Raw genomic sequence first — 57,671 nt, forward strand, 5'->3', positions numbered from 1 at the left:
GTGGTAGAAATTACATCTTGCAAGCTACCTGAAGAGCAAAAGCAACATTTCCCTCATCTAAAACAAAAAAAAGACTATCACTGCATCACCATTAGAGATAATGGAATTGGCTTTCAGCAGGAGTATGCAAACAAGATCTTCAGCATTTTCCAACGCCTGAATGAAAGGTCAATGTATGGCGGCTATGGTATAGGAATGGCTATTTGCAAAAAGATCATCGATGTTCACCAGGGCGCCATCTATGCAGAAGGAGAACCCATGAAAGGTGCCGCCTTCACCATCATACTACCTTACGAGCAGGAGTAACAGGTAAAACATTCAAATCGATTTTTACGCGCATAAAAAAGCCGGGTAATCACTCACCCGGCTTATCTATCATATCATAGCGGAGTTATTCTCCTTTGATCACTATCATTTTTGGTACTAAGCTCTTCATTACCATCCAGGCAATTAAATAAGCTACACCACATATACAGAAGATGATGAAGTAACCGGCTTCTTTACCGGTGAAACCCATAAACTGCATTTGTGTGTCACCAGCATAAGTGAATAGCATACCTGATCCTTTGTTGATAAAGAAAGAACCGAATCCGCCTGCCATACCACCAATACCAGTTACGGTAGCAATGGCACTTTTTGGGAACATATCACCCACAGTAGAAAAGATGTTAGCAGACCATGACTGGTGTGCCGCACCTGCAATACCGATGATGATGATCGGTATCCAATATCCGCCGCCGCCTAATGGCTGTGCCAGTAGTGCCAGTAGCGGGAAGAATGCAAAGATCAACATAGCGCGCATCCTGCCTTCGTACGGGTTCATACCTTTTTTGTCTACAAAGTAGCTTGGTAGCCATCCACCAATGATGGACAATAGTGTGATAGCATACAAAACAAATAAAGGTAAAGAACCACTTGCTGAGTCTATTCCATAAATGTCCTTTAGGTAAGCCGGTGTCCAGAACAGGAAGAACCACCAAACACCATCGGTCATGAATTTACCGAAAGCAAAAGCCCATGTTTGCTTGTACTTAAAGCAATCTGCAAACGACATCTTCTTTCCTGGAGTAGCCGCTGTTATTGGTTCTGACACCTGGTCGTGCACCACGATGTCCTGCTGGATGTAGTCCAGTTCAGCCTGGTTCACCCGCGGATGTTTTTCCGGCTTGTTGTACATGAATATCCAGAAGGCCATCCATACAAATCCCAGTGCACCTATAACGATGAAAGCCATTTCCCAGCCCCAAGTATGAGCGATGAAAGGAATGGTAAGCGGTGCAGCCAATGCCCCTACCGCAGCGCCTGCATTAAAAATACTTGTTGCCAATGCACGATCTTTCTTCGGAAAGTATTCAGCAGTTGCTTTAATAGCAGCCGGAAAGTTTCCTGCCTCACCAAGGGCAAGTACAAATCGCGCAAAGATGAATAACGATACACTTGTAGATACGATCAAAGCTGTATCACCAACTGTTTCTATTGAGTGTTTTGCTCCCTCAAATCCAACCAGCCAATTACCGGTAAGTAAACCTGAAGTAGCGATTCCGCAAAAGGCGTGGATGACAGCTCCGAATGACCAAACACCTATTGCCCATAAGAAGCCTTTCTTGGTGTCCATCCAGTCTACAAATCTTCCTGCTATCAACATTGATACAGCATAGAAGATAGAGAACAGACCGGTGATCGTTCCGTAGTGACTGTCGGTCCAATGAAACTCAGGTACCAGGAAGTCTTTCCACGTCAACGAAAGTACCTGGCGATCCAGGTAGTTAATGGTGATGGAGAAAAATAACAGTGTACAAATGGTCCAGCGATATTTGCTGACCTTATTAGTTGATGATGGTGAAGCCGTAGCTCGGGTTTCTAATGCCATGAAGTTGATTTTATATAGCGTGCAATCGAAAGATGTTACTTTCTTACCAGTTCAATAAGTTTCAAAGAATCTTTGGTCAGTTCAGTGATCTTGCCATAATCCTTGTCCTCAAGAATCTTCTTAGTGATCAACTTACTTCCCATACCTACTGCTGATGCACCTGCCTGGAACCATCCACGCAAGTTTCCTTCTTCAGGCTCTACTCCACCAGTGATAATGAAATTAAGACCGCTAAACAATTCGCGGATCGCACTCACAAATCCAGGACCTACTATATTTCCAGGAAAGATCTTTACCAGCTTACAACCCATGTTTTCAGCCCTGATGATCTCGGTAGGGGTCATAGCGCCTGGTACATATGGAAGGTTATTTTGCTCAGCTACTTTAGCAGCTTCCTCTACCACACCCGGGCTAATCAAATAATCAGCACCTGCATCTACAAAAGCTTTTGCCTGTTCACCATTTTTAATGGTGCCAATGCCTAAATACATTCCAGATAGTTCTGTATCGCAAACCTTGCGCAACACCTTAAAATTGTTCAATGCAGCCTCGCCGCGGTTGGTATATTCTACCGTTCTTATGCCTGCCTCGTACAATGCCTTCAATACATTAATGCTCACCTCCTCATCTTTATTAAAGTACAATGGAAGTACGCCTTGCTGAATCGTTAGTTGCAAAATCTGCTCTTTCTTATCCATATTATTTATTGATTTAAATGATGTTTCTGATACCAATGGGAAAGTTAAGTGTTCAAATGCATATGGCTTATGATAATCACCCGTTTCGGCTTTTTTTCTTACGCAATCGTTATCGAATTTTTCTATATAGAGTTATGAAACGCCTTGCTACCTTTGGTGCACTTACAAAATAAATCAAACAATAATATCTAACAGTCATGCCTAAAAAAGTTGTAACACTGGGAGAGATCATGCTCCGTTTATCTACCCCGGATTTCAAGCGATTTGTACAAGCCGATACTTTCGATGTAACCTATGGTGGTGGTGAAGCAAACGTTTCTGCTGCTATCTGTAACTATGGTGAGCAAGGTGTTTTCGTTTCTAAAGTTCCTGACAATCCAATTGGACAGGCAGCTATCAACCACCTGCGTCGTTACGGTGTAGATACCCAATTTGTTGCCCGTGGTGGAGATCGTCTTGGTATTTACTTCCTTGAAACAGGTGCTTCTATGCGTGCTTCACAGGTAGTATACGATCGCGCTGGTGCGTCTATCGCCGATGTTGATGCAAGCGACTTCAACTGGGATGCAATTTTTGAAGGTGCTGATTGGTTCCATACTACAGGTATCACTCCTGCGCTTAGCGATAAAGCTGCTGCGCTTACCGAAGCTGCTCTAAAAGCTGCTAAAGAAAGAGGCATCACTACTTCTATCGATCTTAACTACCGCAAGAAGTTGTGGAGCAAACAAAAAGCACAGCAGGTGATGACCAACCTTTGCCAGTACGTCGACGTTTGTATCGGTAACGAAGAAGATGCTGAAACCACACTTGGCTTCAAAGCTGGTGAAACAGACGTAACAAAAGGCGAACTGCACCTGGAAGGCTACTACGATGTTTTCAAGCAAATGAAAGAGAAGTTTAACTTCAAGTACATTGCTTCTACACTTCGCGAAAGCCACAGTGCATCAGACAACGGCTGGAGCGCACTAGTTTACGATGGCAACGATTTCTACCACACAAAAGAATACAGCGTTCGTATTGTTGACCGCGTAGGTAGTGGTGATTCATTTGCAAGTGGTTTCATCTATGGTTTGGTTACTGGTATGCCAATGGGCGAAGCTGCTGAATTCGGCGTAGCTGCATCAGCACTTAAGCACACCATTCCTGGAGATCTTAACCACGCTACCCGCAAAGAAGTTATTGACCTGATGAAAGGTGATGCTTCCGGACGCGTTCAGAGATAATTCAAAATGGAAGATGTAAAATGAAAATAAGATCCGCTTGGTGTAATGCTTAGCGGATTTTTTTGTGACCAGCAGTTGTACTTTTATTGAACATCGTTGCGTCGCACACTTGTACTGAAAAAGCTTTATTCATCAATCTTGAACCACGAAGACACCAAGAACGCCAAGTAACACAAACCTTCCTGATGCTTTGTGTCCTTTGTGCCTTAGTGGTTCCTAAAAGAAAAATAAATGATCATCGACTCATTAACCAACGCAGAGCGCTACGCTCAACTACATCCACGTTTTGCCAAAGCATTCGAGTGGATCAAAAACCAAAATCTTGAAACCATAGAAGTGGGTAAATACCCTATTGACGGACCAGAGCTGCATGCATCCGTTTCACAAAAAGATGGCTACACCCGCGACACCGCCAAGTTCGAGTGCCACAACAACTGGATAGACATACAGGTATGTCCAACAGGCAAAGAGCAACAAGGATGGACAGCACGCGAAAGAGTAACAACACCAGCAGGTGAATACAATGCAGAGAAAGATGTTACCTTCTTCACCGACAAGCCAGAAACCTATTTCACCTTACAAGCCGGCCAGTTCGTTATCTATTGGCCAGAAGATGTACACGCACCACAAATAGGCGAGGGACCGATTAAGAAGCTGGTAGTGAAAGTGAAGATCTAATAGGATTTTTGATTTTACGGTAGTCTTCAAGACTACCGTAAAATTTTCTAATTACAATTTTCAATCCATCCAGTAAGGCTTCCTGCTAAAATGGAAAATGGAGATTATCCTCACAAGCTTTTCCAATTCCTCGTACTCATAATGAACAGCATAAGGAAAAGAACTACAAGCCGCAGTTCTTATTGAACCAAATTTTATAGAAGCAAAAGTCGGGTTCATTTTTATCCTCTTTATTACTTCTTCAACATCTGACTGGAACCTGTTTCCTAAGCCAGACTGTTGCTGGTTATACCATTGTTTAGCTTCCAGCATATCCTGCAATGCACCTGCAGAAAAGATTATTTTAATGCGGCTCATTCAATTTTTTGAAAAACTCTTCTTCGGATAAAGTACCTGATGGATCATCCTTCATCTGTTGTAATCTCTTTAGGCTTTCTACCTCCTGCCATTCAGGAATAGAACCTTGCAGTATCTCAATTGCATCCACCTGTTTAAGGTCTTCAAGTATAGCAGACGCATATTCCTTCTTGATCTTTATCACATATGTATTCTCGCTCATCGCACTCATTTTTCTATATAAAGCTACTGAAGTTCTTTCTCAGGTTGATGTTTTACAGCTTTCTACCTACGGTAGTCTCTAAGACTACCGTAAAGTATCATCGTAAAACGTCACCTGCGTTAATTATCACAATCATAAACATCTGCGTTCCAAATGACATAAAAAAGGAGCACCTCTTGATGCTCCATTAAAATGTACTACGGTAGTCTCAAATACTACCGTAGTACATTTTAATTCAATTATGCTACTGCTTGCTCTCCTACCAGCGTTTCTACAGCTTGCTTCATACCGTTCTTCTCGATATTGATGAGGTGGTTTGCTACTGCTTCAGCCAGGCCTTCAACCTGGTTCAGGTCTTTCTTCCAAACCTTTTCGTAAGCCAATACTTCACGTACCAGTTCCTGTAAAGAAGCTTCGCTGCCATCGGCTTTGCTCCAAACATTCTTCATCAGCTCCAGTACATGTGCATCATCATTCAGTGCAATGGTTTCATCTCCACGTTTTCCTTTGTAAAAAGCAATGGTTGCAGCTAAGGAGAATGACAGGCGCTGCGGAATAGTTCCCAAACGCTCTTTGTACTTCAGCACCGATGGCAATACACGTGTTTCAAACTTGCTGAATGAGTTCAGTGAGATACTCATCAGAGCGTGCTTGATAAATGGATTGCGGAAGCGATCTATAACCTCGTTTGCAAATTGCTCCAGCTCTTCCTTTGGCAGGTCAAGCGTAGCAATGATCTCTTCAAAAATCTCGTCGCGCAGGAACTTACCTACTACCGGGTGCTCTACTGACTCTCTTACGAAGTCGATACCATACAAGTAAGCAACAGGAACCAGTGCTGTATGTGCACCATTCAATATTCTTACTTTACGTGTACGGTAGGGAGTAAGATCATCTGCATACAGTACATCCAAACCTATAGAAGGGAAAGGCAGTTCTTTCTGCAGGTTCTCAGGCGCCTCTATCACCCAAAGATGAAAGTGCTCACCTTCTACCACCTGCCTGTCTTCATAACCCAACTCTTCTGTTATTTCAGCTATACGCTCTTTTGGATAGCCAGGAACAATACGGTCAACCAGTGTATTGCTGAAAGTACATGCAGTATTCAACCAGTTTACAAATCCTTCACCTAGCTGCCATTTTTCAGCCAGCAGAAGTACAATGCGCTTCAGGTTGTCAGCATTTTTTTCTATCAGTTCGCAAGGGATAATATGAACACCTTTTGCTTCATCACCATTGAAGGTTTTGAAACGGTGGTTCAACCACACGGTCAGCTTTCCTGGAAAAGATGCAGGCGGTGCATCGGTAGGCTGGTCTTTTTCATTATAAGCTATACCTGCTTCGGTAGTGTTAGAAATGATGTAGCGCATCTCAGGATTCTCAGCAGTCTGCAGGTAAGCTGCAAAATCTACATAAGGATCGATACCGCGGCTGATCACATCAATGGTTTCATGTGTGCTTTCTGCCTGGCCGTTCTTCAACCCGCGCAGGTAAAGCGTGTACAAGCCTTCCTGGTCGTTCAGCATGTTTACCATGCCCCTGTCAATTGGCTGCACTGCAACGATAGATCCGTTGAAATCTCCTTTCTTATTCAGCTCATGGAACATCCAGTCAACGAAAGCGCGCAGGAAGTTGCCTTCACCAAATTGCAGCACCTTTTCAGGATAGGTCTTCGCTGCCGGGAATACTTGTCTATTTAAAAGCATGTTGGTTTTTTATTTAGTTGTTTTCAGTTAATTCATTTGCTGTACGAGAAATATTGAAAGCTTCCTGGTCGGTAGCATCGCCTACCTCTTGTAGTTTACCAAAGGCTGCGGCAGTGGCATATTCCAATACCTGCTGTGGTTCGTGCTGGTTGTATAAGCCATACACCAGGCCGGCCATAAAACAATCACCACTACCTGAACGGTCTTTTACTCCGTGGCAGGTCCACTCGGGAGAGTTGTATTGCTGGCCGTCTTTATACAACGAAGTATAATAAAGCACATCGTTTTGCTTACTATCGAAACGGAATGTATTTGCTACCACTTTACACTTCGGGAACTTCTCCATTACTTCAATTGAAGTTGTTCGTGCGTGCTCCAGGTAAGCTTCTCTTGTTCCTTTATCGTGAATATGCTCATCTATGGCTGTTCCTAACAAAGTATTTGCAGCCCATATATTGCCCATCACCACATCGCAATGCTCCACCAGTTTCGGCATGATCTCGATGGGCTCTTTTCCATACTTCCACAAGCGTGAGCGATAATTAAGATCAACAGATATAGTAATTCCTTTTCGCGAAGCGGCTTCCACTGCCTCCAGGCATACATCGGCTACGTTCTGGTTAAGCGCAGGACTGATGGCAGAAAAGTCAAACCACTCCACATCGTGCAGAACTTTGTCCCAGTCAATCATGCCGGTAGTTACCTCAGAAAAAGAAGAATGTTCGCGATCGTATACAACGCTGCCTTTCAGGTCGGCACCGCGCTCAAGGTAATAGACGCCAATCCTTTTTCCTGCGTAAACAATCGAAGAAGTATAAATGCCTTTGTACTCCAAGTAGTTGATCACATGCTTGCTCATGAAATTGTCCGGTAGTACCGTGCAATACTTCACCGGCACATTCCAACCGGCCAGCGCTGTAGCTACATTTAGTTCGGCGCCTCCCATGTACAATAGCATAGGATGTTTACCCGCAGCATCTTCATGCGATGCAGGAGATATCCTCAGCAGCAGCTCACCAAAGGCCAGGACTTTTTTCTTACGCATGAATCGGTTTCTTGTTTGGAGTTGCTAGTTCTGGTTTAAACTTTTTGATTTTAAGTTGTCATGCCGACGAAGGAGGCATCCTCATAACATCAAGCGTTTCTTTTTGTATGAAACTCCTCCTTCGTCGGGGTGACATAATCTTCTTACAGATCACTGATCAACCAATCAACTGGTCAACTCCTTAGCTTTCACGTTTTCATCCAAACACTGCCAGTTGAAGTAGTTCTTCGCATTGTGGAAGCAGATATCCTGCACCACTTCACCTACCCATGCAATATCATTTGGTAATTCTCCTGCTTCAATCTCTTCACCAAACAGGTTACAAAGTATCCTGCGGAAATACTCGTGGCGAGGGAATGACAGGAAGCTGCGGCTGTCTGTAAGCATACCTACAAAACGGCTTAAGAGTCCCATGTTGCTCAGGGCATTCATCTGCTTGATCATTCCATCTTTCTGATCCAGGAACCACCATGCACTACCAAACTGGATTTTACCAGCCACCGATCCGTCGTTGAAGTTGCCAATCATGGTTGCCATCAGTTCGTTGTCGGCAGGGTTCAGGTTGTAAAGAATGGTCTTTGTTAGTTTGTCTTGTCCTTCCAATCGGCTAAGGAACTTAGAGAGGTTGCGGCCTTGTTGAAAATCGCCAATAGAGTCCCAACCGGTGTCAGGACCTAACTGCTTAAGCATGCGACTGTTGTTGTTGCGTAGTGCACCCAGGTGATACTGCTGTACCCAGCCTCTTTCCCAGTCCCACTCAGCAAACTGTACCAGCATAAACGATTTGAACTTTCTTCTTTCGATGTCGTTCAAATCTGTTCCGCCGCGTACTTTATCAAAAATTGCAGACACTTCCGCATCTGTATAATCTTCAGCATAAATTTCTTCCAGACCATGATCGCTTACGCCACATCCATTGGCAGCAAAGAAATCATGACGACTCTTGAGTGCATCCAGGTATTCCTGCAGCGAGCCCACACTTACGTTAGCCGCTTTTTCTATACGCCCAACATAGTTGTTGAAGTTGCCTGTATTGTCAACATTCATAGCCGTATCAGGACGGAAAGCAGGAAGGATAGGAACTTCAAAGCCATCTGCTTTTATCTGCTGGTGTTGCAGCAGGTCATCAGCAGGATCATCCGTAGTACAGATCAGCTTCACATTCATCTTGCGGATCAGGTTGCGCACAGAGTATTCAGGTGTCTGAAGTTTAGCGGTACACTCATCATATATTTCACGCGCTGTATCTGGTCCCAGCACCTTGTGCACATCAAAGTAGCGCTGAAGCTCCAGGTGCGTCCAATGGTACAGCGGGTTGCGTAGTGTGTAAGGAACTGTTTCTGCCCATTTTTCAAACTTGGCATAATCTGGCTGGTCGCCGGTGCAATAGCTTTCATCCACACCGTTGGTACGCATAGCGCGCCACTTGTAGTGGTCGCCATACAGCCATATCTGCGTCAGGTTTTCAAATTGTTTATCTTCTGCTATTTGCCCCTGCGGCAGGTGGCAGTGATAATCAATTATTGGCATCTGCTTAGCAAACTCGTGGTAAAGCCGCTCAGCAGTTTTATTTTTCAGTAAGAAGTTCTCGTCTAAGAAATTTTTCATTTTATCAGCTTTAGTTCCGTGAGCAACATCGTTGTGTCACTCACTTGTGCGGTTTATTCATTATTCGGAGGCCTCAGCCTCCTATATAGTTTCTGCTCTGTGCTAACACTTATGCAGTTGGTTTTTTACCAATCAACTGATCAACAAATCAACTGAACAACTTTACAGAGACACACCACGCTTCCAAGGAATGAAATCATCCTGCCCGTTGATAACAGATTTAGCAGGTACTTCACCACTTGCTACTTTGATCACGTATTCCAATATTCTTTCACCAGCTTCTTCAATGGTCTCTTCACCTTCTATCACCGTACCTGTATTGATGTCGATGATGTCTTTCATTCTCTCGTACAACTTCGTATTGCTCGATACTTTCAATACCGGCGCAATCGGGTTACCTGTTGGTGTACCAAGACCAGTTGTAAACAATACGATGTTAGCACCAGATCCAACTTCAGCTGTTGTAGACTCCACATCATTACCTGGCGTACACAATAAGTTCAAACCTGGTTTGGTTACTTTTTCCGGGTAATCCAATACATCTACTACAGGAGAAGTACCACCTTTTTTAGCAGCACCTGCACTCTTAATAGCATCAGTTATCAAACCATCTTTAATGTTACCCGGAGAAGGATTCATATCAAAACCAGAACCTGCAGCTACAGCACTCTTTGCATATTTGCGCATGATATCAATAAAGCGAATTGCACTTTCTTCGTTCACACACCTGTCGCTTATTTCTTGCTCTACACCGCAAAGCTCAGGAAACTCAGAAAGGATTACTGTACCGCCGGCTGCTACTAACAAGTCACTGGTGTAACCAATAGCAGGGTTTGCAGAAATACCAGAGAAACCATCAGAACCACCACACTCCAAACCAATGCAAAGCTTGCTGATAGGAGCTGGTTGTCTTTCAGCCTGGTTAGCTATCACCAAGCCAGCAAATGTTTGCTTCAGTGCTTTAGAGATAAGATCAGACTCCAGTCCTTCTCTTTGTTGCTCTAAGATGTATAAAGGCTTATCGAAATTAGGAGCACGTTTAGCAATCTCTTCTTCCAGCATTGGTATTTGCGCATTCTGGCAACCAAGGCTAAGAACAGTTGCTCCTGCTACGTTAGGGTGTGTGATATAACCAGCCAATAAACCACACAGTGTTTGCGCATCTTGGCGAATTCCTCCACATCCACCTTCGTGAGTGATGAATTTTACACCATCAATATTTTTAAACAGGCGCTCTGTTTTTAGTGTAGTGTTATCATCCTGGAAGTCTGCTTCCAAGATTTGCTGTACAGAAGAACCAGCAGAATACAACTGCTTCAGTTGTTGTGCAAAAGACTGGTATTTCTTAGGACGGCCATAACCAAGCTCATCTACCAGTGCTTCTTTCAATACTTCTACATTCCTGTTTTCGCAGAATACTAAAGGAATAACTAACCAGTAGTTAGCTGTACCCACACTACCATCGGTGCGGTGAAAACCCATGAAGGTTTTTTCCTGCAGCTTCGTTACATCTGGCTTATGCCAATCTATTCTTCTTGCACCCAGCTGGAAAGGATTTGATGCATGCTTTACATTGCTGGTAGAGATACGTGCACCGGCAGGTATAGCTTCTTGCGCTTTTCCTACCAATACACCATACATATGAAGTTCATCACCTGGCTGCAGGTCAGCCTCTGTGAATTTATGTTTAGCGGGAATGTCTTCCACTACTGTATACGTTTGGTCATTTAGTTGTACCTGCTCTCCCTTTGCGATGTCGCGTAGGGCAACAATCACATTATCGGCAGGGTGAACCTTTAAAATGCTCTTTTTCATGATTGTAAAGTTTATGCTACTTGTTTTTCTGGTTGTAATTTTTGTATCGCTTCTATTATATCAGGTGCTTGTAAAGCCTGCAGCCAATTTACCACCGCTTCTTCAAAACCGGGCAGTTCTGCCAGGTTCATGCCCCACAATTCATTATCAGTTAATACGGCGTTCACTACCTGCTGTACATCGTTCAGTGCCCATTTGGCCGCATACAGTGGCGCGTTATCATCCTGTATAAGGTAGCGTTTGCCATTGGCTGTGCCATAGTACCTGCCCATGTCTTCTTTGCCATTCATGAACAAGATATGTGCAGCAAAACCAAGCGCCATCAACTCGGGAACAGCGGATGTCTGCTGGTAGTGTTGCATCAATACCGGTACATTTCTCCGCTTCATCTTTTGCGAATAGTGCAGGCAAATGCTTATCCAGGTATGATGCAGGTATGGGTTTCTGAATCTATCGAGCACTTGTGCAGCAAAAGCATCTATTTCATCTTTGGCTACATAATAAGGAATGGCAGGTGCTATTTCCTCCAACATCAGCTGGCGGATGTAGCGCTCCATCACAGGGTGCTCCATAGCTTCTTTCACAGTTTCTATTCCTGCCATAAAACATAGGCCGGATGCAAAGGTATGAACACCATTGAGCAGGCGAAGCTTTAATTCCTGGAATACTTCTATATCCTCCGCTATTATTATTCCTTTTCCTGCTTTGCTAAAAGAAAGAACTTCTTTTACTGAAGGATCAGATGACTCAATGAACCAGCCGCAGAAGCTTTCGCTTATTACCTGCAGGTTGTCTTCGTAACCTAGTTCAGGATCGGAAGTGCGGATATCAGGAAATGCGTGGTATGGTATCAGCCGGTCTACCAGCGAATGGCAGAACTTGTTGGAGTTCTCTAGCCAATCCATAAACGCCAGTTCCATGTCATTTATGTGTGCTAACTCCAGCATGATGGCCTCCATGCGCTGGCCATTGATCGGTATAAGTTCTGTCGGTATTATTACAAGACCTTTTGCAGGATCGCCATTAAATACTTTATATCGCTCGTGCAAAAACGCGAGTAACATACCGGCAAAAGATGCTGGCGGATGGGCAAGAATATCATCCTGCGAGTCAGGCGCCAGGCTTACTTCGTGCGTATCGGCAATTACTACCTGCAGGTCTGGATTGGCTGCGGTTGCAAGCACTTCATTCCACTGCTCTTTTGCATGAAGCAAACGGCTTATAGAAGCATTGATCACACGCTCCTCTACCACCTTACCATTTTCTACGCCACGCGATATTTGTGTAAATAGCAAGTCCTGTTGCTGCAGGTCAGTACTATGTACATCATAGGGGCTGTTGCTCACAATAACGATCCGGCCATTGAAAATACCTTGCTGGTTTGCTTTATCAATGAAGTAATCTGGAATGCCACGAGAAAGAACTCCAGTACCAAACTGCAACACCTTTTCCGGCAGGCTAAAGATTTCCTTTCGCGGAAGGGTGACTGCCCCTGGATCAATATCTGGAAGTAGTTTTTGTGACAGTTTCATCTGGCTCCTTATTATAATCGTTTGTTATTGGCTTTAATAGAAAGTGTGTTGTTTTTGAAAGGCTCTATGAACATTATTTTTTGCTGACTGCTGATTTCCATCTTGGATAATCTTTGGAAAGTAAGTCATCGGGCCAGCTGCCGTACCAGCCGTAGCCTACACGCCTTTCCACTTCTATCTCTTCCAGCTTATATTTCTTTACACCATCTCTTCCTGAGAAGAAAGGACGGTTGGTATCTATCTCGTAATACCTGGCCCATGTAACACCATTAGGTTCTGCTACCAGTACGCGGTCGCGTCCTTTTGGTTGTGTAGGGTCGGCAATAATCTTGGCTGTATAACCCTTGATGGCAGACGCTTTTAGCCAATCTACAGCACCGTCCACAGCTTGTATAACTTTGTCTGAAGGAGCGGGTACACGCATCAGGAATTCTACAATGCCCACCGTTTCCAAAGCTGTTAATCCGGGCAATTCATATTTACGTGCAGTAGCCGGTTTCAAGGTGATAGGATCGTATTGTGCAGCCCAACCGCTTAGTTTGTTGTTTACTACCAGCTGGGTTCGCAGGATAGATTCAACACCTTTCTCAATAGCCGCACTTGCTCTTGGTATGAAAGAAGCATTCAAGGCTTCAGTTCCATTTTTCTTTTCTACCACATCCTGCAGCAGGTTTAGCACATTGGCGATGGCGTTGTCATTGTAAGTGATCTGCCCACGGTAACCGCTATGATCAGGATAGAATTGCGGCCAGCCACCTGTTGGGTACTGCGCTTGCAGCAGGTATTCTATTCCTCTTTCTGCGGCTTGCAGGTATGCAGGATTCTGGTGCTTTTTGTACGCCTGCAGTAGTATTTTTATTTCTTTTACTGTAGAATGGTTATCAATGGTGGCATCATTATTCTTTCCTTGCGCCAGAACCTGCTTCTTTTCCTGCTCAGAAAGCGTGACATTGTAATCTACTTTCTTACTGTTGTAATGCTTCGACCAGCCGCCAACACTTCTTTGAAAAAGCAACACGTTATCGGCTACTTTGTCCTGCGCTATGGCTGACGTATAAAAAACAAGTATTGCACCCATTATAGATGCACACATTGCTGCTCGTTTCAGGTATGATTTACTTTGCTTTAGCATTTGCAGGTTGTTGTAACAGCCACTTCACAAGGTCCTGTGCTGCTTTATGATTTTGATATTCCAGGGGAATTTTTCTACCGTCGATGTATTCGTTGTACAGCCAGGGATCGCCTACGGCAAATACGGCACCTTTACCATATTTAGCAACGGCTATAATATTGTCTCCACCTTCTTTTACTATGGCTTGCGCCGGGGCAGAAAGATCAAGTGTGCTGATCTCTTTCAGGAAGACTTTCTTAGCTGTTTTAAAAATTGGATTGTTGGCAGGTATGGTAATAGCGCCTTGTTCGTACACATTATTCTTTACCATGTTGCGGCCATCGTTGTTGAAACGAATGCCAAACTTTTGCGTAAGTATGTTGATCTTATCGAGATCTGAATTACCAGCATCGTTGGTAAAAACAGCCAATACGCCGCCAGCTTTTACCCACTCAGCAATGGCTGTAGCAGATTGCTCATCCATGTAGTTAGGTTTAGCTGTTTCTTTTTCAGTATCAGGATCTATGATGATGAAAACATTTGCCTGTGCAAGATTTTGCCTGGTTGGTGCTTCTTTTAGAGTGGCAGTTTTTGCACCATTGTACTGAAACAAATCGCCCATGAGCGAGAAGCCGCTGTTGCTCATGTCATCCCAGGTGTAGTGGTAACTTCTTTCACCTACCACCGCATCTTTACGAAACTCGTTGTTGAAGTAGTTGTCCAGCAAAACCGTTTTGCCCCTGCCGATGTTCAGTTGAGGCTGTACTTCCATTTCGTTGGCTGCTTTCAAAAAAGCACCCATACCCTTTGGATCGTTGTCTATCACTTTTTCGCTCAGGTAATATTCATAGCTACCATCACGGTATGGTTTTCCGCCCAGGCCAGATACACTAACCGTTCCTGCAAGAATGGTGTTGCCAGATGCATCTTTTTTAATGAACTGCTTCAGCATTCCCTGCCATGCCTTGTTAGCAACGGCCATGTGTTTTTGATCAAGATAACCTTTACGAACTCCTTTAGCAATAGCGTAAGTAAACATAGCTGAAGCAGATGCTTCTACATAGTTTCCTTTCTGGCCACCTTTATCCAGCACCTGGTACCACAATCCATTTTTAGGATCCTGTACTTTGGTTACCGCAACAGTAAGGCGATTTAAGATATTCACCAGGTCCTTTCGCTGTGGGTGATTTGCAGGAAAATGATCCAGCACATCTACAAGTGCCATAGCATACCAGCCCATTGCTCGCCCCCAAAAATTAGGAGAAACGCCTGTTTCTTTATTGGCCCATTGTTGTTCTTTTGATTCGTCCCATCCGTGGTACAGCAGTCCTGTTTTAGCATCGCGTGCATGTTTCTCCATCAGGATAAACTGGCGGGCAATTTCATTGAAAGCTGTATCATCTTTGGCCAGCAAAGCATATTCTGCATAGAAAGGCTGACCCATGTACAAGCCATCAAGCCACATTTGGTTGGTGTAGATCTTCTTGTGCCAAAAGCCGCCTTCGGTGGTGCGTGGATGGCTACGTAGCTGATCACGCAGTTGGGTAGCTGCTCTCCAGTATTTTTCTTTACCGGTAACCCTGTAAAGCAGTAACAGGATCTTGCCGTTGTTTACATGGTCTATGTTGTATTCATCAGGTTGGTAGCCTTTTATCTTGCCGCTGTTGTCTACATAAAAATCCATGCTCTTCTGGATGTAGTTGTAATAAAGCGGGTCGCCTGTTCTTTTCCAGATGCCCTCAATGCCTTTTAAGAAAACGCCTTGGTCGTAAGACCATTTTGCAGGTTTGTCCTGTACCAGCGCAAAAGAATCTGCCCACAGCTTCATTACTGTAGAAGCCAATTGCTGGCTTACCGGCTGTTGAGCTTCTGCCAGTTGAACTACTAAAAGCGCTACTATTCCTATCAAAAGTTTTTTCATCCAGTCTTTATTTTTCTGTTAGAACTGTTGGCTTGGCACCAAAGTCGAACAATGTCTTGTTTTTTGCTTTCGAACCGTCTGTATTCAGCAGTTTAACACCCGTTGTTTTATCGCCATATACGGCTAACAATGTTTCTGCACCTGCATTGTACCTGATGTTGTCAAGCACAATGTTCTTGCTGTTGTGCACCTGTAGCACAGGGTTCGTTTCTTTAGTTATGATGTTGGTATTGCGAATAGTAATACCTGATCCTTCAGTCATTTCTAAACCATGCTTCGCCTGTATCACCATGTCTTCCATTACAATGTTCTTCACGTTCATCTCAGGAAGGCCACGTACAAAAATTCCCTTTTCAGCGCCGTCCACTGCCACGTTCTTTATATATACATTTTGAAAAACAGGAGTCTCTTCAGTTACTGGTTTTGAATCTACTTTAGGAGGTTCTCTTCTTTCGCCGGCCAATGCTATTGGGTCTTTTCCTTCGTAATACATGTCGAACAAAATAGCCTCGCCTGGTATGTCTTTCATGTTGATGTTGTTGATGAAAATGTTTTCAACCACACCACCACGACCACGTGTTGTTTTGAAGCGGATACCAATATCGGTTCCAATGAACGAACAATTCTCAACAATGATATTTTTTGCACCACCGCTCATTTCACTTCCTACTACAAAACCGCCATGAGCATTGTATACTATACAGTTTCTGATCAATACATTCTCAGTAGGCATCGCTCTTTCACGTCCCTGTGCATCGCGGCCGCTTTTTATACAAAGCGCATCATCACCTACGTCCAGCACACTATTTTCTACCACTACATTTTTGCATGACTCCAGATCTAAACCATCACCATTTTGCGCATACCATGGATTTTTTACAAGAACATTCCTGATGGTAATGTTTTCGCTCATTAGCGGGTGCAGGTTCCATGCAGCAGAATTTTGAAAGGTTACGCCATCCAATAAAATGTTTTTACACTTCGTAAGCACCAGCAGGTTTGGGCGCATAAAGTCTTTGATATGCTCGTAGTCAGCCACGGTTTTACCTGGCGTAAGCGCAAATGAATTCTTTATTTTAGAACCTTCATAAGATGATTGTGAAGGATACCAGATCCTTTTATCGTCGCTAACCACACCACCACTTTCGGTCAACTTCTTCCAGGCCGATGCAGAAAGTTTATCCTTCTTTACCATGCGCCATTTGTCGCCGCTTCCATCTACTATGCCATGACCAGTGATGGCTATATTAACCGCATTGGTAGCAGAAATAGGAGACTGGTTGCGAACCGCTCTCAATCCTTCCCAATTCGTTTCAATCAATTTATATTGGGTGAAGTCACCTGTAAAATTCAGGAATGCATCACGCTGCAGGTGCAGGTTTACGTTGCTTTTTAGTTCTATTGGTCCTGTTAGCCATAGGCCACGCGGCACCAATACCACACCACCACCTTTTTTGCTGGTAGCACTTATAGCGTCATTGATGCTTTTGGTGTTAAGAGTAATACCATCGGGCTTTGCTCCAAACTTTACAATACTTACTGTGTCTTTTTTAAATGTAGGAACTACTACAGCGGGTAGTTTAGGTGCCTTTACTGTTCCCGGGTCTTTAAAACCGCAGAGGGTAATTACCGATAATATGGCTAAAAAAGGTCTGATCATGATTACTCAGTTGTAAAAGGTTAATCAATCGAAAATGGTTGTTGTTGTTGACCACTTAGTTTACAAGCAGGTAAATTGAAAGGGTAGAATATAAGAGGTGCCATGCGGGAACTCTCATATAACAAGCAACAAATCGCTGATAAACTTAATCAACTCTTTATCGTTACAGGCTGGAGAAAGAGCTTTTTCACACTAATTTTTACGCAATCGTTGCCGGTAACGATGTAGAAAAATGGAGGCACAAGAGATTGCTGAGGAACTGGAATTCAATAGGTAAATAAACACGGGAAGAGAAACTATCAAAACATCCTAAAGGTAAAAATGAAGAAGCCTCACAACCTGCGGGGCTTCTTTAGCTAGTTCGATATTTATTTAGAAGGTTCTTATCATGGTTCTTACGCCGGTATTCAAGCCGCTTTTATTCAGGCTGTAGGTAAAGCCGAGCAGGAAGTAACGCTGAAGAACATTGTACCTGATATCTTCTATGTAGTTCTGGTTTGCATTGCGCGAAATGCCGACGTTCTGGTTCAGCAGGTCAAAAGCGCTCAACCGCAGTTCGCCTCGCTGGTTCTTCAGGAACATTTTGCTGATGGTGGCATTCCACATTGGGATAGAAGTATTAAAACCTTCGGCGCGTCCTGTGGTTTTGGTATAATTAAAGTTGTTGGTAAGAACCAATCCCATTGGCAAATAGTTGATCACTTCTACACCGTACTGCTGCAGCCAATATCGCACGTCCTGGTTTTTTTGTAATGAATAGCTGGCTTCGTTGTAGCCTGCTCTTGCAGTTGCCCGTATATCTACTTTTTTATCAATTCCAAAGTTCCAAGCTATGTTAGGTGTTATGGAAATGTTCTGGATATTGTTCCGCTGCCCGTTGATGAACGATACATTGCGCGAGTAGTTGGTAGACGCACCCACTTCTATGCTGCTCTTTAGTTTGCGGATAGGAAATCCATGATTGATGGAACCATAGGCGCTATATATTCCATTTGCATTCACCGGCCGTGTTGTCCGCACCCTTGTCAGCGGATCAATAATATCGTTGTACACAATAGCATTATTGGTGGCAGATACATTGGCAAACACCATGAAGTTGGTACGCGTGGCAGGGTCAGCAGAAAAATAATTCAGGTTCAGGTTGTGCGAGTACTCGCGGTTAAGGGCAGGATTACCTTCCCTTATATTCAGCGGGTCGCTGATGTCGGGAATTGGTTGCAGTTGCGTTACGCTCGGCTGACGGGTGCTGGTATTGTAGTCAAGCCTGATATTTCTATAGTTGCTAAAGCGGTATTGCACATTAGCGTTTGGTAATACATCATTGAAATCCCTGCGTATCTCTTCCAGCTTGTTTACCAGGTTTTTTTGTATTGCCTGCTGAAAGGTAGCCCCTGCACCCACCGTTAGCTTTCTGCCCTGGCTTCTGAAGTTAGTGCTACCGCCCCTGTACAGGTAGCTGTTCCTAAATTGGTTGCTCAGCAGGTCGTTCTTAATATCGTGCTTGCCGCTGGTGGTGTTCAGGTCAAAAGTGTTCCTGCTGCTGTGGCCAATGCTTTGGTTTAAAAATGCACTCAGCTCCAGCAAGGCTCTTTTACCCACAGGTTCGGTATAGGTAACGGAGCCGCCATGTGCTGTCGTCTTGGCTTCGTTATCATTTACCTGGTCCAGGTTAGTGGTATAGAATGGAAGGCCACTGTTATTGTAAAACAGGTTATTGGTTACCAATGAGCCGTCTCCACCTGTTTGGTTGATGGCAGTATTGTATTGCGCTGATATGGTCCTTCCTTTTTTAGCTAAACGCTTCCTGTACAACATGGTGTTCCTAAAGTTGAAACCCGATGCTTCGTTGGTTGCGTTAGAAAAACCATCATTGATCTTATTAAAGCTCCTGTCGCGGCTGGTGTATAAACTGTGGTTGTTGCTATTGCTCCGTTGGTAGGTAAACAATGGCGTGATCTTTAATGAACTACTGGAGTCAAATCTTGTATCGATAATCATATTTACACGGTGCTGCTGGTTGTCGCGCAGGTTGTTACTGTTTTGTACATAGTTGAAATTGTTGCCAAGCACCAGGTTTTCCCTGTTGATAGAACGTGTAGTCAGCAGGCTCTGGTCATTGAATATATAGCTGGCGTTAACGTCTGTTTTCTTACCTATCTTATTGTTGTAGTTGGCGCCAACTGCATAGGTATTTGCAACACCTTGTGCCGTGTTTCCCATACCTGCTATTGGTAGTCCATTATCACTTTCGCCACCACCTGTGCGTATGGTTATGCCCCCGCCACCACGCATGTTGCGGGCCATGTCGCCACTAAAGCTTAATGCATCGGCAAAAGAAAACCCCTGGCGATTGGTGTTGTTGCCCATTGCCAGCAACGACATCTGCTTTTCACCTTTGAAGCGGTTGAGGTTGAGTTGCCCGTCATAGCGGCCTTCGTTTTTGTCGCCGCCGCCGCTGGCTGTAGCCTTTCCAAAAATGGCATTGTCCTTGTCTTTTTTCAGCTTCAGGTTTATAGAAGGTTCACTGTTGCCATCGTCTACTCCGGTGAATTCTGCACGGTCACTTTTCTTCTCAAACACCTGTACTTTATCTATGGCATCGGCAGGAAGATTTTTTGTAGCCATCTTTGAATCACCGGTGAAAAATTCTTTTCCATTTACCAGTACCCGCCTTATTCGTTGGCCATTTACGCGTACGGTTCCGTCTGCATCTACAGTTACACCCGGCATTTTCTTTAGCATATCTTCTACTACAGCATTGGGTTGTACCGCAAAATTCTCCGCGTTAAACTCAAGTGTATCACCATTCACTGCTACTGGTGGACGCTTGCTCACAACGGTTACATCGCCCAGTGTTTTTAAGTCGTGCACAACAATAGCTCCTGTATTCACTACTGTTTCGCCCTCTTTTACAGTTACTAATCGCCATGCAGGGTGATAGCCTACATATGATGCAGAAAGACGATAGTTTCCCTGCTGTATATTTTTAAGGGAAAATATTCCGGCGCTATCGGCACGGGTAAATGTTACCAGTGTGGAGTCCGCTTCTTTAACAAGCGAAATGGTAGCAAAGGAAAGTGGTTTCTTTGCCGAGGTATCCATTACCCTACCTTGAATAATGGCTTGTGCAGCAGTATCTGTAGAATAAAAACATAGTAGAACAGCCAGTAGATGTATAATTTTCTTCATAACCATAGTTTTGAATTGCAGGCGGTAAAACTATAGCTGCTACAGCGTAAGCACGGTTAATGAAGATTTGTGTAAGGTTAATTATTGTTAATTGATCGTCGGCTTCCTTACTTATAGATGTGGTTATGCAGAAATGAACCAACCGGTAAAGCAGGCTGCAAAGGAGTTGCCTATTATCTTTGCGCGCTATGCAAAACAAGCCATTCCTGTACACGTCGCTGTCACCGGCGTTGTTTCACCTTTACGATCTTTCAGATTCTGTTGTTGTGATTATAGATGTTTTCAGGGCAACGTCTACCATAGCGGCTGCTATGTACAATGGCGCTGCTAAAATTATCCCGGTAGCAGACGTAGACGAATGCAAGCGCATAGGTGCAGAACTGGGCTGTATAACAGCAGGTGAGCGTGATGGAAAGGTAATAGAAGGGCTTCAATATGGTAATTCGCCGGCAGAATATCCACGAGATTTTATTGATGGGAAAACGCTGGTGCTAACCACCACTAACGGAACTAAGCTGCTTCACATGGCGGTGGAGCGTGGTGCCGCAGAGGTGGTAACAGGTTCTTTCCCTAATCTTTCGGCAGTATGCGAGCACCTGGTGAAATTGAACAAGAACGTGATACTTGGTTGCTCGGCATGGAAAGATCGCTTCAACCTGGAGGACACACTTTTTGCAGGTGCAGTCATCAGCCGCATCAAAGATCATTTTACTATTCACTGCGATAGCAGCCTGATGGCTGAACAGATGTACCAGCTCCACCAACACGACATGTACCAGTTTATCCGCCATACTACCCACTGGCACCGCCTGGCAGCTTACGGTTTAGAAAAAGACCTGGAGTTTTGTGTAACAGAAGACGCCGCCAATGTGCTGGTAACGTATAAGAATGGTGAATTGGTAGCAGGATAGAATTAAGTTGGAGGTTGGAAGTACGAAGTTGGAAGTACAAGAGAGCATTAAGTTCAAAGTCTGAAGTACAAGGTACGGAAGCCTGGGTATAACCTGTCTATGCGTCAAATGGTACTTCTATTTAGAAAGGGTGATCACTTCATTTTCTTCAGGTGTGCGGTTAATTAAGCAGCAGCGTGCTAAAACTTTTCATGAACCTCTAACCTCCAACTTCCAACCTCCAACTTATATTTTCGTACCCCGTACTTCGTACCTCGTAATTCCCACTTCCTCTTCATCTTAACACAAATTTCATCAGCAGGCTTCGTTTCATTTCCTGCACTGCCTGCTTTTCCTTTACTTTTGCAAATTGGTCTTTTTTGTAATTTTTTGATGATTGGCAGCGTTATCTATGGCCTGTCACTCTAGCACAACCTGATAATAATTATGGCGTTACCGCACCTGATAAAGCATATTTATAACAATGGCACCGATGAAGTAATTCGTAGGGGTAAAAAGATCCATGCATTAGGTTATGTGGAGATGGTGGATTATGATGACCTGATGGGTGCCGTAAACTTCAGGGTGAAGGATGACAGCTATTCCACTTTTTACAGGGTGAATGTGCTGAAGTTTAAAGATGCCTCCAATGTTTCACTGCGCTGCAGTTGCCCATACAATCTTGGCGAGATCTGCCGGCATGAAGCTGCGGCCCTTTTCCAGCTGCAAGAGCTGCTTGACAGGAATATGCTGGGCGAAAAAGACATCATTTACAACCAGAGGCACACGGTTGTAAAAATGAAGCAGCTCGACATGAAGATGATCAGGTTGCTTGCTTCACCACAGTCGTACATTACTGCCGAAGAATATTTACGCAACAACTCGGCTACCATAGTAGAGGCAAAAGATGAACGTGTAAAAGCTGAATTGGATTTTGAAAATGAGCATCATTTTGTTCTGCTTCAAAAAAATGAAGAAAGGAATTTTGATACCAGCTGTACCTGCCAGAGCGATGATAAACACCCGCTTTGTGTACATAAAGCCATTGTGCTTATACAACTGGTGACCAGGTTCGGGGTCAACTATTTTGATAGCATTCGCAACTGGGACAAAGAAAAAAACAAGCTGCTGGAAGCGTATGGTTATTCGCTTCAAGACGATCTGAAAGGAAAATTTGAATTCGCGTATAAAGAAGGAAAACCTTTTCTGCGTGTACTTGATTCCAGCATCAAACGAATTTCTCCTGCTGTAGGTCTTCGTCCAAAACCTGAGCCTGTACCCGAAGCCTTACCCGATGTAGCAATTGCCGAAGAAAAAGAAAAGGCAGCTGCCATGAAGCTTGGGTTGGTATTCATAGAAAGTGAAGAGTACCCGCTCATACAAGTGGAAGCTGTACAAGGCGAAACAGATGAGGAAAGAAATGCTTACTCCAGTAAAGTAGAAAAGATAGAGCTGGCGCGTTTTGTAAATACAGAAGTTTTTGATGAAGATGATAAACTGCTCGTGCAGCAGCTACGTAAAATGCAACCTGCAGAGCTGAACCGGTACCTCAACCGCAATTCGCCTTTCAGCGGTATCTGGGATAATATTATACAGCAGCATAATGATGAGCTGCCGGAGGAAACCCGTAGCCTGATAAACGAATACCTGCATCCACGTTACAAGAAGATATTTACCGACGCCAGCAAGGATTTTACTTTCCGCTTACCTGCAAAGAAGACATTTACTACAGCAAACCTGCAAAAGGTGGTGCTGAGTGATGAGCCAGCTATTTTACAGTTCAACATAAACTTTACCAATGGCCAATACGAGGTGGCTTGTTCGGTAAAGCTGAACCACCTGGAGGTTTCCGTTTCTGAAAATGAAACTATTTCACCATTGTTCTTTGTGCACGACGATACCTTTTACCTGTACAAGCAACCAGAAGATATACTGGTGGCCGAAAAGTTCCTTCGCTCAGGAAGTATGATTATAAAAGCAGAGGATTGGGGTAAACAATTGAACGATTACATTCTGCCACTGGCGAAGGAGTACAATGTGCACTTCAACAACGTGAAGCGTGAAGATGTAAAAGATATAAAGCCTGAGGTAAGGCTGATGCTGAAAGAAAAAGGTGACTATCTCGTGTTTCAGCCTGTGTTTGTGTACAAGGGCTACGAAGTAAAACCCAACGACAAAGACAAGATCATTTTGCCACAGCAGGACAAGCTGCTGGTGATACAGCGAAACGTAGAAGAGGAAGAGGCTTTCATTAAGAAGATAGAAAACCTGCACTCGCAGTTCATTCGCCCCGACGACTCTGGCAGCCTGGTGCTAAAAGGTGCCGATGTTCTTCGCAACAACTGGTTCTTCCTTTTTGTGGATGCAATGAAGGATATGGAAGTTCCGGTTTTTGGGTTCGATGCACTAAAGAATTTCCGTTTCAATACTTCGAAGCCATCAACAAAGATCTACATCAGTTCGCATACTGACTGGTTTGATGCTAAGGTGGAGATCTATTTTGGCGACCAGAAAATAACAGTGGCCGATGTAAAGAAGGCGCTGGCCAATAAGCAGCAGTTCGTTCAGCTGCAGGATGGTTCGTTAGGTATTTTACCTGAAGAGTGGATAAAGAAATACTCGCTGCTGTTTAGGGTAGGTGAGGGCAAAAGCGAAAAGATGAAGCTGAGCCGCTACCACTTCAGCGTGATAGAAGAACTATACGAGAACCGGAATGAAGAAGAACTTTTCTTCCAGCTGGAAGAGCGTTACGACAGGCTAAAGGAGTTTAAAAATATTGAAGCCATAGATGCACCGAAGCACCTGAAGCCAATATTGCGCCCTTACCAGGAAAGCGGCTTCCAGTGGCTCAACTACCTGAACGAGGTAAAATGGGGAGGCATACTTGCAGACGATATGGGTCTTGGTAAAACCATCCAGGCGCTATCGTTCCTGCACCACCTGAAGCATAGCAATGGAAGCCTGCGTGCGCTGGTAGTTTGCCCTACCACGCTTATGTACAACTGGGAAAACGAGATCAAGAAGTTCACGCCTACGCTTACACATTATATACATCATGGTGGTGCGCGGTCCAAGCAACTGGTTACGCAAAACGAATTTGACGTTATCATTACTACCTATGGCACTTTGCGTAGCGATATCAAATCGTTTGTTGAACCTGAATTTGATTATGTCGTATTGGATGAAAGCCAGGCAATTAAAAATCCTTCGAGTAAGGTAACAAAGGCCGCAAGCTTGTTGAAAGCAAAGAGCAGGCTGTGCCTTAGTGGTACGCCTTTGCAGAATAATACTTTTGACATATTCGCTCAAATGAACTTCCTGAACCCGGGCATGCTCGGCACGATGGAATTCTTCAAACAGGAATTTGCTGTTCCAATTGATAAGTTTGGCGAGCAGGAGCAAAAGGAACATTTGCGCAAGCTGTTGTATCCTTTTATTCTTCGCAGAACAAAAGAGCAGGTGGCAAAAGATCTTCCGGATAAGACCGAGATGATCCTGTTTTGTGAAATGGGAGTGGAACAAAGGAAGATCTACGATGCGTATAGAAATGAGTTCAGGGATAAAATATTGGGCGTAGTAGATGCTCAAGGTATCCAGCGTTCACAATTGACCATCTTGCAAGGTCTGATGAAGCTGCGCCAAATCTGCGATAGTCCTGCTATAATGAAAGATGAAGAGAAGTTCCCTAATGTTTCTATTAAGCTGGATGAGCTGGTGAGAGAGATAACGGAAAATATCAGCAATCACAAGGCGCTGGTGTTTTCCCAATTCCTGGGAATGCTGGCACTGATAAGAGAGAAGCTGGATGAGCTGGGAGTGAAGTATGAGTATTTTGATGGTAGCACTTCTGCACCTGACAGAGAGAAGGCTATTCAAAGTTTCCAGAATGATGACACCTGCAGAGTGTTCCTTATTTCATTGAAAGCTGGTGGTGTGGGTTTGAACCTTACTGCTGCCGACTATGTATACATTGTAGATCCTTGGTGGAACCCGGCTGTAGAGCAACAGGCGATAGACCGTACACACCGTATAGGGCAAACGAAAAACATTTTTGCATACCGCATGATATGCCGCGACACAGTGGAAGATAAAATACTTGCACTGCAGGAACGTAAACGTGCACTCGCTGCCGACCTCATTACCGATGATGCAGGCTTTGTGAAGAACCTTACGAGGGAAGATCTTGAATACTTGTTTAGCTAAAGCATAGCGATGGCGCAGCTTTGGTAGCAAGTTTAGGATGAAGAGGAATAGAATAGTTTGGACCAGCATTGCAGGAGTGATATTGGTAGCGGCGGTCGCTGATGCTGTTCGCTATCTGCAGCCGGAAGCAAAGCCAAAACAACAGGTTCTCCCTGCAGCCACTTTCCCTGTTTCGTCAGCTACAGAAATCATTCTAGTGTACAATGCTTACGGAGGCATCTATCCGTCCATAGCTGATTTCATCAATAAAGAATTTTTTCCTGCTTCATATCCCTGCAATCTCTGCTATATAACCTTCGGAACGTTTGCCATGAAAGATGATTGGAAAACGTTCTTGGACAGCACCGGCTTAAAGAAGAAAGAGATGCACAAAGACTACTTCAACCGGAACTATTTACCTACAGACTTTGCCTTGCCTGCTATCCTGGTAAGTGATGGACAGCGCACACAGGTGCTGGTAAGTGCACAAGAGGTAAATGGCTACAAAACATTAGAGCAACTAAAGCAAGCAGTAGCAGCCAAGCTAACGAAGTAAATCACGATCTTTTCAAAGAAGAAGAAACTGCTTTAATGATGATGGCTACCAGTAGTATAGCTATACATGCAATTGCCACAGCCACTATGTCTTCGCTACCCGCGTTACCTGCTTCATTCCTTTTAGCTATTATTCCATAAAACGCCCAGCATACCACCAGTGCATAAGCATAATTCTTACTTTTCAAAATCATCACCAGCGCCAGGAGTGCGCCTACACCAATCATGATCATGGTCCACATTGGGCTGCTGATACCAAGTGGTTGAATATTATTATCAACAAATAAAGTAGTGACATTGGCAATGGTGGCTATACTTATCCAGCCAAGGTATAGGCTGAAAGGAAGATCGAGCCATAGCTTTTGCTGCAGCGGCCGCCACGGTAGTGCCAGGTCCAGCTTGTGGTGAATAACGATCAAAGTGCTCAACATGATAAACATAATCATTACCGACAAGCCAACTATTTCATAATGCCATGCAAATAACCATGCACCATTTGCCATGCAATTCAGAATGAAATAAGGTGAAATGGCAACTATCTTTTCTGTGGCTCCTTTGTTTTTAAAAAGAACAATAGCTTGGTAAATTATAAACCCCAGCAAGAAAGTATAGATCACACTCCAGATAGAGAAAGTGAAACCTGCAGGCGTGAACAGGTTTGGATACTGGTCGGCAAGTTCACCTGTGGTTTTATTATTAAGCGGCAGTTTTACCGCTACAATATTCATGAGGACCACAAAGGCAAAAGCAATACAATTCAGTATTGCCAGCAGCCGGTAATTGATCTTGTTGTTGTACATAAGCTATAGTAATAAGAATAAAAGATAAACAGCATTTCTAGGTTAATGTTCAGAAGGTGAAACAGGACGTAAACGTACTGCTTTAGCATTTTAATTTTCTTTAACATCTTAAAACTATTATCCTGGTGCCGTCGTAGTTAGTTCAAACCACTGCTACTATGGCCAAATGCTACACTACATTTTTTATTCTATTATCACTCCTGTTCACGGGTGCATTAAAAGCACAGAATGTGATAAACGGGCAAGTGTGGCTGGCACCTAATGAGCCTGCAGAAGGAGCCCTTGTAACAGTAAAAGATGCAGGCTATTCTTGCATGACAGATAGAGGTGGAAACTTTAAACTAGTGACACCATCTGCTTCGGCTACATTGATCATAACGCATATTGGCTATGTGCCTGCTGAATATACAGCTACGGCGCAAGGAGATAATAAAGTTTCGCTTGCAAAAGGTGTTTATCAACTGGAAGATGTAATACTTAGCAGCGATATTAATTACAAATACTTCCACACCATTTCTAAGGTGGACCTCAATATTCGGCCGGTGCGTTCCTCGCAGGAATTGCTTCGAACGGTACCCGGTTTATTTATAGCGCAACATGCTGGTGGTGGCAAAGCTGAGCAAATTTTTTTAAGAGGCTTCGACATTGATCATGGAACCGATGTGCAGGTTTCCGTTGATGGGCTACCTGTGAATATGGTTTCCCATGGTCATGGACAAGGATATGCAGACCTGCACTTCCTGATACCGGAATTAGTGAAAACAATTGATTATGGTAAAGGCCCTTATTATACCGAACATGGAAATCTTAATACGGCAGGATATGTTTCATTCCAAACAATTGATCAGTTGGAGAATAACCGCTTCCAGGTAGAAGGTGGACAGTTCAATCATTTACGTGCATTGGCAATGGTAAATATTTTACCAAAAGAAAATGCAAAGCGATCAGCCTTTGTTGCATCAGAATTTATGCACTTTGACGGGCCATTTCAATCTGGCCAGAATTTCAACCGATTTAATTTGTTCGGGAAATATATTGAGCACATCTCAACTAATACAAAACTTACTTTTTTAGCTTCTGCCTTCAGTAGTAAATGGGATGCATCGGGGCAGGTGCCGCAGCGTGCAATAGATCAAAAAATAATTGATCGTTTTGGTGCAATAGATAATACAGAAGGGGGCATCACTGGTCGCTACAATGCAAGTGTTCAATTATCCTCTTTTCTAAAAAATGGGAATAGCATAGAGAGCCAGTTATATTATTCTCGTTATTATTTCCAGCTGTATTCCAATTTCACATTTTTCTTACGCGACAGTATAAATGGCGACCAAATAAAGCAAAGTGATGAGCGTGATATAATTGGCTTCAATACAAAATATCATATTCCATTTACCATTGGAAATACAAAATTAAAAACAACTGTTGGAGCTTCTATTCGTTACGATAAAACCTACGATACCGAATTATCTTATACACGTCAAAGGAGCTTTTTAGAACATGCAAAACTGGGAGATATAACAGAAAGTAATGCCGCCATATTCATTGATCAAAAAATACAGTACAATCAATGGCTGGTGAATATTGGTTCACGGCTAGATTACCTGCATTTTAATTACCTGGATAAATTATCAGCAAATGCTGATGCACCACAAAACAAATCTATTGTCAGTCCTAAAATAAATGTTCAATATACATTCAATAAAAAGTTTCAAGCTTTTGTAAAAGCAGGAAAAGGATTTCATTCAAATGATACAAGAGTAGTAGTAGCCAACCAGGGAAGGCAAATACTGCCACCTGCTTATGGTGCTGATCTAGGATTTAATTTTCACCCAAATAAAAAGCTCGTATTAAATGCTGCCGTTTGGTATTTATTTCTGCAGCAGGAATTTGTATATGTAGGAGATGAAGGAATTATAGAGCCCAGTGGAAGATCTCGACGTGTTGGGTTAGATCTTTCTGGCAGGTATCAAATGACAAAATATTTATTTGCTGATGCTAATATTAATATAGCGGGTGCTCGATTGATTGATGAAGAAAAAGGTGAAGATAAAATTCCACTGGCACCAACATTTACCAGCACCGGCGGAATTACTTACGCAAACAAAACAGGCTGGAATGGAAGTATACGCTACCGATATATAAAAGATAGAGCAGCTAACGAAACAAATACTGTTATAGCAAAAGGATATTCTTTACTGGATGGAATAATTAATTATACGCACAGGAAATATGAAGTTGGATTGGCAGTAGAAAATGTTTTAAATGCCTCTTGGAACGAAGCACAGTTTGACACAGAATCCCGGTTGATGAATGAACCATCAGCTATATCCGAATTACACTTTACACCGGGAACACCATTTTTTGCAAAGATTAAATTAGCTATTATGCTGTAACAGCAGGTTCAGAATGGTATACGTAGTTAATTAAATTCAGCATTATTGAATGCTTAGGGCAAGTATTGCCAATTAGTTTCCTAATCCCCTTCCATTTAAAAATACTTTAATCCTGTTTTAACATTTTAAAACTATTGCCGTTGATGTGCCGTATGTCAGCGGTGGTATTGATAACACATTTATCATTTTCTAAAACATCATTTATGAGAAAAAAAATTGTACTCCTAAATGGATGGAAGCTCTGCCTAAGCTTTACATTCATTTTGTTGTCGTTCCAGGTATTTGCCTCTTCGCATCGCGAAGCGCCATTAATATCTAACGATCCATTGGCTGATAATACAGATGTGTATGCATTCAGAAGTCCTGATGATACAAACACTGTTACTATCATAGCCAATTTTATTCCTTTCCAATTGCCAGAGGGAGGACCTAATTATTATGACTTTGGCAAAAACATCCGCTATGAAATACACATTAAAAACCGAACAACTACCGTAGGTGATGACATCACTTACAGGTTTACTTTTTCGCTATTCAATGAAGACACTACGACGTTCTTCAATATTCGACTGGGCAAGGAAAACCTGAAGCAACGTTTTACGCTGGAAAAGAGCACCAATGGCGGAATGAGTTTCACAACCATTCTTACCAATGGCATTGTTCCTCCTTATAACATTGGGCCTCGTTCTATTGACAGTGCAGGTATAGGATTGGGAATGAGCTATGCAGCCATCATGCAGAATGCCATCAACAACAATGTGGCTACTACTGGCGAAAGAGCCTATTGTGGTCCTGTAGACGATCCTTTCTTTGTAGATCTTGCGGGTGCATTCGATGTAGGCAACTTCAGGCCCGAAGGCAATATGACCAACCCGCCTAAAGATGGTTTGGCTAGGTTCAATGTGCACACAATAGCTATCAAAGTTCCAATCAGCATGTTGCAGAAAGATGGCAAGAACACTTCGCAAGCCACCAGCATTTTAGATGGTGATTTTGTGGTGGGTATTTGGGCAAGTGCCAGTCGCCAGCAAATACGCACACTGCAGGATACTTCAAGAAACTACACCGGTGATTGGGTACAGGTATCGCGCCTGGGCATGCCATTGACCAACGAAGTGGTTATACCTATTGGTGATAAGAACAAGTGGAATACCATAAGCAGCAACTCGCCTAAAGATTCATTGTTTGATAAATACCTGAAGAATCCAGAGCTCGCTCTTTACATGGATGATTCGCAGTTTGGCCAGGCTGTTCCGGCATGGTATAACCTGCGTATCCAAAAGAACTCTCTTGGCATGTTTGATTTCAGAAACGGTAAAAAAGGATTGTTTCCTTTAAAGGGTTCTACTGCTGTTCAAAATACTGCACTTGCTGAAAATGCTTTCGGTGGTTACCTGCTGCCTGATAGCATGAGCCCACGTGCAGTTGACCTGCTTCCCATTTTCAAAACAGGTGTTCCTAACCTTCGTCCTTACCAATTAGCTACGGGTAAAGGTGGTGATCCTTTAGCTGCAGGTAAGCCCTTCATCAACAATTTTCTTCCAACTTTTGGTGACATGTTACGGCTGAATATGGCAGTACCCGTTACACCACGTAACGATCCAGACTTCAGTTCACTGGGTTTGGTAAAAGCTGCAGTGCTTGGTCTTACAGACAGTCGTTTCAATCAAAATGCTTCGTTACAATTCATTCCTAATATGGATGGTTTTCCTAACGGGCGCAGGCTGGAAGATGACGTAACCACCATAGAAATGCAGGCTGTATCGGGTGTGGTGCTTGCTGCCATTGGTTTGTGGTACGACGACTATAATGGAACCGGTAGTCCTGTAACGCCGCAGTTAGGAAAAGTACTTTCATTTACTGCAGGGCCAACTAAAAATGACACAACATTCCGCGCAAGCTTCCCTTATGTGCAAACGCCATGGAGAGGCTTCGATTACACAAGGAAAGAAAGGTTCTAAACAAATCAAATAAGCTTTTTATGAAAAAAATTATAACTCACATAGCAGCCGCTTTGGTTTGTTTACTTGTAACACAAACCACGGTAATGGCTTCTTCGCACCGCGAGGCGCCATTGATATCAACTGATCCGCTGGCCGATAATACAGACCTCTACGCATTTAGAAGTCCGACCGACTCCAGCAAGATCATTCTGATCGCCAATTACATTCCTTTTGAGCATCCTGCCGGTGGACCTAATTGGTACACCTTCGGAGAAAACATTAGGTACGAAATACATGTAGATAACAATGCAAATACGGCAGGGTCAGACATCATATATAGATTTACATTTTCACAGGTTAATCAAGATTCTTCTACCTTCTTTAGAATAAGATTGGGTAAGGAGAATTGGAAGACCTCTTATACGCTTGAACGCAGCATCGACGGTGGAGCCAGCTTTCTCCCGATCATAACAAATGGAATCGTTCCTCCGCCAAATATTGGTCCGCGTTCTATAGAAAATGCAACCGTTGGATTGGGTGCACCTAATTATGACTCGCTGATGCAGCGTGCAATTAAAATGGCAACAACCGGCGAAAAAGTATTTGCCGGTCCTATTGATGATCCATTTTTCGTAGATCTTGGTGGCGCTTTTGATCTTGGAAACTTCAGGCAGCCAGGTAGAGATGGGTTGGCAAAGTTCAACTGTCATTCCCTGGTTATTGAAGTTCCTATTTCAACGTTGCAGAAAGATAATCTACCTGTAACGGCAGCTACTAATATTCTTGATGACAGGTTTATCATAGGTGTATTTGCAAGTGCAAGTCGCCCACAGATCTACACCTTTGACTCTACTGGTGGGAATGGAACAACATCTGGAAATTGGGTACAGGTTTCGCGCCTTGGTATGCCACTTACCAACGAGGTTGTTATTCCTATTGGTCAGAAGGACAAGTTCAATGCGAACACGACCAGGAACGACAGCCAGTTCCATAAGTTCATGAAAAACCCTGAGCTTGCTTTGTACATGGATGACTCGCAATTTGGAACTGCTGTTCCGGGATTGGCCCAATTGCGTATTCAAACAAATTCGCTTGGCCAGTTTGACTTTAGAAATGGCAAGAAAGGATTGTTCCCATTGAAAGGATCTACAGCGGTACAGGGTACAGCACTTGACGATGCTGCTTTCGGTAATTTCCTTTTACCCGATAGCATGAGCCCAAGAGCAGTAGATATTTTACCCATATTTACTACTGGCGTTCCTAACCTAAGGCCGTACCAACTAGCAACAGGAAAGCCAAGAGGTAATCCACTGGCTGAGGGTAAGCCTTTCATCAACAACTTCCTTCCAACCTTTGGTGATATGCTACGCCTGAATATGGCGGTGCCTGCAACACCAAGGAACAGTCCTGACTTTAGCTCACTTGGTTTAGTTAAAGCTGCTGTGTTAGGATTAACAGACAATCGTTTCAACCAGACCATGGCAATACAGAACATACCAAACATGGATGGTTTTCCTAATGGAAGAAGATTAGAAGATGATGTAACTACCATTGAATTGCAGGCAGTAGGCGGCGTTGTACTTGCAGCCATCGGCTTATGGTATGACGACTACAATGTAAATGATCCTAATGCTAGCCCAGTTACTCCCCAGTTAGGAAGCACGTTAGCTTTTAATGCAGGCGTTACACAAAACGATACAACATTGAAAGCAGCCTTTCCTTTTGTTCAGGGTCCATGGAGAGGTTTCGTAGGCGCATCGTACCAGGGTGACAATCCACTGCCGGTGAACTTTGTAAACTTTACTGCTGAGAAACAACAAGAAGATGTGATGCTACGCTGGCAGGTAAACAACGAGATAAACAATGAATACTACCACGTAGAACAAAGCCTGGATGGCAGGTCATACAAGCAGATAGGCAGAGTGAATGCAATGGCTGGAACAACCAACCAGTACTCTCACCTGCACACAAATCCTGCTCGCGATAAAGTAAATTACTACAGGCTGAAGCAAGTAGATAAAGATGGCAGGTTCACATATTCTGCTATTCGTGCAATTAGGTTTAGCGGCAAAAACTTGCTTACTATTTCACCTAATCCTGCTACTGATGTTATAAGAGTTTTTGCATCGCAGAACAACATGAACATTCATATACTGGATGAAAATGGCAAACTGCTGATGTCGAGAAAACTAATGAACGGTTCGGTAGAAGTGAACTTAACAGGATTGCCTCGCGGAGCTTATATGATAGTAGCCGAAAGCAACGGCGTAAGAATAGAAACTAGAAAGATCATAAAGCAATAAGTTTTCTTTCAGAGTTGGGTAGTTGTTATATATAACCGGTCTGAAAATGACCGGTTATTTTTTTTATATAAAACCTTTTTCAAATTGAAAGCGTACATCAGGTGTTACAACCATCTGCTCATACTAAAACCTTGTTTATGCGTATAACATTACTCCTTCTATTTATTGTTGCTATCACTTTTATAGCATGTCAATCTTCGCCAGTAGTAACGGCGGGCACATCAGAAACTGAAACTTCTATTCCTGCTCTTTTTGAAAGACAAGGTGAACTGGCCAAGGCTGTAGAATGGCCCAGGACTAAAGAAAAAGTTGCAGAGCTTAGGCAGAAGATAGCATCAGATCCTACCAACATAAAGCCGCGCCTGCAGATCGCAACTATCTATATCACTGAAGCGCGCATCACAGGTGAGCATCCTTACTACTATCCGGCCATTGATAAAATATTGGACGATGTGATTGCGCTTGATGCCAATAGTTACGAGGCACTGGTGCTAAAGGCGTCAGTGAAATTGTCGCAGCATAAGTTTAAAGAAGCATTGGCACTGGCTAACCGCGCCAAAGCCATCAACCCAAATGAAGCATATGTATATGGCATATTGGTCGACGCTAATGTGGAGCTTGGTAATTATGAAGAGGCCATTAATGCTTCTGATAAAATGCAGGCTTTGAAACCTTCTTTAGAATCTTATTCAAGAGCATCGTACCTGCGCGAGATTTTTGGCGATACAGAAGGCGCTATAGATGCTATGCGTTTGGCCAGCCAGGCAGGTTTGCCAGGTTCTGAGCCGCAGTGCTGGAGCATGAAAACACTGGCTGAATTATACGTAAATGCCAACCAACTGGAAAAGGCTGAAGTGGAATATCAAAAGATTTTGGAGATGCGCCCAAGCTATGCATTTGCAACTGCAGGCCTTGCCAAAATAGAAGAGAAGAAAAAGAATTACGACAAAGCGTTGCAGTTGCTTAATGAAGCTGCTGCCGTTATGCCTGAATATTCTTTTTACGAGCAAATGGGAGATATATACGTACTAAAAGGTGAAACAGGTAAAGCAGAAGCAAGCTATGCAAAAGTAAAAGAGATGCTGGAAGAGGATGCAGCTTCAGGTCACCTTGTAGACCTGGACCTTGCAAAGCTTTATGTAAAAATGAACAAGCTTGATCTTGCGAAAAAGCATGTGATGAATGAGTATGCACTGCGCCCAAACAATATAGATGTGAACAAAGAATTGGCTTGGATCGCTTTCAAGGAGAATGACCTGAAGAGATCTAAAGAGCTGATTAAAGTTGCCCGCCGCACAGGTTCTAAAGATCCTGAACTGGTTGCCAGGGCAGAGATGATCAACGGGTTGAGATCATAGTTACGCAGATAAATTTTTCGATTTTCTCACTGTTAAGTTTCATTCCTTGCCGTTTTCGGCAGGGAATTTTTTTTGAGCAACATTCCAGTGTTGAAGCCAATTCAATCAATATCTATTCATTAGTTATTGTCAACAACACCTTCACCCATTCATCATAAACTATCCTTAAAAACTACCATACTGGCTTCAAGTGCTAATGCCAGGTGACACTTATCAGCATTTTCATTTTTAAAACACCTATTTTTATTTTCTGAATCAATGCTTGCCTCCCGATGAAGTTTGAAGCAGTTACAATTAAAGACATAGCAAGAGAATTAGGGTTATCAACTTCCACCGTTTCAAGAGCATTGCGCGATAGCTACGAGATAAGCAACGAAACAAAAAAGGTAGTGCTGGAATGTGCGGAGCGGTTAGATTACCGGCCTAATCCTATTGCATTAAGTTTAAAGGAAAAACGTAGCCGTTCTATTGGTGTTATAGTTTGCGAAATAAATAATTCCTTTTTCTCGCAAGCCATCAATGGTATAGAGTCTATTGCCTATAGCAAAGGCTACAACGTTATTATTTCTCAAAGCCATGAATCGTATATACGCGAAGTAAGTGATCTTAATTACCTCGCTTCCCGTTCTATTGATGGATTATTGATATCTGTTTCGGCTGAGACCAACAGCATGGAACACCTGCAAAAACTTCATACACGTGGTTTACCAATTGTTTTCTTCGATCGCATCAATGAAGAGCTAAACACGCACAAGGTCATCATCGACAATTTTAAAGCTGCTTACAAAGCCACCGAACACCTGGTACAACAAGGGTTCAGGCAAATAGCCTGCGTGGTCAATTCAGCACATCTTAGCATTGCACAGGATAGGATAGAAGGATATAAAAAAGCACTTGCAGATAATGGACTACAGGTAAATCCTGAACACCTGCATTGCTGTAGTCCTGCGGCTGATCTTCACCTGGAGGTAGAAAAAGGGGTAAACAAATTTTTGGAACTGCAACAGAAGCCCGATGCCATTGTTGGTCTTAGTGATAAAATAACCGTGGGTGCTTTAAAAGTTTTGCAGACTAAAAAGATCAGGATACCAGAGGAGATGGGCCTGGTAGGTTTCTCAAATTCTGATCTAACTGAATTGCTCAACCCGTCGCTTACCATCATCCGCCAGCCGGCTTTTGAAATGGGTGAAGTAGCTACCGACCTGCTGCTTCAACTGATAGAGAGCAAACGGCCTACAAAAGATTTCAACCGCCAGGTGCTGGAGACAGAACTGATCATCCGCGACTCTACACGCAGGAAAAGCTAGAGCGAGCTTTTCCAATTTGAATTAACAAACTAAAGCGTGATCACTCTTCTTTCGTTGCTGCTTTTGAAGGCCGCTTCAATGATGGCTATTACATTTTTCCCCTCTTCGGCAGATACAGGTACAGGTGCATCATTCCTGATTGCTTCAAAGATTTTATCGTAGAACAAGGTATAGTTGCCAGTGAGCGTTTCCACTTGTTGCAGTGTTTCTTTACCGTCGGCTATTGTATTTAGTATGCCTTTAGCTGATGCAGGCTCTGCTCCCCAACCTTCCGGTCCTTTGTACAAGCCGGCTTGCAAATTGGCTTCCTGCACATCTGCTCTTTCTTTTAAGAAACTACCCAATGTACCATGAACAATGAAAGAAGGCACAGGATGCTTTACCTGGTAACCACCTTTCAATCGTACGCGCTTACCCGGGTAATACAGCAGTATCTCAAAATAATCATCCACTTTAGAAATGGGCCGCATGATGAATATATCAGCAAACACAGCTTCAGGCATACCAAACAAGTAAAGTGCCTGGTCAATAATGTGCGAACCAAGATCGTATACAATACCCGTAGCATCGCCTGGCGTTTCTTTGTGTTGTTTTGGACTTATTTCTTGCTTAAACCTGTCGAAGTGGAATTCTGCTTCCACTACATCACCAATACGTTTCTCTTCTATGATTTTTTTTACAGTCAAAAAATCACTGTCGTACCGCCTGTTGTGGTACACAGCTAATTTTTTACCGTTGGCAAATGCTAGCTCATTAATTTCATTTGCTTGTGCTACAGTAGCTACAAATGGTTTTTCCACCACCACATGTTTGTTAGCCTGCAGTGCCTTTTTTGTGTACTCGTAGTGGCTGCTGTTTGGCGTATTTACCACTACCAGTTCTATGGCTTCGTCTGCCAGCATATCCTCCAGCGAAGTATAGCGAGTAATACCAAGATAATCCAGCCGCGCATTATCAGCACTACGTTCATAAACACCATGAAGTTGGAACCCCTGGTGGTAGTGCAGTAGCGGTGCGTGAAATACTTTTCCTGACATGCCGTAGGAGCAAAGTGCGGTGATAATAGGTGATTGCATAATGCGTAAATAATGAGTAGCTGCGAAGGTCAGTGGTTTCTTTTGAAAAATTTACATGTTCTTGTTTGCTTTCACATTAGAAATTGTTCTACGTTTACCGCAAAACATACGGTTGATGAAAGCATTAGTGTTGGCAGTGGTTTGTTTATTTTCTATTCCTGCCTTTTCGCAAAAAACAATTGCACCAGAGGAAGTAGCAAAGCACATAGGAGATACAGTAAGAGTTTGTGGTAAGATCTATTCAGCGCGATATCTTGAAACATCTAACAAGCAGCCTACGTTGCTCAATATGGGAGATAAATTTCCAAAGCAACATCTTACAGTAGTTATTTATGGCGAAGACAGGGTGAAGTTTGGTTATAAGCCAGAAGGAACCTTAATAGATAAAAATATCTGTGTGATTGGTAAAGTAGAAATGTACCGCGACAAGCCCCAGATTGTTGTCACAGATCCTTTCCTGATCAAGTTGCAATAGATTATATAGAAACACATTTAGAAAAGCATGTTCACCAGGACATGCTTTTTTGTTAGTAGTAAATGCCGATTGGTAAAAACTACGAAGCCTTTGATACTATCAAAGGCTTCATTAGGAGGGTTATTGAAACTAAAGGTTAGTTGAACGAAAGTAAGTATTCAAGCTGAAGCTCGTTGATCGAAAGCTTCTTTTTTGTTACAAGTATCATTCGATTGATAGCACGCAATTCATAACGTGTGTAGCAAAAAACTTCTTCATTACATACATCTGCCAGCAAACTTACCTGTGGTAGATCGAGCAATGGTAGCATCTGTTTCACTTCGGCAACTGAGTAAGTAGGTGTCATAAACTACAGTTTTCAGGAGGTGGTTAAAACGTTTCGTACCATAAAGCTAACGAGCAAAGACTGCAAAAAAATCTTAAAGCCGAAGGTTTAATTCGATATTAATTTCGATAAGTATTTACCAGCAAAACCGGCAGCCGTATCAGGATTAATGCTTATATTTTAGCTGCAGGCATACAGGAAGGAGCAGGTTTTTTTGAACTCGCATAATTGTATATGTATTAAAATTTATAGATGAACGGCCGCATCCTGAACAGCAGTTTGCATCGTAGGTTATTCCTTCTCCTCCCCCTACATTTGCCGCATGACAGGTATAGATAGTGTACAGCTGGCAAGTGTTATTGTACATAAAGTAGGTAATCCCACACGCGGCGAAGAATTGAAACTTTCCGAGAACGCACTCACCCTAAACGATGAAATAGTAACCAAACTTTTAGCCCGTTACTTCCTGGCTCCTTTCAACGAGAACGAACACTACCAGTTTACGCACCTGAGCGACCTGGCGCTGAACGAAGTCTACAACTATGTTACCCGCTTGTTTGAAGATCCAAAATCTTTTGTGGCTACTTCTGCCTTGCTGGCGCAATTCCTCTATAGCAAAAGCACGCATGCACGAGTGAAGGAAGGAGAACTATACGTGGCTATGTTTGATAATGTACCGCTTGGTTCAGAATACAAACAAGCAGTAGGAATATTTAAATCCGAGACTAAAGAAACCTTTCTGAAAGTGTTCCCACATGGGCAGAGCCTGGAGGTAATTCACGAGGAAGGTATCAATATAAACAAGCTCGACAAAGGCTGTCTTATTTATAGGAACAACCAGGCCGATGGCTATACGGTATGTGTGGTGGACAACACAAATAAGCAGAACGATACACAGTATTGGATCACTGATTTTTTGCAAGTACAGCCATATACCGATAGCTACCACAATACGGATAAATACCTGGGCATGTGCAAACTGTTTATATCAAACGAATATGCTGATAAGTTTGAGGTATCCAAAAGCGACCAGATCGATATGATGAACCGGTCAATGGAGTACTTTAAAACCAAAGAGCAGTTCAGCCTGCAGGAGTTTACCGAAGAGGTGATACATCACCCGGAGGTGGTAGATACATTTATAGAATACAAAAGAAACTTCGAGGCCAGCCGCAACTACGAAATAGAAGATGAATTCGACATACATCTATCTGCAGTAAAAAAGCAGGCAAAGGTTTTCAAAAGCATCCTGAAGCTGGATAAGAACTTCAGCATTTATATACATGGCAGGAAAGACCTGATAGAAAGAGGCTTTGATGATGAGACCGGCAGAAAATTCTACAAGATTTATTATGAAGAAGAAGCATAGCAGCTCACTTAAAGAACCTGTTTCGGCATCCAGCCCGCTACATCTTTGGTGCTCACATAGTAGAAATTATTGAACGACGCCAATACATTTACTGCTTCACCGGCACTTACTATTGCTTTTTGTGGTGCTTCTGCAGATGGAGCGTCCAGAAGTGGATGTGCTTTAGATATAGTTGTTTTGCGTATTGGCTTATCTATATCTGCTACCATGCTACTGGCAATATAGCCGGAGGTGCCGTCTGGTAAAGTAGCCCTGAATTTATTTTCTGCGGCAGCCTCTACAACCAATACAGTATTAGCATCAAGCGAAATGGTTTTGCCGCTACCATCTGCATTAGCAGTTAGGCTGGTGCTGCGGGTGGTCTTCACTTTCTTAGCCAGGTGCTGTAGCGGTGCAGTAACACGTGGGGCTTCTTTGGTATTCTTATTTACAAAAGGCAAAGGATCAACAGCGCCACCAGCGGCATAAATGCCAAAATGCAAATGCGGTGATGTGGTTTTAGCATTGCCTGTATTACCCATCAGACCTATTACGTCGCCGGCTTTTACCCTCTGTCCCGGCTGTACCAGTTGTTCGTCCAGGTGTGCGTAGTACAGGGTATAATCCCTGTTTAGCGGGCGCAGCCAAACAACCTTTCCTCCCAGGTTGTTCTCATTTACGGCTCCTATCACCCCATCGGCTGCGGCTACCAGTGGTGTACGTCTCGCAGCAAAGATGTCAATGCCTTCATGTCTTCTTGCGCCGCCATCGCGGTTGGCTCCCCAAAAGCTACCAATATTGCTTTTAGCATCGGGCGAAACCGGGAAAGCAAGCGAAGGTGCTGTGGTAATAGATAAAGTGTATTCGCCACCTTTCAGTAGTTCGGGCTGCAGCCTTACCAGGTAAGTTCCTTCCTGCTTTACTTCGTATTCCAGGGTAGCATCCGTGGTATCAGCAGAAGATAAAAGCTTTGGAGAGGTATTGCTGGCACTGCCCGGCTGCCAAAGGTCCACGTAGATCATGAAGCCGGTGGTCGGTTTTTTTGACAAGTTGATATTGATCTTTTCACCGCGCTTTGCAGCAAAGCGAACGCCTGCAGCCCGTGGCTGATCTGCTGAAAAATATCCTGTTTCCCGGTAAGGCAGTTTTACCTGTACAGGGTTTACCAAGCTGCGCTCTGCCGCCTGGAACCATTGTTTTCCTAATGCGGTTTCATGAAGACCGGCACTTTTTAGTTTATCTCCATAGGCCTCGTGCGGGCTCTTTTTGCCAAAAATGCCCGATGGTCCCGATGTGGTACAAGAGGAAAAACTAATAACTATTAATGCAATAACTGCTGGAAAAATCCTGTAACTCATGTACGCATGGTGACAAATGTTACGCCAGTACAAGCAAACGATTATCTAATAAGTCCTTCCTCCTTTCATGGCTTTTTTGATGAATTGATAAACAAAAAATTATATTGTAGATTTTTCACCACTATTAACCATTGCATAAGAGTATGAAGCTGAACAAGCTAGTAGCTTTTACTGCTGTTGCTGTTGTTTCATCCATTGGTATACCTATTTTACCACTTGTAGGTGCAGCGGCCGATTTTAACGCTTTTGCATATTCAATGTTTCAACAACCAACTGCTATATGTCTTTATCTTTGACATTCCCCAGAAAATCTAAAGCATACCAACTAATGAAATATTTTTCCATATTTCTTTCTCTTTTCATTCTATCGTGTCACAGCAAAAAGGAAACAAAGGAAACAAAGCAGCAAGGACCTCAAGCCACCACTGTTGATGTATTGGTGGTAAATCCGCAAACAGTTACCAATACAGTAGAAGCAAACGGAACCATTGTAGCAGGAGAGTCTGTTGATGTTAGACCTGAGATCAGCGGCAGGATAACCTACTTAAGTGTAAACGAAGGCAGCAGGGTAGCTAAGGGTGCTGTAATAGCAAGAATAAATGATGCCGACCTGCGTGCCCAGCTTAATAAAATAAAAGTGCAGCTAGACCTGGCACGTACTACAGTAGATCGTTATAAAAAACTATTAGATATACAAGGCATCAACCGTGCTGACTATGACCTGGCGGTAAACGAAGTGAACAGGCTTCAGGCAGATATTGCCATCATCCAGGAGCAGATAGCGCGTACCGTAGTGCGTGCACCATTTTCAGGAGTGGTTGGCTTAAGGCAGGTAAGCCCGGGAGCTTATGTGACGCCGCAAACGGTGATCGCCAGTTTACAGCAACTTACCAACCCGCGTATAGATTTTACCCTGCCTGAAGTTTACAGCCACCTGGTAAAGCGTGGAAATACTGTAGTAGTAGAAGCAGGTATGGAAGGTGTAAAACGTCGTGCTACGATAACCGCTGTTGAACCACAAATAAGTACAGCCACCAGGAACCTGATGGTAAGAGCCAACCTGCAAGATGCAAGTGGAATCAATCCCGGAACTTTTGTAAAAGTGTTTGTGGAGGCTGGGCAGGATAACAGCATCCAGATACCGGCTAGTGCCATCATTCCGGATGCACGTGCAAAACAGGTAGTGCTGGTAAAAGAAGGTAAGGCGAAGTTTGTTGATATAGAAACAGGCATTCGTCGTGAAGGTGCTGTGCAGGTAACCAACGGTTTGAACAATGGCGACAGCGTGATTGTGACTGGTGTTTTGTTCGCCCGACCTAACTCGCCGGTAAAAGTGCGTAGTGTAAAAAGGCTAGAAGAGGTTATTTAATTGGCTGCTCACCTTTTTTAATCTTCATCTTCAGCAGCTGGTTGAAGATTTGCAGCAAAAATGTTTTCAAACGAACAAGCCTAAAAGAAAAGAAGCATTGAGAACCTAATTGCTTCTTCTTCAGAAAAAACTGCAGGAAATAACTATCTCCTGCAAAACTAAAAGACGGTTTTTCAACATGAATATCTCCGAATTATCACTCAGGCGACCGGTGCTGGCAACCGTGATCAATATTATGATCGTGTTGTTTGGTATCGTAGGCTTTACTTTTTTATCGGTACGAGAATACCCCGCCATTGACCCGCCAATCGTAAATGTTCGCACCTCTTATACCGGTGCAAACTCAGACATCATAGAATCGCAGATAACCGAACCACTTGAAAAAGCGATTAATGGTATCCCGGGAATTAAAAGCATTACCTCATCCAGTACGGCAGGTTCCAGTAATATAACTGTAGAGTTTGACCTGGAAGTATCGATGGAAGAAGCCGCCAACGATGTACGGGATAAAGTGGGGCAGGCTGTGAGAAACCTGCCGCAGGACGTAGATGCGCCGCCGGTGGTAAGTAAAGCAGATGCCAGCAGTGAATTCATTATCATACTGGCGGTGCAAAGCCGCACCAAAGGCCTTCTTGAGCTGAGTGACTATGCAGAGAGTGTGCTAATGGAAAGATTCCAGACTATTAACCAGGTGAGTGCGGTAAACATTTTTGGCCAGAAGCGCTATGCCATGCGCATCTGGCTGCAGCCTGACCGGTTGAATGCTTTCAACATTTCTTTTACCGAAGTGCAAAACGCATTGAACAGGGAAAATGTGGAGCTGCCCTCTGGTAAAATTTCTGGTAGCAATACTGAACTGATCATCCGGACACTGGGTCGATTAACTACCGAAGAAGATTTTGCAGGCCTGATAGTAAGGCAGGATTCTGCAGGTATTGTTCGCCTGGCCGATGTAGCCAAAGTAGAATTAGGTCCGCAGAACGAAGAAGCCAGCTGGAAGTACAATGGTGTAAATGCAGTTGGTCTTGCTATTATTCCACAACCAGGTGCGAATTACATTAATATATCCGACGAGTTCAACCGGAGGCTTGAAGAGCTAAAAGCTGCTGAAAAGTCGGACATCGAAATGAACGTTCTGTTTGATACTACCCTCAACGTAAGAAAATCTCTAGAAGAGGTTAAGGAAACGCTGCTGATAGCTATTGTGCTGGTGGTTTTGGTTATCCTGTTCTTCTTTAGAAACTGGATCATTGCCATTAGGCCATTGATCGATATCCCGATATCACTTGTTGCTACTTTCTTCATCATGTACATGGCAGGCTTCTCTATAAATGTACTTACGCTGCTGGCTATTGTACTGGCTACCGGCCTTGTGGTGGATGATGGAATTGTGGTAACTGAAAACATTTTCAGAAAGCTGGAAGAAGGGATGCCGATAAAGAAGGCGGCACTTCTTGGAAGCCGCGAGATATTCTTTGCTGTTATTTCTACCTCCATCACACTGGCTGTGGTATTCCTGCCCGTAATCTTCCTTGAAGGTTTTGTAGGAAGACTATTCAGAGAATTTGGAGTAGTGGTAGCTGGAGCTGTATTGGTTTCATCAGTCGTTTCACTAACCATCACACCGGTATTAAATGTATACATGCGCCGCAAAAAACCGGGACATGGAAAATTCTACGACCGCACCGAACCTTTCTTCAGAAAGATGGAAAGTGGCTACCGCAATTTTTTGGAGCGCTTCCTGAGAGTAAGGTGGATGGCGTGGGTGCTGATTGGCATTTGTGGTGTTATTATTTACCTGATTGGCAGCAACATAAAAAGTGAGATTGCACCGCTGGAAGATAAAAGCAATGTTCGTTTTGCAGTTACCGGTCCGGAAGGAGCCAGCTTCGACTACATGGTAAAAGTGGGTGAGGATGTGGTAAACTATCTATATGATTCCATTCCAGAGCGTGATTTCGTATTTGGAGCCATCCCCGGATTTGGAAGCTCGGGCCTGAACAGCGGAACGCTCCGCCTGGCCTTGGTACCTCCTGAAGAAAGAGATCGTTCTCAATCAGAAATAGTGAAAGATCTGCAGCGCAAGCTTAGCCGGTTCAATAATGCGCGTATAGTACCTATAGAAGAACAAACCATTTCTGTCGGTGGAGGACGTGGTTCGCAACCGGTGCAGTTCATTATTCAGAACCTGGATTTCCAGAAAATAAAAGATGTGATACCAAGGTTCCTGGATGAGGCTCGTAAGGATAAGACTTTTGCAAATGTTGATGTGAACCTGAAGTTCAATAAGCCGGAACTTCAACTGGAGATTGATAGGATACGAGCAAAAGATCTTGGACTTTCTATTACTGATGTAGGTGGAGCTGTGCAAAGTGCATTTAGCGGTCGGCGGTCTGGCTACTTTACCATGAGCGGAAGGCAGTACGAGGTGATTTCGCAGGTGGAGCGTAGCAACAGGGATGAACCTACAGATATCAACAAGATCTATGTGCGCAATGCAATGGGACAAAACATACCACTGAGCTCTGTTGTGAAGCTGGTGGAAACAAGTAACCCACCAACACTGTTTCACTACAACAGGTTTAAGTCAGCAACTTTCCAGGCATCGCTGGCAGAAGGATATACCATAGGAGATGGCGTTGCGTCTATGCAAGCCATTGCTAATCGCTTGTTGGATGAAACTTTCCAGACATCGCTAAGCGGACCTTCCCGGGATTATGCCGAAAGTTCTTCTAATACAGCTTTTGCATTCGGACTGGCTCTGATCCTCATTTACCTGGTACTTGCGGCACAGTTTGAAAGTTTTACAGATCCTTTTATCATCATGATTACTGTACCACTTGCGCTTGCAGGTGCACTTATCAGCTTGTGGTTTTTCGACCATACGCTCAACATCTTTTCGCAAATCGGGATGATCATGCTCATCGGGTTGGTAACCAAGAATGGAATCCTGATAGTGGAGTTTGCTAACCAGAAACGTGAGCAGGGGATACCGCGGATGCAAGCAGTGCTGGATGCAGCAGCTCAACGTTTGCGGCCAATTCTTATGACCAGTTTGGCTACTGCATTAGGTGCCCTGCCAATTGCTTTGAGCTTTGGTGCGGCAGCTACCAGCCGAATTCCTTTGGGTATTGTAGTGGTGGGTGGTATCATGTTCTCCCTCATCCTTACCCTTTTGGTTATACCTGCAGTGTATACATATATTTCGGGCAAACACAAAAAAAACCACAACAAAGAATACGATGAAGTGAAGATTGAAGAGCGCCTGAAGTTTGAACACACACTGGAAAAATATTAATTAAACTAGAGCGGAAGTATCAGCATATAGAAATGAACAGGACTAAAATTTTTCTTCTTACCTGCCTTTGCAGTTTATGGATGATAGGTGCAGGTGCACAGGTGCTTACGTTGGAGGAGGCTATCAATATTGCGCTTCGCAACAGCCTGGATATACAGATTGCGCGCAACAATGTAGAAGCAAGCGGCATCAATAATCACATCAGCATTGCTGGCGGATTACCTGTTGTAACAGGTTCACTTACTGATAACCAGTCCATCACCAACCTGAACCAGGAATTGACGAATGGACAGAAGATACAGCGTAGAGGAAACGTACAGAACCAACTAAATGCCGGCGTTACCGGCAACTATACATTGTTCAATGGATTTAGGATCCAGGCTACCCGCCAAAGGCTTGAAGCACTGGAAAACCAGAGTGAACATCAACTAAGCCTGCAGATCCAAAACATCATCTCCGATGTAATGGTGAGGTATTATGACATAGTAAGGCAGCAAGGTTTCATGGAAACCATCAGGCAGAGTATAGAGGTTACGCGGCAGAGAAAGGAACTAATGGACGTACGGCAAAGTGTGGGCCTTGCTAACAATGCTGATACTTACCAGGCACAGCTCGATCTTGTGGCAAGCCAGCAAGAGCTGCGGGCACAGGAGCTTGTACTTAACCAGGCCAAAGCCGACCTGATGAACTTGCTTGCCCAGCGGCCAGACAGCAACTACCTGGTACGTGATACTATAGTAGTTGACAGCACTATCATGATGGCAACAGTGGTGGATGCAATATCTACCAATCCTGAACTACGGTCAGCCGAAGAGCAGGTAAGGATCAATGAATTCTTAGCACGTGAGGTAGGTGCCTTAAGGTATCCATCAGTGGGTGTAAGTGCTGGATATAATTACTCCCGTAGCCAGAGCTCTGCAGGTTTTACATTATTGAATCAAAATACCGGTCCTTTTGTTGGTTTGAATGTGCAGGTTCCCATCTTCAATGGAGGTGCTAACCGAAGAAGATTAAGAGTAGCAGAGATTGATACACGCAATGCTAACCTTCAGCGGGAGGTAGTAGTGAACAACCTGGAAACATTAGCCGTACGAGCTTACCAGTCTTACCAGAATACATTAGAGCGCCTGCGCATTGAAAGGGAGAATAACCAGGTGGCCGCAGCTTTACTAAATGTAGTGACCCAAAGATTTCAACACGGAGTAGGAACAGTAATAGACCTGCGTGAAGCGCAAAGAAGTTTTATAGAAGCGGGTTACAGGCTGGTCAATTTATCTTACTCGGCTAAGGTGGCTGAAATAGAACTAAAGCGAATCAGCAGCCAGTTAGGAAGGTAAATACTACGGTTTAAGGTTTGGTGCTTGATAAAAGATCTTCTGTCGGATGGAAAATTGTTGTAGGCCGCACCAATAATTATCATCTAATCGTCTCGAGCCTAACATCAAACCTTAAACATTAAACATTAAACACCTGGTCCTACTTAGCTGCTTCTACATAACCCCAGTTTTCTCCGCGTTTTATTCGTAGGATCTGTGTGTCGGTAATCTTAAACTGTTTCACCAATGTCTTGATTGGCTTTCCCTGGCTAAGCAATTTTTTAAGCAACATTACTTTCGTTATTGTGAGCTTATTCACCTTAGAATTTGGGTTGTAAGAATTGCCTTCTTTCCTGTTTGCTCTTGATGTAATAACATTTGGGCTCTTCTGCTGGTGGAGTATATTTTCTTCAGGTGTCATCCAAGCCAGGTTGTCGCTGCGGTTATTTTGTTTAGCAAAATCAAGGTGCGCCACTATACTATGTTCAGGAGATGGTCTGGGACAGAAGTATTCCGCCACCAGCCTATGAACCAAGGAATGATAGTGTATCACTCTTGCTTGCAGGTCTTTCTCCATATCCCGCCTCAGGTTTAGTTTTAGCCTTTGCAGCAATAGGTTGTTATTCTCCAGTTTCTTTTTCACTTCTACCACCTCATCAGCGGTTATTTTTTTCAGGTTGAGCTGCTTTTTTAAACTACTGTTTTTCTTTACCAGCAGCGTAATCTGCTGGTGCATATTCTCAAAACGCTCTTCTGTTTTTGCATCTCTTGCTTTGTAAAACTTCAGGCGAACAATTTTGTAGCCTTTGATAGTGGAGCCTTTTAGCAATTGCCCTTTGTTGATCTTATTATAAGTTTTTAGCCTGCCATAGTTGGAGACAAGCAATTTGTAATCATTGGCAAAGTTGAAGTTGAACAGTACGGTTTTCCACTGCTCACCTGGTAGATCTTTAAGCATACTATTGTGGGGGTTAATAGTTACTGCTCCAAATATAATAAACTAATACGGTGAAAGAAAGAGTTCAATACCCGACATGTAACAGTTGATTTTATAACGATAGCCAGCTCCTATTGCCTGTAAAGGCTTACCGCGTAACCCAAAAGAACATCTTCATCATTTTGTACAATCAGGTGCAACCACTGCCGTTTATAGTATATGCTGCCACGGTAGCAATGTTTTAAAATCCAATATCCAATTTCTTATGTCTATCCTCAATAAAAAAGTAAAGCGTTTCTACTCTTCGCTATTATATTATTTCGCTCCTATGCAGCTGCCTGCCGGAGCAGATGATAGAATTATTTAGGAAAAAATATTCCAGGTTATGTAACCCCCAATTGATCCTTTCACTTATGGTACCCGGATGCAGGCGACTGCATTTTATAAGTGATGAAACGATGTTTTCATAGGGTACGGATTATAGGAAAGAGGCTGTCTTCAAAAAGGGCAGCCTCAATTTTTTATAGCCAGTGCAGCCTGCATTTCCCTTTCTTCTTTCACCTACATTTGATGAAAACAGCAACTTTGAAAATCATCAGCAAGCTTCCTAATGTAGGTACTAACATCTTCACGGTTATGAGTTCATTGGCCGTTCAACATAATGCGGTTAATCTGGGACAAGGTTTTCCTGATTTCCAGATGAGCGATGAACTGACAGGCCTGGTGAATAAAGCCATGAAAGAAGGCATGAACCAGTACACGCATATGAATGGTTACCCGCTACTGAGGCAAAGGCTTGCTGAAAAGGTTGAAAAATTATACGGCAACCGTATAGGTGCTGAAACGGATATTACCATAACACCCGGTGCTACCTATGCTATATATACTGCACTTACTACAGTGCTACAGCCAGGGGATGAGGTCATTATGTTTGAACCAGCGTATGATAGCTATATTCCTAATATTGAGATCAATGGTGCGGTGCCGGTGCTCATACCACTTTCTTACCCTGATTATTCCATTCCGTGGGACGAGGTAAGACGAAAGATCACTTCAAGAACAAGGGTGATCATGATCAACTCGCCGCATAATCCTACAGGGAGTGTTATCAGTAAAAAAGATATTGAAGAACTGTCGGCCATAGTAGAAGGCACCAACATCTTTATTCTTAGCGACGAAGTGTACGAACACCTAATCTTCGACAACCTGCAGCACGAGAGCATACTGCGCTATCCACACTTATTACAACGCGCTTTTGTTGTATTCTCATTTGGTAAAACCTACCACTGTACCGGGTGGAAGCTTGGCTACTGCATTGCTGCGCCTTATGCTATGAAAGAGTTCAGAAAGGTGCACCAGTACAATGCTTTTACCAGTTTTACGCCTACGCAGGTGGCACTTGCAGAATACCTATCAGATGAAAAAGCCTACCTGGACCTGGGTAGCGAAATGCAGCAGAAACGTGATTACTTCCAGCAACTAATGGATAATACCCCATTCAAAGCGTTGCCTAGCTATGGTAGCTACTTCCAGTGTTATAGCTACAAAGGCATTACGAATGAAGGCGACTTTGACTTTGCTGTCAGGTTAACTAAAGACTTCGGGCTTACACCTATACCTGTTTCTGCTTTTTATAAAAATGGGAAGGACGATAAGGTGCTGCGGTTTTGTTTTGCCAAAAAAGAAGAAACACTTGAGAAGGCGGTAAAACAGCTGGTAAACCTATAGCTTATTATCGTCGTTGCACAAAAAAGCCAGTGATGGTTAGTCACTGGCGGGGTTGATTCATCGAGTTTGCATTAGGGGTGCTTCCTCTGTGTATATCTTACAACTATACGGGTATATAAAAAGTTGAAGTTCCGGTTGCATTCAAACCTAAAAGAAATACTTGCTGAGTACCTTTTTGGTTATGAAGCCTGGTGACGGTTTTAGATCAGGTTCTCTATCAAAAACATCCAAAATAATTAGAATGTTCTGTAATCTCCACCTAATGGTGGAGCTATAGATGTTTGATAAAGGTGTAGGGTTGAAATAAGGTTAGGAGAAAAGGAGCGTCTGTTTCTGCTGTAAAGGTAGAACAGTGGTTTTACGCATCAGATTAAATACTAATTAAACAAGATTAATTAAATGCTTCTTGTTTTAATGAATGTAGATGGTTGCTAATCTCCCTTTGTTTCTACCCGCACCTAACCCTGCCATTCACCATTTCATTCTACCATTTATCAAGTAGCTCATCGCCTTCTATTTTTTCCATTTCACATAAGTATCTGAAAAACAAGCATCTATCTTCTTGTAGAATATTATAGCCTACCAACTACTAAAATAAAGTAGGTACTTTGTATTGCATAGTATTGAAATTCTCTGCATCTTTGTTCTGTTGTTAGAGAACTACTACGCCAACAGATCGTATGGACATTCTCACGCAACCAGGAAAAGATTTAAATAACGAGTTCTTATACAGGAACTAAAACTCCGAAAAATGAATATAGATAACACTCAGAGCCAGATGCGCAAAGGGGTATTGGAGTTTTGCATTTTATCCATCATCAGGCAAGGGGAAGCTTACCCGAGTGATATAGTGGAAAAAATGAAAGCAGCCAATCTAAACATATTAGAAGGCACCCTTTACCCGCTCTTAACAAGGTTGAAAAATGCAGAACTGCTAACCTACCGTTGGGTAGAAAGCAACAGTGGACCGCCCAGGAAATATTTCAGCATGACAGAAAAAGGTCTTGCTTTCTATGGCGAACTGGAAGCCACCTGGAACGAACTGGCAAACGCAGTAAATGCACTTACAGCACCAATATCCGATACTGAATATCCAGCCAACCAACTTTAACCAACTTGCTCCGCCACTGCGGACACAAATTATACGATAATGAAAAAGGTAATAAATATAAACTTCCAGGGCAGGGTGATACCTATTGAGGAAACTGCTTACGACATGCTGAAGCAGTATGTTGATAGCCTGCGCCTGTTTTTTGCCACCGAAGAAGGCAAAGATGAGATCATCAATGATATTGAAGGGCGTATTGCCGAACTATTTGAAGAGGTATTGAAGAAAGGAAGCACCTGTGTAACAGATGCTGACGTAAACAATATCATCAACAGCATGGGTCGCCCTGAAGACTTTGAGGCTGACGAAGAAAAAGTGCATACTAAATTGGGCGAAGAGCAAACTTACCGCTCTACAGCTGGAGACCAAACCTATACTGGTGCTGCTCCGGGTGCTGGTACTACTACAGGTAAGCGTCTTTACCGCGATGAAAACAATAAGGTTTTAGGTGGCGTATGTAGCGGTATAGCTAACTATTTCAATATCGACCCTGTGGTTACCAGGATATTGTTCATCCTTTTTTTCGGGGTTGCTTTTTGGGTATACCTGGTAATGTGGATCGCTGTTCCAAGCAGTTCATCAGTAGTATTGGGTGCACAGCGTAAGCGCTTGTTTCGCGACACTGAAAACAAAATGTTAGCCGGCGTATGTAGCGGTTTAGCACAATACTTCAATGTGCAGGTTTGGATACCTCGTGTGCTTTTCCTTATACCGTTTTTATCAGTAGCATTTCGCTGGGGCAACTGGGGTTTCTGGGACTTCCCACATTTCCTTAGCTTCTCATTCAGCCCTGGATCTATAGTGGTATACATCATTCTTTGGCTGGTTATTCCTGAAGCTAAAAGCGCTGCAGACAAACTAGAAATGAAGGGTGAAAAAGTAGACCTGAACAATATCAAATCTACTATTCAAAGCGACCTTGAAGGTTTTAAAGACAGGGCACAGGCATTTGGCAACGAAGTAAAAGAAAGAGCGCAAGTGATAGGTGAGAACATAGGTGTGGCAGGCGCAAGAGTAGGAGCCGAAGCAGCCAGCGCTACCAAAAGAACAGGCAGCGGCTTAGGACGAGTGATCGTAGTACTCCTGAAGGTGTTTGCGTATTTCATTATTGGTTGTATTGTGTTTGGTATTGTAGTAGGGCTGTTTGCACTAGGTGTTGCGCTTACTGGTTTACTACCTGTTTACTCATACGTACTGGACGACGGTTGGCAGCAGGTGCTGGCATGGGGAGCATTGCTGTTCTTTATCTGGGTTCCGGTGATTGCTATCGTAACTGCTATCATCAGGAGAATTGCAAACAAAAGGGGCGGCAGCAACGTGATCCGTATGTCTTTCCTGGCGCTGTGGATCGTTGGTATCATCTGCTTTGTAAACCTGTTGGTTTCTGTGTACAATGATTTCCGCTCCAGGAATATTCCAAATGAAGAGGTGATCACTTTAGCTAATCCAAGAGTGAATAAGCTGGAAGTGAAAGCTGCTTCTTCTACTAAATATTACAATGAAAGGTGGCTACGTTTTGAACCGTTCGCAGACTTAGATGAGGACAGTGTGTTTGTAAGAAACATCAGGATGCGTATTGTGAAAGCAACCGGTGACAGCTTCCAGGTGTATATGGTGAGAATGGCAAACGGCAGCAACCGTGCTGAAGCCAGCGCAACAGCATCCAGGATAAAATTTGATATCAACCAGATAGACACTGTGCTGGCTCTTTCTAAGGGTATACCTATAACAAGAGATACCAAATTCCGCAACCAACAAGTAATAGTAACTGTAGCTGTACCCGTAGGTAAAAGAATATACATACATGAAAACCTGGGTTGGAACCATGAGAGAATTGACATTGGTGATGATAACTATTGGGATTGGGAGAGAAATGAAGAAACTCGGTCACTCGACTGGAGGTATAACGTGGAGTATGTGATGACTGACAAAGGCTTGGAGCGTGTAGACAAATCATACGATGAAGAAAACCAGGATGGGGAATCTGATGCGCTGGAGCAATACCGCAAAAGCCGCGAACAAATAGAGCAGGAAAGGCAGCAGAAGCTTCGTGAATTGGAAGAGCTGGATAGGGAACTACAGCAACCTGTAGATACACTTACTCCTGCACCGCCTGCAGCTCCTGGGAGCAACGATAACCGTTATCGTTACACTCCCCGCCAGCGCAATGCAAGAACTGCTATCTCTGCCAAAACAACTGAAGAAGAATTTCCTGCAGGTGCACATAACCTGCTTATGATAAACTTACCATAACCTCGGTTGAAGTTGGGAAATAGGGGCTCCGGCTACTCCTGGTTGGAACCCCTCCCTACTTAATTCATTCCTTACATCTTCAATTACATTTTTATGAAACTGGCAATGCTACTGCTTTACGCAGGTACTATACTTATGCCTGTAGGTAGGATACAAAACAATATGAAATGCTGCCAAAAGCAAATGAAAACTTCGCAGGTAAGCATGTCGACAACAAAAAGTGAAACCGGTGCTTCCTCATTTGAAACAGCTGCCACACCTGCTGATATAGTTAGTAAAACTTCACTGCCGATGATACTGGTAATAGAGTAGTAGCCCTAAACGCAAAAAGCTTCGTATGAAAAATAAATTATTTACAGCCTTCCTTTACCTCCTGGCCTTCGCCATTGGTGTTTTGCTGATAGTTATGGTTCTTAATTAATAAACAGAAGAGAGAATACATTATTACACCGCCACTAAGTGTTCTCGTTCAGAGATTTTAAGATGTAGCTGGTTCCTTTCCTGGTGCTGCTGTAGCTTTTCTTCCAATACAGTTGCAAAGGTTTCAAAATATACGATCACATCTTCCCGCATTTTTCTTCAACCACCTAAAGCCTCCCGGAAGTTTTTCCAGCACCTGCCTGTCTTCCAGGTACTCAAGGTTATGGATGTCTGTTGGTGTTAGTCCGATCTCCTGCAGGCGGGTAAGCAGCAGGTCTACAGGTGCATTGGTTACACTGCAATAATCCTCCGCCAGTTCAGTCCATTCGCCAATGCCGGTATGTGCAAATTGTAATATTTCCTGCCGGCTAAAGCTGGTGATCACCTGTAGCAGGTTTCCACAATTGCAGGTGCCGTGGTTGCCCCATGCATAAGGTGCACCGTTGGCTAATTTCTCCGCTGTTTCGCGTAAAGCATTTATAAGCGTGATGTTTGGATAAGCCATAGCAATAATTTTTCTTCTAAACTTTTAGAACAAGCAGGCGCAGTGATTGTTTGGCAGCAACTGTTCCTTTCACTTCTTCGGTAGGTAAAGATGTTATACTACACTTCACCATGTTCTCCTTCTGCATATATAGTACCATTTTGGCTGGAGATACTTTTTACAAAGAGCAGCCATAACACTTTCTTATACTTCTTCTGGCCGTACCAGTTTTTACTGCTTACACTTTTTACCCTCGTGCAGAAGAAATTAGTAAGATACTGGCCTACATTTGCTGCCACACAAATCGTCATATGAAGAATACTCCTTTTACAGAAAAACATAAAGCACTCGGTGCAAAGATGGCTGAGTTTGCAGGCTATAATATGCCCATCAGCTATAGTGGTATAAATGATGAACATGCAGCTGTGCGAAATAATGCAGGCGTGTTTGATGTAAGCCACATGGGTGAATTTATTTTGAAAGGAGAGCAAGCCCTCGATCTTATTCAACGGGTAACTACCAACGATGCTAGCAAACTAACTGCTGGCAAAGCGCAATACAGTTGCCTAACTAATGAGCAAGGTGGTATAGTAGATGACCTGATCGTATACTGCATAGAGGAGAACAAAGTATACATGCTGGTGGTAAATGCCAGTAATATTGAGAAAGACTGGAACTGGATAAGCAAGCACAACACCAACAACGTGGAGATGCACAACGTAAGTGAGAAGACTTGTTTATTGGCAGTGCAAGGTCCTAAGGCTACAGCGATACTTCAGCCACTGACCGAAATGGATATCATGAACCTGAAGTATTACACTTTTGTAAAAGGAGAATTTGCAGGTGTAAAAAATGTGCTGGTAAGTGCCACTGGTTATACAGGTAGTGGAGGAGTGGAAATTTATTTTGAAGATGAGGGTGATAATGCTTCTAAAATTTGGGATGCGATTTTTGAGTCTGGTAAGGACCAGGGATTGAAGCCTATTGGTTTGGGCGCACGTGATACGCTTCGGTTGGAGATGGGTTTTTGTCTTTACGGAAATGATATAGATGACACCACCACTCCATTAGAAGCTGGCCTTGGATGGATCACCAAGTTCACCAAAGATTTTACAGCTCGTGAGATACTTGAGAAGCAGAAGGCTGAAGGTGTGACACGCAAGTTGGTAGGCTTTGAAATGATAGAAAAAGGAATACCGCGCCATGGATATGAAATAGTAGATGCTTCAGGTAACCGCATTGGTGAAGTAACAAGCGGAACACAAGCGCCATCCATTGGTAAGGCTGTAGGTTTAGGCTATGTAGCTAAAGAACATGCAGGCCAGGATAGTAAGATCTATGTGAAGATAAGAGACAAGCAAGTAGAGGCTAAAGTGGTTAAGTTCCCTTTCGCTTAGAACAATAAGACAATAAAGCAACAAGCCTGTGCAGTATTTGTACAGGCTTGTTGCTTTCTATGCTATAGCAGGTCATGTGACTACAGTGGCAGCTGTATCAAATAACTAGGGTTCGTTAGCTAGTTCACCAACAACTTCTTCGCAATCCTGCTTATTAATTTCTGCTTGCCTTTGGCTACTTCATCTTCCAGCTGCAGTGTGGATGTTTCCAGTGCAATATTTGTCACCCTCCATTTGGCCAGCTTTGCCAGTTGTTGCTTTGTAAGCGAAACGCTATAATAAAACCTTTTGGTAGGGTTCAGATCTTTCTCCTCCTGGTGCACCGGCATTTCTAACCATTGGCCATTATGTAGCCGCAGGTAAGCATTATGAAATGGAGTTACCTTACCGGGAACGATAGGAACAAAATCAAAAGTCAGCAGATAAGACGTGTCTCCATCCTCAAGGTGAACCTTACCAGTAACATGTGGATCCACTACATGTATCTGTGTTTTCAGATTTCCGGAGCCTGTCCTGATGGTTGTTATACCAGGAACATCAGTATCTTTTTTCAAGCCGTTTGTGCCACCAAACTTATAGGTGAGGCCAAGGCCTGCAAAGTGATGGATGTCTGATTTTGACCCTGTAGTTACGCCATCTAAATAATCAGTAAAAGCTGATGACAGCCTGTAATCAAGTTGAAGACTTACTTTATTAGTGATGCCATATTTCACGCCTGCACCTACACTTGCCGCATGCCTCACAGGGTGCTCTGTAGTACCGGTATAGTGGTTGAATGATTGATTGTTGTAAACACCCCATTTGCTTTCAAAATCCAGGTTCATGTGTTTGCGCAATGCAGATAAAACTGCAGCACGAGGTTGTTTAAAATCAACAGGGTGTAGGTGGCTGGAGAAATTGTAAGGCTGCATGTTTTCATCAAGAGCATCCACTCCTATATCGGCATGAAGCAGGCTATAGCCGATGTAGCCATATAGCTGCAATGGCTTTTTGCTTCCTATAAGTTTTTGAAGATTGGTAGAGGCTATCGCCTGCGCAGAAACCTGGTGAAGTTTTGTACGGTAGTTAGCAACAAATGGCATATCGCTGCCGCCATAATAGTTCACCCACGGATCGTATGGCGACTCCCACGACATCCGGCTTACTTTGCGGCGGCGGTAATCAAGACCATAGTTTATACTTCGGGTGTAGTCAAGCCTGGCAGAAAATGTTTTTGAAATTGTTCGCGTTAAAGAAACCCCGCCACCATATCCACTGCTTGCTGGTATATCACCTGTTATAAAGGATGTTCCTCCATATGCTCCTATTTCCCAATGTTGTTGTTTTTTCTTCTTCACTTGTGCGGTTAGTACTACAGGGAAGATCAAAGGAATACATACGCTGAATATAGCAATTGCTTTAGCGGGGGAAACACAAGCAGATACTTTCATAGCAGTCAGTTTGTTGGTAATAAATAAGAAATACTGGAAAACACGGTGACGCTTGTTTCTCCAGTTTATGACCAGCAATCTTAATTTTCTGAGGTGCTTTTAGTAGGTTGTGAGGTTGCCATGCATAACCTGCCTTGTTACAGGAGGTGCAGAAAGAGGTTCAAATATAATATGAGAAACAGATAGCAGTAACATTATTTATATGAATCGCAGCTGGCTGTAGTTATAACTGCTGCTGCCAAAGAGTGGTAGGAAAATCTAATACTATACCACGTGAAGCATGTAGATGTTTGAGACCGCTGAATAGGTGGCTCTTACCTCAACTTTATCCTTTTACAAATCTTCTAAAACCAGCAATAGCGGGCATAAGATTATAACCAGTTTTTATACTAACACAAGATGGTAAAGCGTTATTCATAACGTATGAAGAACTACTACCAGACACTTGGAGTAAGCCCATCTGCCACACTTGATGAGATCAAAGTTGCTTATAAACGCCTATCTAAGAAAGTGCACCCGGATGTGAACTGGGGTGATAAGATCTTCGAAGAGCTTTTCAAAAATATCAACGAGGCTTACCAGGTGCTGTCTGATGAGGAGCAACGCCGTGAGTACAACCGCAAATACAACCATTTTTTCTTTGCTGCCTCTCATCATTATTTACGCGAAGAAACACCCATGCAGGCACAGCAGGTGCGGCAGATGTATCCGCCGAATAATAAGCTGAAGAGAAAGATTATTTTGAATGGTGTGATATGCTTGCTGATGTTGTTTGCTTTCGTGGGCGTAAATGCATTGATATTTGAGAATGAAGAAAAGCCGGTAGCAGAAAGCTTTCATTCAAATAGCCAGGTAGCTGTGGCTGAAACACCTCCCGCTAGTGCAGTGGCTGCTGTTATAAAACCTGCAGTGTTAGAAGTAGTAACACCTGTGGTTGAAACTAAATTGAAAGAAGTAGTTCCGCCTGTAGCTACCGAGGAAGTAACGGAAGTAGAAAAAACAA

At 43.3% G+C, this 57,671-nt stretch carries 42 protein-coding genes (2 of these 42 running past the window's edge); 22 read left to right on the forward strand and 20 right to left on the reverse strand.

Features of this window, described 5'->3' with window-relative positions; all coding sequences use genetic code 11:
* Positions 1-306 carry the final stretch of a PAS domain-containing protein gene (locus J4N22_RS19305; protein WP_207497219.1) on the forward strand. It extends 1,788 nt beyond the left edge of the window, so the window shows 306 of its 2,094 coding nt (coding positions 1,789-2,094); its start codon lies off the left edge, out of view; it ends in the stop codon at positions 304-306.
* A gap of 85 nt (positions 307-391) precedes the next feature.
* Here the strand turns inward: J4N22_RS19305 and J4N22_RS19310 are convergent, their stop codons facing one another.
* Both J4N22_RS19310 and J4N22_RS19315 read right to left on the reverse strand, forming a co-directional pair.
* Positions 392-1,870, reverse strand: coding sequence for an MFS transporter (locus tag J4N22_RS19310; protein WP_207497220.1), 1,479 nt, complete (start codon positions 1,868-1,870; stop codon positions 392-394).
* 35 nt (positions 1,871-1,905) lie between these two features.
* Positions 1,906-2,568, reverse strand: a complete 663-nt coding sequence (locus J4N22_RS19315; protein ID WP_207497221.1) for a bifunctional 4-hydroxy-2-oxoglutarate aldolase/2-dehydro-3-deoxy-phosphogluconate aldolase — start codon at positions 2,566-2,568, stop codon at positions 1,906-1,908.
* Positions 2,569-2,765: 197 nt separating this feature from the next.
* Here J4N22_RS19315 and J4N22_RS19320 point away from each other — a divergent pair, with 197 nt between their 5' ends.
* Together J4N22_RS19320 and J4N22_RS19325 are read left to right on the forward strand one after the other, a co-directional pair.
* On the forward strand, positions 2,766-3,791 hold the full coding sequence (locus tag J4N22_RS19320; protein ID WP_207497222.1) for a sugar kinase: 1,026 nt from the start codon (positions 2,766-2,768) through the stop codon (positions 3,789-3,791).
* A gap of 231 nt (positions 3,792-4,022) precedes the next feature.
* Positions 4,023-4,469: a NanQ anomerase/TabA/YiaL family protein gene (locus J4N22_RS19325; RefSeq protein WP_207497223.1), complete on the forward strand. Its 447-nt coding sequence runs from the start codon at positions 4,023-4,025 to the stop codon at positions 4,467-4,469.
* A 60-nt stretch (positions 4,470-4,529) separates the two neighbouring features.
* Here J4N22_RS19325 and J4N22_RS19330 read toward each other — a convergent pair whose 3' ends face one another.
* The 11 genes from J4N22_RS19330 to J4N22_RS19380 form a co-directional block, all read right to left on the reverse strand.
* Complete coding sequence (locus tag J4N22_RS19330; protein ID WP_207497224.1) at positions 4,530-4,826, reverse strand: type II toxin-antitoxin system RelE/ParE family toxin; 297 nt, start codon at positions 4,824-4,826, stop codon at positions 4,530-4,532.
* Entirely contained in the window at positions 4,813-5,028 is a 216-nt protein-coding gene (locus J4N22_RS19335; RefSeq protein WP_207497225.1) for a hypothetical protein, read from the reverse strand. The genes J4N22_RS19330 and J4N22_RS19335 overlap by 14 nt, the downstream gene beginning before the upstream one ends.
* A gap of 239 nt (positions 5,029-5,267) precedes the next feature.
* Complete coding sequence (locus tag J4N22_RS19340) at positions 5,268-6,734, reverse strand: tagaturonate reductase (protein ID WP_207497226.1); 1,467 nt, start codon at positions 6,732-6,734, stop codon at positions 5,268-5,270.
* A gap of 13 nt (positions 6,735-6,747) precedes the next feature.
* The gene (locus tag J4N22_RS19345) at positions 6,748-7,779 is read right to left on the reverse strand and encodes a sugar kinase (RefSeq protein ID WP_207497227.1); all 1,032 of its coding nucleotides are present in this window, start codon (positions 7,777-7,779) and stop codon (positions 6,748-6,750) included.
* 165 nt (positions 7,780-7,944) lie between these two features.
* Positions 7,945-9,387 (reverse strand): glucuronate isomerase, encoded by a 1,443-nt coding sequence (uxaC, locus tag J4N22_RS19350; RefSeq protein ID WP_207497228.1) that lies wholly within the window; start codon positions 9,385-9,387, stop codon positions 7,945-7,947.
* A 162-nt stretch (positions 9,388-9,549) separates the two neighbouring features.
* Positions 9,550-11,202, reverse strand: coding sequence for a UxaA family hydrolase (locus J4N22_RS19355; RefSeq protein ID WP_207497229.1), 1,653 nt, complete (start codon positions 11,200-11,202; stop codon positions 9,550-9,552).
* Between the two features lie 11 nt (positions 11,203-11,213).
* Positions 11,214-12,734 carry a tagaturonate reductase gene (locus J4N22_RS19360; RefSeq protein ID WP_207497230.1) on the reverse strand — a complete coding sequence of 507 codons (1,521 nt, stop codon included), beginning with the start codon at positions 12,732-12,734 and terminating at the stop codon, positions 11,214-11,216.
* Positions 12,735-12,807: 73 nt separating this feature from the next.
* Positions 12,808-13,866 carry a pectate lyase gene (gene pelA, locus J4N22_RS19365; protein WP_207497231.1) on the reverse strand — a complete coding sequence of 353 codons (1,059 nt, stop codon included), beginning with the start codon at positions 13,864-13,866 and terminating at the stop codon, positions 12,808-12,810.
* Entirely contained in the window at positions 13,850-15,766 is a 1,917-nt protein-coding gene (locus J4N22_RS19370) for a glycoside hydrolase family 88 protein (protein ID WP_207497232.1), read from the reverse strand. The genes pelA and J4N22_RS19370 overlap by 17 nt, the downstream gene beginning before the upstream one ends.
* Positions 15,767-15,773: 7 nt before the next feature.
* Entirely contained in the window at positions 15,774-17,426 is a 1,653-nt protein-coding gene (locus J4N22_RS19375; protein WP_207497233.1) for a glycoside hydrolase family 28 protein, read from the reverse strand.
* 372 nt (positions 17,427-17,798) lie between these two features.
* Positions 17,799-20,615, reverse strand: a complete 2,817-nt coding sequence (locus J4N22_RS19380; protein ID WP_207497234.1) for an outer membrane beta-barrel protein — start codon at positions 20,613-20,615, stop codon at positions 17,799-17,801.
* A 188-nt stretch (positions 20,616-20,803) separates the two neighbouring features.
* On the opposite strand from J4N22_RS19380, the gene J4N22_RS19385 reads away from it, so the two are divergent.
* From J4N22_RS19385 to J4N22_RS19395, 3 genes are all read left to right on the forward strand, one after another.
* Complete coding sequence (locus J4N22_RS19385) at positions 20,804-21,526, forward strand: 2-phosphosulfolactate phosphatase (RefSeq protein ID WP_207497235.1); 723 nt, start codon at positions 20,804-20,806, stop codon at positions 21,524-21,526.
* Between the two features lie 426 nt (positions 21,527-21,952).
* On the forward strand, positions 21,953-25,708 hold the full coding sequence (locus J4N22_RS19390) for a DEAD/DEAH box helicase (protein WP_207497236.1): 3,756 nt from the start codon (positions 21,953-21,955) through the stop codon (positions 25,706-25,708).
* Positions 25,709-25,745: 37 nt separating this feature from the next.
* On the forward strand, positions 25,746-26,243 hold the full coding sequence (locus J4N22_RS19395; RefSeq protein ID WP_207497237.1) for a hypothetical protein: 498 nt from the start codon (positions 25,746-25,748) through the stop codon (positions 26,241-26,243).
* A gap of 1 nt (position 26,244) precedes the next feature.
* Here J4N22_RS19395 and J4N22_RS19400 read toward each other — a convergent pair whose 3' ends face one another.
* Positions 26,245-27,042, reverse strand: a complete 798-nt coding sequence (locus J4N22_RS19400) for a hypothetical protein (protein ID WP_207497238.1) — start codon at positions 27,040-27,042, stop codon at positions 26,245-26,247.
* Positions 27,043-27,200: 158 nt separating this feature from the next.
* Between J4N22_RS19400 and J4N22_RS19405 the strand changes: the two genes are divergently transcribed.
* The 5 genes from J4N22_RS19405 to J4N22_RS19425 all read left to right on the forward strand — a co-directional run bounded on the left by J4N22_RS19405 (position 27,201) and on the right by J4N22_RS19425 (position 36,346).
* The gene (locus tag J4N22_RS19405) at positions 27,201-29,435 is read left to right on the forward strand and encodes a TonB-dependent receptor (protein WP_207497239.1); all 2,235 of its coding nucleotides are present in this window, start codon (positions 27,201-27,203) and stop codon (positions 29,433-29,435) included.
* A 203-nt stretch (positions 29,436-29,638) separates the two neighbouring features.
* The gene (locus tag J4N22_RS19410; protein WP_207497240.1) at positions 29,639-31,396 is read left to right on the forward strand and encodes a DUF4331 domain-containing protein; all 1,758 of its coding nucleotides are present in this window, start codon (positions 29,639-29,641) and stop codon (positions 31,394-31,396) included.
* 20 nt (positions 31,397-31,416) lie between these two features.
* On the forward strand, positions 31,417-33,681 hold the full coding sequence (locus J4N22_RS19415) for a DUF4331 family protein (RefSeq protein WP_207497241.1): 2,265 nt from the start codon (positions 31,417-31,419) through the stop codon (positions 33,679-33,681).
* 137 nt (positions 33,682-33,818) lie between these two features.
* Complete coding sequence (locus J4N22_RS19420) at positions 33,819-35,039, forward strand: tetratricopeptide repeat protein (protein WP_207497242.1); 1,221 nt, start codon at positions 33,819-33,821, stop codon at positions 35,037-35,039.
* 272 nt (positions 35,040-35,311) lie between these two features.
* Positions 35,312-36,346: a LacI family DNA-binding transcriptional regulator gene (locus tag J4N22_RS19425; protein ID WP_207497243.1), complete on the forward strand. Its 1,035-nt coding sequence runs from the start codon at positions 35,312-35,314 to the stop codon at positions 36,344-36,346.
* Between the two features lie 29 nt (positions 36,347-36,375).
* Here the strand turns inward: J4N22_RS19425 and J4N22_RS19430 are convergent, their stop codons facing one another.
* A complete protein-coding gene (locus J4N22_RS19430) occupies positions 36,376-37,422 on the reverse strand; it encodes a Gfo/Idh/MocA family oxidoreductase (RefSeq protein WP_207497244.1) in 1,047 nt (348 codons plus the stop codon).
* 115 nt (positions 37,423-37,537) lie between these two features.
* On the opposite strand from J4N22_RS19430, the gene J4N22_RS19435 reads away from it, so the two are divergent.
* Positions 37,538-37,897, forward strand: a complete 360-nt coding sequence (locus tag J4N22_RS19435; protein ID WP_207497245.1) for a hypothetical protein — start codon at positions 37,538-37,540, stop codon at positions 37,895-37,897.
* Positions 37,898-38,033: 136 nt separating this feature from the next.
* On the opposite strand, the gene J4N22_RS19440 is transcribed toward J4N22_RS19435, so the two are convergent.
* Positions 38,034-38,243 (reverse strand): hypothetical protein, encoded by a 210-nt coding sequence (locus J4N22_RS19440; protein ID WP_207497246.1) that lies wholly within the window; start codon positions 38,241-38,243, stop codon positions 38,034-38,036.
* A 301-nt stretch (positions 38,244-38,544) separates the two neighbouring features.
* On the opposite strand from J4N22_RS19440, the gene J4N22_RS19445 reads away from it, so the two are divergent.
* Positions 38,545-39,591: a nucleoid-associated protein gene (locus J4N22_RS19445; protein WP_207497247.1), complete on the forward strand. Its 1,047-nt coding sequence runs from the start codon at positions 38,545-38,547 to the stop codon at positions 39,589-39,591.
* Between the two features lie 8 nt (positions 39,592-39,599).
* Here J4N22_RS19445 and J4N22_RS19450 read toward each other — a convergent pair whose 3' ends face one another.
* Complete coding sequence (locus tag J4N22_RS19450; protein ID WP_207497248.1) at positions 39,600-40,928, reverse strand: M23 family metallopeptidase; 1,329 nt, start codon at positions 40,926-40,928, stop codon at positions 39,600-39,602.
* 328 nt (positions 40,929-41,256) lie between these two features.
* Between J4N22_RS19450 and J4N22_RS19455 the strand changes: the two genes are divergently transcribed.
* From J4N22_RS19455 to J4N22_RS19465, 3 genes are all read left to right on the forward strand, one after another.
* Positions 41,257-42,297 carry an efflux RND transporter periplasmic adaptor subunit gene (locus J4N22_RS19455; protein ID WP_207497249.1) on the forward strand — a complete coding sequence of 347 codons (1,041 nt, stop codon included), beginning with the start codon at positions 41,257-41,259 and terminating at the stop codon, positions 42,295-42,297.
* Between the two features lie 178 nt (positions 42,298-42,475).
* A complete protein-coding gene (locus tag J4N22_RS19460) occupies positions 42,476-45,595 on the forward strand; it encodes an efflux RND transporter permease subunit (protein WP_207497250.1) in 3,120 nt (1,039 codons plus the stop codon).
* A 32-nt stretch (positions 45,596-45,627) separates the two neighbouring features.
* Positions 45,628-46,932 carry a TolC family protein gene (locus J4N22_RS19465; RefSeq protein WP_242692304.1) on the forward strand — a complete coding sequence of 435 codons (1,305 nt, stop codon included), beginning with the start codon at positions 45,628-45,630 and terminating at the stop codon, positions 46,930-46,932.
* A gap of 139 nt (positions 46,933-47,071) precedes the next feature.
* Here the strand turns inward: J4N22_RS19465 and J4N22_RS19470 are convergent, their stop codons facing one another.
* Positions 47,072-47,869 carry an HNH endonuclease gene (locus tag J4N22_RS19470; RefSeq protein ID WP_207497251.1) on the reverse strand — a complete coding sequence of 266 codons (798 nt, stop codon included), beginning with the start codon at positions 47,867-47,869 and terminating at the stop codon, positions 47,072-47,074.
* A gap of 549 nt (positions 47,870-48,418) precedes the next feature.
* On the opposite strand from J4N22_RS19470, the gene J4N22_RS19475 reads away from it, so the two are divergent.
* The 4 genes from J4N22_RS19475 to J4N22_RS19490 all read left to right on the forward strand — a co-directional run bounded on the left by J4N22_RS19475 (position 48,419) and on the right by J4N22_RS19490 (position 53,249).
* Positions 48,419-49,576: a methionine aminotransferase gene (locus tag J4N22_RS19475; protein WP_242692305.1), complete on the forward strand. Its 1,158-nt coding sequence runs from the start codon at positions 48,419-48,421 to the stop codon at positions 49,574-49,576.
* Positions 49,577-50,327: 751 nt separating this feature from the next.
* Positions 50,328-50,687: a PadR family transcriptional regulator gene (locus tag J4N22_RS19480; RefSeq protein ID WP_207497252.1), complete on the forward strand. Its 360-nt coding sequence runs from the start codon at positions 50,328-50,330 to the stop codon at positions 50,685-50,687.
* 39 nt (positions 50,688-50,726) lie between these two features.
* Positions 50,727-52,937, forward strand: coding sequence for a PspC domain-containing protein (locus tag J4N22_RS19485; protein WP_207497253.1), 2,211 nt, complete (start codon positions 50,727-50,729; stop codon positions 52,935-52,937).
* A gap of 93 nt (positions 52,938-53,030) precedes the next feature.
* Positions 53,031-53,249 carry a hypothetical protein gene (locus J4N22_RS19490; protein ID WP_207497254.1) on the forward strand — a complete coding sequence of 73 codons (219 nt, stop codon included), beginning with the start codon at positions 53,031-53,033 and terminating at the stop codon, positions 53,247-53,249.
* Between the two features lie 232 nt (positions 53,250-53,481).
* On the opposite strand, the gene J4N22_RS19495 is transcribed toward J4N22_RS19490, so the two are convergent.
* Positions 53,482-53,862, reverse strand: coding sequence for a hypothetical protein (locus J4N22_RS19495; RefSeq protein WP_207497255.1), 381 nt, complete (start codon positions 53,860-53,862; stop codon positions 53,482-53,484).
* A 290-nt stretch (positions 53,863-54,152) separates the two neighbouring features.
* Here J4N22_RS19495 and gcvT point away from each other — a divergent pair, with 290 nt between their 5' ends.
* Complete coding sequence (gene gcvT, locus J4N22_RS19500) at positions 54,153-55,238, forward strand: glycine cleavage system aminomethyltransferase GcvT (RefSeq protein ID WP_207497256.1); 1,086 nt, start codon at positions 54,153-54,155, stop codon at positions 55,236-55,238.
* A 119-nt stretch (positions 55,239-55,357) separates the two neighbouring features.
* Here the strand turns inward: gcvT and J4N22_RS19505 are convergent, their stop codons facing one another.
* On the reverse strand, positions 55,358-56,668 hold the full coding sequence (locus J4N22_RS19505) for an outer membrane protein (protein ID WP_207497257.1): 1,311 nt from the start codon (positions 56,666-56,668) through the stop codon (positions 55,358-55,360).
* 423 nt (positions 56,669-57,091) lie between these two features.
* On the opposite strand from J4N22_RS19505, the gene J4N22_RS20170 reads away from it, so the two are divergent.
* On the forward strand, positions 57,092-57,671 hold the 5' portion of the coding sequence (locus tag J4N22_RS20170; RefSeq protein WP_207497258.1) for a J domain-containing protein. It continues 350 nt past the right edge of the window; the window shows 580 of its 930 coding nt (coding positions 1-580); it begins with the start codon at positions 57,092-57,094; its stop codon lies beyond the right edge, outside the window.

Source organism: Aridibaculum aurantiacum (assembly GCF_017355875.1).
Taxonomy (GTDB): Bacteria; Bacteroidota; Bacteroidia; order Chitinophagales; family Chitinophagaceae; genus Segetibacter; species Segetibacter aurantiacus.

Bases quoted from the DNA above. Each gene is read 5' to 3' on its own strand.
- J4N22_RS19310 (WP_207497220.1), bottom strand. From the start codon at position 1,870: ATGGCATTAGAAACCCGAGCTACGGCTTCACCATCATCAACTAATAAG.
- J4N22_RS19315 (WP_207497221.1), bottom strand. From the start codon at position 2,568: ATGGATAAGAAAGAGCAGATTTTGCAACTAACGATTCAGCAAGGCGTA.
- J4N22_RS19320 (WP_207497222.1), top strand. From the start codon at position 2,766: ATGCCTAAAAAAGTTGTAACACTGGGAGAGATCATGCTCCGTTTATCT.
- J4N22_RS19325 (WP_207497223.1), top strand. From the start codon at position 4,023: ATGATCATCGACTCATTAACCAACGCAGAGCGCTACGCTCAACTACAT.
- J4N22_RS19330 (WP_207497224.1), bottom strand. From the start codon at position 4,826: ATGAGCCGCATTAAAATAATCTTTTCTGCAGGTGCATTGCAGGATATG.
- J4N22_RS19335 (WP_207497225.1), bottom strand. From the start codon at position 5,028: ATGAGCGAGAATACATATGTGATAAAGATCAAGAAGGAATATGCGTCT.
- J4N22_RS19340 (WP_207497226.1), bottom strand. From the start codon at position 6,734: ATGCTTTTAAATAGACAAGTATTCCCGGCAGCGAAGACCTATCCTGAA.
- J4N22_RS19345 (WP_207497227.1), bottom strand. From the start codon at position 7,779: ATGCGTAAGAAAAAAGTCCTGGCCTTTGGTGAGCTGCTGCTGAGGATA.
- uxaC (WP_207497228.1), bottom strand. From the start codon at position 9,387: ATGAAAAATTTCTTAGACGAGAACTTCTTACTGAAAAATAAAACTGCT.
- J4N22_RS19355 (WP_207497229.1), bottom strand. From the start codon at position 11,202: ATGAAAAAGAGCATTTTAAAGGTTCACCCTGCCGATAATGTGATTGTT.
- J4N22_RS19360 (WP_207497230.1), bottom strand. From the start codon at position 12,734: ATGAAACTGTCACAAAAACTACTTCCAGATATTGATCCAGGGGCAGTC.
- pelA (WP_207497231.1), bottom strand. From the start codon at position 13,866: ATGCTAAAGCAAAGTAAATCATACCTGAAACGAGCAGCAATGTGTGCA.
- J4N22_RS19370 (WP_207497232.1), bottom strand. From the start codon at position 15,766: ATGAAAAAACTTTTGATAGGAATAGTAGCGCTTTTAGTAGTTCAACTG.
- J4N22_RS19375 (WP_207497233.1), bottom strand. From the start codon at position 17,426: ATGATCAGACCTTTTTTAGCCATATTATCGGTAATTACCCTCTGCGGT.
- J4N22_RS19380 (WP_207497234.1), bottom strand. From the start codon at position 20,615: ATGAAGAAAATTATACATCTACTGGCTGTTCTACTATGTTTTTATTCT.
- J4N22_RS19385 (WP_207497235.1), top strand. From the start codon at position 20,804: ATGCAAAACAAGCCATTCCTGTACACGTCGCTGTCACCGGCGTTGTTT.
- J4N22_RS19390 (WP_207497236.1), top strand. From the start codon at position 21,953: ATGGCGTTACCGCACCTGATAAAGCATATTTATAACAATGGCACCGAT.
- J4N22_RS19395 (WP_207497237.1), top strand. From the start codon at position 25,746: ATGAAGAGGAATAGAATAGTTTGGACCAGCATTGCAGGAGTGATATTG.
- J4N22_RS19400 (WP_207497238.1), bottom strand. From the start codon at position 27,042: ATGTACAACAACAAGATCAATTACCGGCTGCTGGCAATACTGAATTGT.
- J4N22_RS19405 (WP_207497239.1), top strand. From the start codon at position 27,201: ATGGCCAAATGCTACACTACATTTTTTATTCTATTATCACTCCTGTTC.
- J4N22_RS19410 (WP_207497240.1), top strand. From the start codon at position 29,639: ATGAGAAAAAAAATTGTACTCCTAAATGGATGGAAGCTCTGCCTAAGC.
- J4N22_RS19415 (WP_207497241.1), top strand. From the start codon at position 31,417: ATGAAAAAAATTATAACTCACATAGCAGCCGCTTTGGTTTGTTTACTT.
- J4N22_RS19420 (WP_207497242.1), top strand. From the start codon at position 33,819: ATGCGTATAACATTACTCCTTCTATTTATTGTTGCTATCACTTTTATA.
- J4N22_RS19425 (WP_207497243.1), top strand. From the start codon at position 35,312: ATGAAGTTTGAAGCAGTTACAATTAAAGACATAGCAAGAGAATTAGGG.
- J4N22_RS19430 (WP_207497244.1), bottom strand. From the start codon at position 37,422: ATGCAATCACCTATTATCACCGCACTTTGCTCCTACGGCATGTCAGGA.
- J4N22_RS19435 (WP_207497245.1), top strand. From the start codon at position 37,538: ATGAAAGCATTAGTGTTGGCAGTGGTTTGTTTATTTTCTATTCCTGCC.
- J4N22_RS19440 (WP_207497246.1), bottom strand. From the start codon at position 38,243: ATGACACCTACTTACTCAGTTGCCGAAGTGAAACAGATGCTACCATTG.
- J4N22_RS19445 (WP_207497247.1), top strand. From the start codon at position 38,545: ATGACAGGTATAGATAGTGTACAGCTGGCAAGTGTTATTGTACATAAA.
- J4N22_RS19450 (WP_207497248.1), bottom strand. From the start codon at position 40,928: ATGAGTTACAGGATTTTTCCAGCAGTTATTGCATTAATAGTTATTAGT.
- J4N22_RS19455 (WP_207497249.1), top strand. From the start codon at position 41,257: ATGAAATATTTTTCCATATTTCTTTCTCTTTTCATTCTATCGTGTCAC.
- J4N22_RS19460 (WP_207497250.1), top strand. From the start codon at position 42,476: ATGAATATCTCCGAATTATCACTCAGGCGACCGGTGCTGGCAACCGTG.
- J4N22_RS19465 (WP_242692304.1), top strand. From the start codon at position 45,628: ATGAACAGGACTAAAATTTTTCTTCTTACCTGCCTTTGCAGTTTATGG.
- J4N22_RS19470 (WP_207497251.1), bottom strand. From the start codon at position 47,869: ATGCTTAAAGATCTACCAGGTGAGCAGTGGAAAACCGTACTGTTCAAC.
- J4N22_RS19475 (WP_242692305.1), top strand. From the start codon at position 48,419: ATGAAAACAGCAACTTTGAAAATCATCAGCAAGCTTCCTAATGTAGGT.
- J4N22_RS19480 (WP_207497252.1), top strand. From the start codon at position 50,328: ATGAATATAGATAACACTCAGAGCCAGATGCGCAAAGGGGTATTGGAG.
- J4N22_RS19485 (WP_207497253.1), top strand. From the start codon at position 50,727: ATGAAAAAGGTAATAAATATAAACTTCCAGGGCAGGGTGATACCTATT.
- J4N22_RS19490 (WP_207497254.1), top strand. From the start codon at position 53,031: ATGAAACTGGCAATGCTACTGCTTTACGCAGGTACTATACTTATGCCT.
- J4N22_RS19495 (WP_207497255.1), bottom strand. From the start codon at position 53,862: ATGGCTTATCCAAACATCACGCTTATAAATGCTTTACGCGAAACAGCG.
- gcvT (WP_207497256.1), top strand. From the start codon at position 54,153: ATGAAGAATACTCCTTTTACAGAAAAACATAAAGCACTCGGTGCAAAG.
- J4N22_RS19505 (WP_207497257.1), bottom strand. From the start codon at position 56,668: ATGAAAGTATCTGCTTGTGTTTCCCCCGCTAAAGCAATTGCTATATTC.